56 protein-coding genes (1 of these 56 cut by a window edge) are annotated in these 56,335 nt (G+C 67.9%); 24 read left to right on the forward strand and 32 right to left on the reverse strand.

What is annotated here, in order from left to right; genetic code table 11:
• On the forward strand, positions 1–298 hold a 298-nt coding region (locus tag VGI12_04345), incomplete at its 5' end, for a dihydrolipoyl dehydrogenase (GenBank protein ID HEY2431883.1).
• Here VGI12_04345 and VGI12_04350 read toward each other — a convergent pair.
• From VGI12_04350 to lipA, 7 genes are all read right to left on the reverse strand, one after another.
• Complete coding sequence (locus tag VGI12_04350) at positions 299–1,597, reverse strand: serine hydrolase domain-containing protein (protein HEY2431884.1); 1,299 nt, start codon at positions 1,595–1,597, stop codon at positions 299–301. It abuts the gene before it with no gap.
• A 52-nt stretch (positions 1,598–1,649) separates the two neighbouring features.
• Complete coding sequence (locus tag VGI12_04355; GenBank protein ID HEY2431885.1) at positions 1,650–2,279, reverse strand: PepSY-associated TM helix domain-containing protein; 630 nt, start codon at positions 2,277–2,279, stop codon at positions 1,650–1,652.
• A gap of 1 nt (position 2,280) precedes the next feature.
• The gene (locus VGI12_04360; protein ID HEY2431886.1) at positions 2,281–3,822 is read right to left on the reverse strand and encodes a DUF2271 domain-containing protein; all 1,542 of its coding nucleotides are present in this window, start codon (positions 3,820–3,822) and stop codon (positions 2,281–2,283) included.
• Positions 3,819–4,559, reverse strand: coding sequence for a hypothetical protein (locus VGI12_04365; protein ID HEY2431887.1), 741 nt, complete (start codon positions 4,557–4,559; stop codon positions 3,819–3,821). The genes VGI12_04360 and VGI12_04365 overlap by 4 nt, the downstream gene beginning before the upstream one ends.
• A gap of 81 nt (positions 4,560–4,640) precedes the next feature.
• On the reverse strand, positions 4,641–5,822 hold the full coding sequence (locus VGI12_04370) for an MFS transporter (GenBank protein HEY2431888.1): 1,182 nt from the start codon (positions 5,820–5,822) through the stop codon (positions 4,641–4,643).
• 4 nt (positions 5,823–5,826) lie between these two features.
• Positions 5,827–6,462: a TMEM165/GDT1 family protein gene (locus VGI12_04375; protein ID HEY2431889.1), complete on the reverse strand. Its 636-nt coding sequence runs from the start codon at positions 6,460–6,462 to the stop codon at positions 5,827–5,829.
• 43 nt (positions 6,463–6,505) lie between these two features.
• A complete protein-coding gene (gene lipA, locus VGI12_04380; GenBank protein ID HEY2431890.1) occupies positions 6,506–7,450 on the reverse strand; it encodes a lipoyl synthase in 945 nt (314 codons plus the stop codon).
• A gap of 93 nt (positions 7,451–7,543) precedes the next feature.
• Between lipA and VGI12_04385 the strand changes: the two genes are divergently transcribed.
• Together VGI12_04385 and VGI12_04390 are read left to right on the forward strand one after the other, a co-directional pair.
• Positions 7,544–8,005: a DUF2934 domain-containing protein gene (locus tag VGI12_04385; protein HEY2431891.1), complete on the forward strand. Its 462-nt coding sequence runs from the start codon at positions 7,544–7,546 to the stop codon at positions 8,003–8,005.
• A 47-nt stretch (positions 8,006–8,052) separates the two neighbouring features.
• Positions 8,053–8,751 carry a metal-dependent hydrolase gene (locus VGI12_04390; protein ID HEY2431892.1) on the forward strand — a complete coding sequence of 233 codons (699 nt, stop codon included), beginning with the start codon at positions 8,053–8,055 and terminating at the stop codon, positions 8,749–8,751.
• 4 nt (positions 8,752–8,755) lie between these two features.
• On the opposite strand, the gene VGI12_04395 is transcribed toward VGI12_04390, so the two are convergent.
• Positions 8,756–9,478 carry a shikimate kinase gene (locus tag VGI12_04395; GenBank protein HEY2431893.1) on the reverse strand — a complete coding sequence of 241 codons (723 nt, stop codon included), beginning with the start codon at positions 9,476–9,478 and terminating at the stop codon, positions 8,756–8,758.
• Between the two features lie 89 nt (positions 9,479–9,567).
• Between VGI12_04395 and boxC the strand changes: the two genes are divergently transcribed.
• The 6 genes from boxC (at position 9,568) to VGI12_04425 (ending at position 17,239) form a co-directional block, all read left to right on the forward strand.
• Positions 9,568–11,229, forward strand: coding sequence for a 2,3-epoxybenzoyl-CoA dihydrolase (boxC, locus tag VGI12_04400; GenBank protein ID HEY2431894.1), 1,662 nt, complete (start codon positions 9,568–9,570; stop codon positions 11,227–11,229).
• A 65-nt stretch (positions 11,230–11,294) separates the two neighbouring features.
• Positions 11,295–12,713, forward strand: coding sequence for a benzoyl-CoA 2,3-epoxidase subunit BoxB (gene boxB, locus VGI12_04405; protein ID HEY2431895.1), 1,419 nt, complete (start codon positions 11,295–11,297; stop codon positions 12,711–12,713).
• Between the two features lie 34 nt (positions 12,714–12,747).
• Positions 12,748–14,196, forward strand: a complete 1,449-nt coding sequence (locus tag VGI12_04410; GenBank protein ID HEY2431896.1) for an aldehyde dehydrogenase family protein — start codon at positions 12,748–12,750, stop codon at positions 14,194–14,196.
• A 195-nt stretch (positions 14,197–14,391) separates the two neighbouring features.
• On the forward strand, positions 14,392–15,234 hold the full coding sequence (locus VGI12_04415) for an amidohydrolase family protein (protein ID HEY2431897.1): 843 nt from the start codon (positions 14,392–14,394) through the stop codon (positions 15,232–15,234).
• On the forward strand, positions 15,231–16,409 hold the full coding sequence (locus tag VGI12_04420) for an aminotransferase class V-fold PLP-dependent enzyme (protein ID HEY2431898.1): 1,179 nt from the start codon (positions 15,231–15,233) through the stop codon (positions 16,407–16,409). Before VGI12_04415 ends, VGI12_04420 begins: the two co-directional genes overlap by 4 nt.
• Positions 16,391–17,239, forward strand: coding sequence for a 3-hydroxyacyl-CoA dehydrogenase NAD-binding domain-containing protein (locus tag VGI12_04425; GenBank protein HEY2431899.1), 849 nt, complete (start codon positions 16,391–16,393; stop codon positions 17,237–17,239). Before VGI12_04420 ends, VGI12_04425 begins: the two co-directional genes overlap by 19 nt.
• 85 nt (positions 17,240–17,324) lie before the next feature.
• On the opposite strand, the gene VGI12_04430 is transcribed toward VGI12_04425, so the two are convergent.
• From VGI12_04430 to VGI12_04470, 9 genes are all read right to left on the reverse strand, one after another.
• Positions 17,325–17,789 (reverse strand): hypothetical protein, encoded by a 465-nt coding sequence (locus VGI12_04430; protein ID HEY2431900.1) that lies wholly within the window; start codon positions 17,787–17,789, stop codon positions 17,325–17,327.
• Between the two features lie 35 nt (positions 17,790–17,824).
• Positions 17,825–20,467: an ABC transporter permease gene (locus VGI12_04435; GenBank protein HEY2431901.1), complete on the reverse strand. Its 2,643-nt coding sequence runs from the start codon at positions 20,465–20,467 to the stop codon at positions 17,825–17,827.
• Position 20,468: 1 nt separating this feature from the next.
• Positions 20,469–20,798: a PadR family transcriptional regulator gene (locus VGI12_04440; protein ID HEY2431902.1), complete on the reverse strand. Its 330-nt coding sequence runs from the start codon at positions 20,796–20,798 to the stop codon at positions 20,469–20,471.
• A 93-nt stretch (positions 20,799–20,891) separates the two neighbouring features.
• Positions 20,892–21,314: a hypothetical protein gene (locus tag VGI12_04445; protein HEY2431903.1), complete on the reverse strand. Its 423-nt coding sequence runs from the start codon at positions 21,312–21,314 to the stop codon at positions 20,892–20,894.
• Positions 21,315–21,321: 7 nt separating this feature from the next.
• Positions 21,322–22,242, reverse strand: a complete 921-nt coding sequence (locus VGI12_04450; GenBank protein HEY2431904.1) for a DUF5777 family beta-barrel protein — start codon at positions 22,240–22,242, stop codon at positions 21,322–21,324.
• Between the two features lie 104 nt (positions 22,243–22,346).
• Positions 22,347–23,714, reverse strand: coding sequence for a sigma-54 dependent transcriptional regulator (locus VGI12_04455; protein ID HEY2431905.1), 1,368 nt, complete (start codon positions 23,712–23,714; stop codon positions 22,347–22,349).
• The gene (locus tag VGI12_04460) at positions 23,711–25,462 is read right to left on the reverse strand and encodes an ATP-binding protein (protein ID HEY2431906.1); all 1,752 of its coding nucleotides are present in this window, start codon (positions 25,460–25,462) and stop codon (positions 23,711–23,713) included. Before VGI12_04460 ends, VGI12_04455 begins: the two co-directional genes overlap by 4 nt.
• Positions 25,459–26,181 (reverse strand): carboxypeptidase regulatory-like domain-containing protein, encoded by a 723-nt coding sequence (locus tag VGI12_04465; GenBank protein ID HEY2431907.1) that lies wholly within the window; start codon positions 26,179–26,181, stop codon positions 25,459–25,461. Before VGI12_04465 ends, VGI12_04460 begins: the two co-directional genes overlap by 4 nt.
• Positions 26,182–27,381 (reverse strand): hypothetical protein, encoded by a 1,200-nt coding sequence (locus tag VGI12_04470; protein HEY2431908.1) that lies wholly within the window; start codon positions 27,379–27,381, stop codon positions 26,182–26,184. It abuts the gene before it with no gap.
• Between the two features lie 20 nt (positions 27,382–27,401).
• Here VGI12_04470 and VGI12_04475 point away from each other — a divergent pair, with 20 nt between their 5' ends.
• Positions 27,402–27,662: a ferredoxin family protein gene (locus tag VGI12_04475; protein ID HEY2431909.1), complete on the forward strand. Its 261-nt coding sequence runs from the start codon at positions 27,402–27,404 to the stop codon at positions 27,660–27,662.
• Between the two features lie 34 nt (positions 27,663–27,696).
• On the opposite strand, the gene VGI12_04480 is transcribed toward VGI12_04475, so the two are convergent.
• The 3 genes from VGI12_04480 to VGI12_04490 form a co-directional block, all read right to left on the reverse strand.
• Positions 27,697–28,218, reverse strand: a complete 522-nt coding sequence (locus VGI12_04480) for an acyl-CoA thioesterase (GenBank protein HEY2431910.1) — start codon at positions 28,216–28,218, stop codon at positions 27,697–27,699.
• The gene (locus VGI12_04485; protein HEY2431911.1) at positions 28,203–28,421 is read right to left on the reverse strand and encodes a zf-HC2 domain-containing protein; all 219 of its coding nucleotides are present in this window, start codon (positions 28,419–28,421) and stop codon (positions 28,203–28,205) included. The genes VGI12_04480 and VGI12_04485 overlap by 16 nt, the downstream gene beginning before the upstream one ends.
• 67 nt (positions 28,422–28,488) lie before the next feature.
• Entirely contained in the window at positions 28,489–31,602 is a 3,114-nt protein-coding gene (locus VGI12_04490) for a hypothetical protein (protein ID HEY2431912.1), read from the reverse strand.
• A gap of 260 nt (positions 31,603–31,862) precedes the next feature.
• On the opposite strand from VGI12_04490, the gene VGI12_04495 reads away from it, so the two are divergent.
• From VGI12_04495 to VGI12_04505, 3 genes are read left to right on the forward strand one after another with little or no spacing between them, the layout of a single operon-like run.
• On the forward strand, positions 31,863–32,444 hold the full coding sequence (locus tag VGI12_04495; protein ID HEY2431913.1) for a sigma-70 family RNA polymerase sigma factor: 582 nt from the start codon (positions 31,863–31,865) through the stop codon (positions 32,442–32,444).
• On the forward strand, positions 32,437–33,234 hold the full coding sequence (locus VGI12_04500) for a zf-HC2 domain-containing protein (GenBank protein ID HEY2431914.1): 798 nt from the start codon (positions 32,437–32,439) through the stop codon (positions 33,232–33,234). The genes VGI12_04495 and VGI12_04500 overlap by 8 nt, the downstream gene beginning before the upstream one ends.
• 10 nt (positions 33,235–33,244) lie before the next feature.
• Complete coding sequence (locus VGI12_04505) at positions 33,245–33,817, forward strand: TlpA disulfide reductase family protein (GenBank protein ID HEY2431915.1); 573 nt, start codon at positions 33,245–33,247, stop codon at positions 33,815–33,817.
• An 80-nt stretch (positions 33,818–33,897) separates the two neighbouring features.
• Here VGI12_04505 and VGI12_04510 read toward each other — a convergent pair whose 3' ends face one another.
• The 4 genes from VGI12_04510 to VGI12_04525 form a co-directional block, all read right to left on the reverse strand.
• On the reverse strand, positions 33,898–34,122 hold the full coding sequence (locus VGI12_04510; protein HEY2431916.1) for a hypothetical protein: 225 nt from the start codon (positions 34,120–34,122) through the stop codon (positions 33,898–33,900).
• 81 nt (positions 34,123–34,203) lie between these two features.
• Complete coding sequence (locus VGI12_04515; GenBank protein ID HEY2431917.1) at positions 34,204–34,914, reverse strand: endonuclease/exonuclease/phosphatase family protein; 711 nt, start codon at positions 34,912–34,914, stop codon at positions 34,204–34,206.
• Between the two features lie 28 nt (positions 34,915–34,942).
• A complete protein-coding gene (locus tag VGI12_04520; GenBank protein ID HEY2431918.1) occupies positions 34,943–36,199 on the reverse strand; it encodes a phospholipase D-like domain-containing protein in 1,257 nt (418 codons plus the stop codon).
• Positions 36,199–37,857, reverse strand: coding sequence for a carboxypeptidase-like regulatory domain-containing protein (locus tag VGI12_04525; GenBank protein ID HEY2431919.1), 1,659 nt, complete (start codon positions 37,855–37,857; stop codon positions 36,199–36,201). The genes VGI12_04520 and VGI12_04525 overlap by 1 nt, the downstream gene beginning before the upstream one ends.
• Positions 37,858–38,041: 184 nt before the next feature.
• Here VGI12_04525 and VGI12_04530 point away from each other — a divergent pair, with 184 nt between their 5' ends.
• Together VGI12_04530 and VGI12_04535 are read left to right on the forward strand one after the other, a co-directional pair.
• On the forward strand, positions 38,042–38,425 hold the full coding sequence (locus VGI12_04530; protein ID HEY2431920.1) for a hypothetical protein: 384 nt from the start codon (positions 38,042–38,044) through the stop codon (positions 38,423–38,425).
• Positions 38,426–38,428: 3 nt separating this feature from the next.
• Positions 38,429–38,731 carry a hypothetical protein gene (locus VGI12_04535; protein HEY2431921.1) on the forward strand — a complete coding sequence of 101 codons (303 nt, stop codon included), beginning with the start codon at positions 38,429–38,431 and terminating at the stop codon, positions 38,729–38,731.
• Positions 38,732–38,801: 70 nt separating this feature from the next.
• Here VGI12_04535 and VGI12_04540 read toward each other — a convergent pair whose 3' ends face one another.
• Together VGI12_04540 and VGI12_04545 are read right to left on the reverse strand one after the other, a co-directional pair.
• The gene (locus VGI12_04540) at positions 38,802–39,494 is read right to left on the reverse strand and encodes a hypothetical protein (protein HEY2431922.1); all 693 of its coding nucleotides are present in this window, start codon (positions 39,492–39,494) and stop codon (positions 38,802–38,804) included.
• A complete protein-coding gene (locus VGI12_04545; GenBank protein ID HEY2431923.1) occupies positions 39,469–40,323 on the reverse strand; it encodes an SCO family protein in 855 nt (284 codons plus the stop codon). The genes VGI12_04540 and VGI12_04545 overlap by 26 nt, the downstream gene beginning before the upstream one ends.
• 124 nt (positions 40,324–40,447) lie before the next feature.
• Here VGI12_04545 and VGI12_04550 point away from each other — a divergent pair, with 124 nt between their 5' ends.
• Positions 40,448–40,831 carry an RNA-binding protein gene (locus VGI12_04550; GenBank protein ID HEY2431924.1) on the forward strand — a complete coding sequence of 128 codons (384 nt, stop codon included), beginning with the start codon at positions 40,448–40,450 and terminating at the stop codon, positions 40,829–40,831.
• A gap of 96 nt (positions 40,832–40,927) precedes the next feature.
• On the opposite strand, the gene VGI12_04555 is transcribed toward VGI12_04550, so the two are convergent.
• From VGI12_04555 to VGI12_04565, 3 genes are all read right to left on the reverse strand, one after another.
• Entirely contained in the window at positions 40,928–43,342 is a 2,415-nt protein-coding gene (locus tag VGI12_04555) for an ABC transporter permease (GenBank protein HEY2431925.1), read from the reverse strand.
• A 59-nt stretch (positions 43,343–43,401) separates the two neighbouring features.
• A complete protein-coding gene (locus VGI12_04560) occupies positions 43,402–44,145 on the reverse strand; it encodes an ABC transporter ATP-binding protein (GenBank protein ID HEY2431926.1) in 744 nt (247 codons plus the stop codon).
• Between the two features lie 108 nt (positions 44,146–44,253).
• Positions 44,254–46,647: an ABC transporter permease gene (locus VGI12_04565; protein ID HEY2431927.1), complete on the reverse strand. Its 2,394-nt coding sequence runs from the start codon at positions 46,645–46,647 to the stop codon at positions 44,254–44,256.
• A gap of 206 nt (positions 46,648–46,853) precedes the next feature.
• On the opposite strand from VGI12_04565, the gene VGI12_04570 reads away from it, so the two are divergent.
• From VGI12_04570 to VGI12_04605, 8 genes are all read left to right on the forward strand, one after another.
• Complete coding sequence (locus tag VGI12_04570; GenBank protein HEY2431928.1) at positions 46,854–47,396, forward strand: hypothetical protein; 543 nt, start codon at positions 46,854–46,856, stop codon at positions 47,394–47,396.
• A gap of 194 nt (positions 47,397–47,590) precedes the next feature.
• Entirely contained in the window at positions 47,591–47,800 is a 210-nt protein-coding gene (locus tag VGI12_04575; GenBank protein ID HEY2431929.1) for a hypothetical protein, read from the forward strand.
• A 10-nt stretch (positions 47,801–47,810) separates the two neighbouring features.
• Positions 47,811–48,209: a hypothetical protein gene (locus VGI12_04580; protein HEY2431930.1), complete on the forward strand. Its 399-nt coding sequence runs from the start codon at positions 47,811–47,813 to the stop codon at positions 48,207–48,209.
• Entirely contained in the window at positions 48,206–48,943 is a 738-nt protein-coding gene (locus VGI12_04585; protein ID HEY2431931.1) for a DUF5668 domain-containing protein, read from the forward strand. The genes VGI12_04580 and VGI12_04585 overlap by 4 nt, the downstream gene beginning before the upstream one ends.
• A gap of 70 nt (positions 48,944–49,013) precedes the next feature.
• On the forward strand, positions 49,014–50,063 hold the full coding sequence (locus tag VGI12_04590) for a histidine kinase (GenBank protein ID HEY2431932.1): 1,050 nt from the start codon (positions 49,014–49,016) through the stop codon (positions 50,061–50,063).
• Positions 50,063–50,803, forward strand: coding sequence for a LytTR family DNA-binding domain-containing protein (locus VGI12_04595; GenBank protein HEY2431933.1), 741 nt, complete (start codon positions 50,063–50,065; stop codon positions 50,801–50,803). Before VGI12_04590 ends, VGI12_04595 begins: the two co-directional genes overlap by 1 nt.
• Before the next feature lie 171 nt (positions 50,804–50,974).
• Positions 50,975–52,675 (forward strand): SAM-dependent methyltransferase, encoded by a 1,701-nt coding sequence (locus VGI12_04600; GenBank protein ID HEY2431934.1) that lies wholly within the window; start codon positions 50,975–50,977, stop codon positions 52,673–52,675.
• Between the two features lie 66 nt (positions 52,676–52,741).
• Entirely contained in the window at positions 52,742–53,149 is a 408-nt protein-coding gene (locus tag VGI12_04605) for a hypothetical protein (protein ID HEY2431935.1), read from the forward strand.
• On the opposite strand, the gene VGI12_04610 is transcribed toward VGI12_04605, so the two are convergent.
• From VGI12_04610 to VGI12_04620, 3 genes are all read right to left on the reverse strand, one after another.
• The gene (locus VGI12_04610; protein HEY2431936.1) at positions 53,136–54,269 is read right to left on the reverse strand and encodes a TfuA-like protein; all 1,134 of its coding nucleotides are present in this window, start codon (positions 54,267–54,269) and stop codon (positions 53,136–53,138) included. The genes VGI12_04605 and VGI12_04610 overlap by 14 nt on opposite strands.
• Positions 54,266–55,471: a YcaO-like family protein gene (locus tag VGI12_04615; protein ID HEY2431937.1), complete on the reverse strand. Its 1,206-nt coding sequence runs from the start codon at positions 55,469–55,471 to the stop codon at positions 54,266–54,268. Before VGI12_04615 ends, VGI12_04610 begins: the two co-directional genes overlap by 4 nt.
• Before the next feature lie 269 nt (positions 55,472–55,740).
• A protein-coding gene (locus VGI12_04620; GenBank protein ID HEY2431938.1) for an ABC transporter permease crosses the window boundary here: on the reverse strand, positions 55,741–56,335 show its 3' portion. It continues 1,991 nt past the right edge of the window; 595 of the gene's 2,586 nt are visible here — the last part of the coding sequence; the start codon falls outside the window, past its right edge — the gene reads right to left on this strand; the stop codon is at positions 55,741–55,743.

Here is a 56,335-nt window from a genome sequence, read left to right on the forward strand (position 1 = left end):
CGCCGTGGCGCGCTTCCCGTGGGGCGCGTCGGGCCGCGCCATCTCACTTGGCCGCACCGACGGCGTCACCAAGCTCGTGATCGATCCGAAGACCGAGCGGGTGCTCGGTGTCGGCATCTGCGGCCCGGGCGCCGGCGAGCTGATCGCCGAGGGGGTGCTGGCGATCGAGATGGGCGCCACCGCGAAGGACATCGCGCTCACGATCCATCCGCACCCGACGCTGTCGGAGACGGTGATGGAGTCGGCGGAGGTGTTCTTCGGCCACGCCACGCACGTCTACCGTCCGAAGAAACACTGATCAGTTACCGCGCGGCCCCTGGTAGTCGGCGCCGTAGATCGCCTTGCGGATGTCCCGATGCAGCGTGCCGTCGAACGGCATCGTCTGCGTGAAGAACACGGCCGCTAAGTGGTTGGCCGGATCGACCCAGAAAAGCGTCGACGCGGCGCCGTCCCAGAAGAACTCGCCGACCGCCCCGCGATTCTCCTGGGGCGTCTTCGGCTGTGACACGCGGACCGCGAAGTCCATCCCGAAACCCACCGATCCCTTGCTCGGGAGAAACAGGCGCTGCGTGATGCGCGGATCGAGCTGATCGGTCGACATCAGCCGCACGGTTGACGGCTTCACGAGTCTCGCGCCGTCGAGCTCGCCGCCGTTGAGGAGCATGCGCGCGAAACGCAGGTAGTCGTCGAGCGTCGATGCGAGGCCGAAGCCCCCTCCCGTCATCTTGTTGTCCCGGAAGTTGAGCGCGCGCGTCGCCTGGTCGTCCTGGCGGGAGAGCGTGCCATTGCCCCCGCGGTAGAGCGCCATCAGCCGCGGCAGCCGATCGTCGGGCTGACGCCACGCCGTCTCCCGCATGCCGAGCGGCTCGAACACGTGCTGGCGCACGTAGTCGGTGAACGACTGTCCCGACAGCGTCTGGACCAGGAGCGCCTGAACGTCGACCGCAATGCTGTAGCTCCACTGTGTGCCGGGATCGAAGAGCAGCGGCACTGTCGCCAGCCGTTTGCCCATCTCGACGAGGTCGTTCGACAACGCCAGTGGATCCGCCTTCACGTAGGCGTCGTGAGCGGGCGTGTCGCCGGCGCCGTAGGCGAAGCCCGCGGTGTGACGCATGACGTCGCGCACGGTAATCGGGCGCGACGCTTGGCGGTAGATCGGCTGTCCGGCGGCGTCCTTCCCGGCGTAGACCTGCATCGAGGCGAACGCCGGCAGGTAGCGCGACAGCGGATCGTCGAGACCGAACTTGCCCTGCTCCCACAACTGCATCAGCGCCACGCCGGTCACCGGCTTGGTCATCGAATAGATCTGCGCGATCGCGTCGCGGCTCATCAGCCGTTTGGCCTCGCGGTCGGCAAATCCCGCCGATCCGAAATAGGCTTCCCGCCCGTCCTTCCAGACGAGGACGGCGGCGCCGGCGGTGCGGCCGTCGGCGACCATCGCCGAGAGCGCGCTGCCGATGCGCGCCGTGTCGAGAGCGAGTGGTGCGGCCGGCGATCCACTCTGGGCCGGCAGCGAAGCCGTCGAATAGAGCACGGCGAGGCACAGGAGCGACAGGAGCGGCCGGCGTGCTCGAAACGGTGGCGTCTGCGGAAGCATCGTAGAAGTCCTCTCCATGAATGTCGGAGAGTAAACCACAAATCGCGTGCGCTTACACGAACCAGGCGTAGACGCCGGCGCAGATGACGGTACCGACGGCCAGTATCCACATGCCGAGGGCGAGTCGCTTGTGAAGGAAGAAGACGAGCGTCAGGCCGGTCACCGACACGAGCATCATCAGCAGCGCCGACAGGTCGATCATCCACGCCCAGGCTTTGCCCGTGTCGCGCCCCTTGTGGAGATCGTTGACGACGGCGACGAGCCCCATGCGGGTTTCGGTGATGTCGTAGGCGCCCGTCTTGCGGTCGACGAATGCGTCGGCGGCATAGCCGGGTCCCTTGAACGTCACGTCGATCTGGTCGTCGTCGACGCGGATGTCGCTGACGTTGGCCTTGATGCCGTGAGCCGCGCGTATTTGCGCGGCGATCCGATCGCGGTCGACCGTCGCACCGGGGGCCACCGACGCTGCGTCGAGGCGGCCGGTGAACCGCGCCACCTTTGGCTGGCCGTTCAGCTTGTCCTGATGGTTGAGGGTGATCCCGGTCGCCGCGAAGAAGAACAGGATTGAGAAGCTGGCCATCGAGAGGTAGGTGTGAAGGACTCTCGACCAGTGCGCGATCAGCCGCCGGACGCGGTGCCCGCGCGAGCCCGAGGCGCGCCCAGGCGCCTGCGAATCGGCCACGCTACTTCGCTGCCTTGCGGTAGTCGAACGAGACCGGCCCGAGTTCGGATCCAGGCTGGAAATCGACGCGCTGCGGCTCGCCAGTGAATTTCATCTCCTGCCGGATCAGCTGATAGGTGCCGTGCTCGCGCACGCTCTCCAGGAACACGGTGTAGGTGCCGGCCTTGACGGGATTGCCGGCGTTGTCCTTGCCGTCCCACTTGATCGTGTATTTGCCGGGTGGGCGGGTTGCCACGCCGATGCTCCGCACGATCGAGGTGCGCTCGGACATGCTGCGCAGGCGATCGGCGCGATACCAGGCCTTCGACTCGGTCAGCCAGCGGTCCTCGTGGTACCAGAGCGCCAGCGTCCGCAGCGGGAACCGATCGGCGTCCTCGATCCAGAGGGCGATGAACGGCCGCTTCGCGGCGCCTGGCTGTGTCCGGATCTCGAAATCGACCGCGAGCTCCATGCTGGGATCCCACTCGCCTTTCGCCGGTGCCTGGACGGCGGGCGCCGCCGGGACGGGCGCGAAGCGACGGGCCGCAGCTTCGAGGGCGGACCAGCCCTGGCTGGCGACGCGGTGGCCGTCCGGCGTTACCAGCAGGTACTCGACGCCCGGCAGCGTCGCCGCCAGGGCGCGGCTCTCGTCCGGGGTCATCGCGGTGAACGCGGTCGCGAGCGCGCCGGCGTCCGTCGGGTTTTCGGCGACGACTGTCGCGCTGATCGCGTTCGCCGCCGGCAGGCCCGTCCGCGGATCGACGATGTGCGAGTAGTGGCGGCCGCCGATGTCGACGCCGCGGCGGTAGTCGCCGCTTGTCGCCACCGTGCGGTTCGAGACGAGAATCGTCGAGAGCGGCGCGCTGTTCTCGGCCGCGTCGCGCGGATTGGCGATGTCGATCGGTTCGGCGGCGCCGCCGCGCGTCAGGATGTCGCCGCCGATGTTGAGGACAATGCCGTGCAATCCGTCGATGCCGCGTGTGGCGTCGACCGCCTTGCTCATGATGTAGCTCTTGGTGAACGACGCGAAGACGAGCGGCGTGTTCGACAGGTGCGTGGCCGTGCCGGCGGCGCGATCGAGCGTCCAATGGGGCTGTCGCACGAGGCCGAGCGCCGTCGTGCGTTCGCGTTCGGTCGGCAGGCGCTGCTCCGACGCGGCCTTCGTCCAGACCGAGATGATCGCCTGGGCGGCGGGATCGATCACGCCGTGCGATCGGGAGCGCCACTGGTCGAAGAGGTCGAGGACGTCGAAGAGTTCCGGGGAGACGTGAACCGGACGGCCCTCGGTGGCCGTCCATCGGCTGACTTCGCTCGAGGGATCCCAGGAGGAGAGGATCTTCGCCTCGCGGGTGACTTCCGCGAGCACGGCCTGTTCGGCGCGGTCGGCAACGGCCCGGCTGGGGGCCTGGACGTGCAGTTCGAGCGAGGTGCCGAGGACGTTCTCGTAATTGGCAACGTAGGTATGGTCGACGGCGGCCCCGCCGGTATGGCCGACGGCGGCCCCGCCGCCCAGGGTCGTCGCCGCGGCCATCGCCGCAGCGGTCAGCGTCGAGCGAATCGTCATCGGAGCGCTCCCCGTCCTTCGCGTCCTTCACCCGACGGCATCAGCTCGTCTTCGGTGATCCGGCCGTCGTTGTTCTTGTCGAGGATCTTGAGCGCCGCCGTCGCGCCCGCGATCTCGTCCGCCGAAATCTCGCCGTTGCCGTCCTTGTCGAGAGCGGCTGCCGCTGGGTCGAAGCGGCCGAAGCCGCCGCGCCCGCGGCCGCGGCCGGCGGGAGGTGGCGCCACGGGCGCCGCAGCCTGATCGGCAGCGACCTTCTTCAGTTCGGCAGCGTCGAGCAGGCCGTCTCCGTTGGCGTCGCCGCGCTCGAAGAGGCCGGCCAGGCGTTGCGGGACCTCGGACTTCTGCAGCCGGCCGTCGTGGTTCGCGTCGTAGGACATGAGCACCGCGAACAGCTCGTCGGCCGTCGGACCGGGCGCCGGCGTCTGCGGCGGTTCATCGCCTTCGCCTTCGCGTCCGCGTCCGCGCTGCGGCGGCGGGGCACCGACTTCGTCCCGCGTCAGCTTGCCGTCGCCGTTCTTGTCGAGCGTGCGCAGCATCGCCGGCGCGTTCGCGAGCTCGGCCGCCGTGATGACGTGGTCGTGATCGACGTCGAGGACGCGGAGAATCGGGCTGGCCTCCATCATCGAGACCGGCGGCTGGGCCGGGGGCGATGGCTGCTGACCCGACTGGGCCGGCAGGCCAGCGACGAGGGCGAGCAGGCAGAAGGGCAGCAGAGCAATGGGTTGGGGCGTGTGCACAGACGCGTCCTTGTTGAATAGATGAGATAAGTCTCAGTCTTACGAGAATCGTATCTCCGACCATGTCGGTCGATCAATGCTTCAGTCGTGAAAATCGCGTGCCAGCCGTTTTCGCAGTCCGAGGAACATGATCGCGCCGGCCGCCTGGGCCGCCATCCCGAACGCAACCAGCGCAACCAGCGACGTCGCATACAGTACGCCCATGAGGGTGCTTCCCAGAAACCACATGATTCCGTAGACGCCGTTGAAAGTGCCGAACGCTGTCCCGCGTTTGTTCATCGAGACGACCTGGGCGATGCCGGCGCGCAGCGACGCGTCCTGCACGCCGAGGCCTGTGGCCCAGCAGGCGACGGCGGCCACGGCGCCGGTCTCTCCGCCGAAGAAGCCCAGCGGCAGCGCCAGGATCGAGATCGCCATGCCGACCGGGAGCACGACGATGCCGTGCTTGTCGAAGAGCCTGCCGAAGATGAACGCCGTCAGCCCGTTGATCGCCATCGCGCCCGAGTAGAGCAGCGGAATCGTCGCCGGCGCGAAGAGCCGCGTCTTCTCGAAATGCGCCCCGAGTACCGGAAAATCGATGAATCCCAGGGCCAGCAGTCCGGCGGCGGCGATGTAGGGCCAGAAGACGGACGGCAGCTGCGGCGGCGTCTTCACCGGTTTGGGGGTGGCCTGCACGGGACGGACGGCGTGGGCGGCGATGATCGACGTGAGCGCCAGCACCGCTGGAATCGCCAGCCACGCAAACGCCGGTCCGACGTGGCCGTAGCGCGTCGCGAGGATCGCCATCAGCAGCGGGCCCGCGCACGCGCCTGTCTGATCCATGACGGCGTGCACGCCGAAACCGAAGCCGTGTCCGACCTTGCCGGTCGCTTCCGACAGCAGCAGGTCGCGGGCGGGTCCACGCAACGCCTTGCCGGTGCGCTCGATGGTGATGAGCACGGCCGCTGCCTGCCAGGAGTGCACGAACGCCAGCGCCGGAATCGCCAGCACGTTCAGCGCGTAGCCCGCGATCGCGATCGTCCAGTAGGCCTGGGTGCGATCCGCCAGCCGACCGGAGAAGAAGCGGAGGCTTGCGGCGATCATCTCGCCGAAGCCCGAGATGAACGCGATCGCGGCCACGCTGGCGCCGAGATCGTCGAGCATCGGCCCGATGCTGCCGTGCGCTCCCTCGTAGGTCATGTCTGCGAACAGACTGACCAACCCGAAGCACAAAATGAAGCGGATCGCCCAGCTGCGATCGGCCGCCGAGACGGGCTCGTTCACGCTCCTAATCTACTAGGATGCCGAGCGTTTCGAGCACCGACAGCGTCCCGAGGACCAGGATCGCGACGGTCGCGACCCAGCGGATGACGCGGGGCTGGACGCGCTCGGCGATCCACATCCGCACGCCGGCGCCGAGCAAGCTCGCCAGCGCGCCCTTGGTGACCATGGCGCCGACCGCACCGAGCCAGACGGTAATGGCCGTCCGCCACACCGACTCGGCCGCCGTGGTCGCGGACCAGACGTACTTGGCCGCCATGCCGGCCGCGGTGACCTGGCCCACGTCTCCCCACTCCGAGAGCACGATCGTCGCGAAGGCCACCGCCGTGCCCCTGAGCACCCGCGAATCCTTGGCCTTCGGCTGCCGGATGTCCGGCTTGCGCCAGATGGTGAAGGCGACGCCGATGAAGCTGGCGCCGGTGACGGCGGCGACGAGCAGCCTGGGCAGCCGCGTGATCGCGGCCCCCACCGCCACCGCCACGCTCATTTTCACCATGAACGCGAGCGCCATGCCGACGATCACCGAGGCCGACCGGTACCGGGTCGCAAGAATACCGGTCGTGTACAGCAGCTTGTCCCCGACGATTTCCGCGATGAAGACGGCGCCGTAGGTAGTGAGAAAGAGACCGAAAAGGGAGGGCATCGGGGCGAAAATTACACGGCCCGTGATCTACTACCAGCAATAGTTAGTGACAAACTGGTGGCCCCTCCCGGGCTGGCAGCTCGGCGGGCGCCCCCGCCACCTCGAGCGCCTGCGTCTGTTCGTGCGCGTGATAGGACGACCGCACCAGCGGACCGGACTCGACGTGGCCGAAGCCCAGCTCGAGGCCGATCTGCTTCAGCTCGGCGAATTCCTGAGGCGTGTAATAGCGGACCATCGGCAGGTTGGCGAGCGACGGCCGCAGGTACTGGCCGATCGTGACGATGCGGACGCCGGCCTCGCGCAGATCGCGGAGCGTCTGCACCACTTCGTCCCACTCTTCGCCCAAACCGACCATCAGTCCGGACTTCGTCGGGATCGCCGGCGCGATCTCGTGCGCGCTGCGCAGGACGCCGAGCGCGCGCGAGTAGCGGCCGCCGGGACGGGCCGTCCGGTACAGCCGAGGCACAGTCTCGATGTTGTGGTTGAGAACGTCGGGCCGCGCGTCGAGCACGGCCTGGAGCGCCGCCCGATCGCCCTGGAAATCCGGGATCAGCACCTCGAGGCGGCACGACGGAATGCGGGCGCGCGTCTCGATGATCGTGCGCGCGAAATGCGACGCGCCGAAATCGGGCAGGTCGTCACGGTCGACCGAGGTGACGACGACGTAGTCGAGCGCGAGCGTCTGGATCGCGCTGGCGACCTTGACTGGCTCCTGCTCATCGGCGGCGAGCGGCGTGCCGTGCGTCACGTTGCAGTAGCCACACGAGCGCGTGCAGGTGTGTCCGAGGATCATGAACGTAGCGGTACCGTGGTGCCAGCATTCGCCGATGTTTGGGCAGTTGGCCTCCTCGCAGACGGTATGCAGTCCGAGGCCGCGCATCAGGCCCTTCAGCCGGTGATAGTTCTCGGAGCCCGGTGCGCGCACCTTCAGCCACTCGGGCTTGGGCAGGCGCGGCAGTTCCTCCGCTCGTTTCCTTCGGCCGCGAATGAAATTGAGAGGGACTGTCGCCACCCCTTCAATTGTACACTCCACCGGCCGCCGGAACGGCTTGTGCAGGGCAGCAGAGTCGGAGGTCCCCCAATGAAGCATGACAACCCGATCCCGCCCGCCGGGACCGTGGTGATACCGACATCAGATGTGTCGAGGGACGGATCCAGCGACCGGAGCGTGGCGACACGCGACCATCGCGTGATCCAGGATTGGGCCGCGCGCCACAAAGCCGAGCCCGCCACGGGAGAAGCCACCGCTTCGGGCCCGGCCACGATTCATGTCAACGACGGCGGCGCGGGTGTGCGCTTCAATTTCCCGGGCGTGGCGCGGTTCCGCCCCATCTCCTGGGAAGAGTGGTTCGAGAACTTCGAAGGCCATCGACTGGTGTTCGTGTTCGAAGAAGAAGTCGCCGATCGCGCCTACGACTTGTGGCAGGGGCGCGGCGGCAGCCATGGGCACGACCAAGACGACTGGCTGGAGGCGGAGCGGCAGATAGGTCGCCCGCGCGGACGTTATCGATTCGTGCCGGCCCCCCCTGCGGAACAGGTGTAACAGGCTCGTCGCCTTCTTCGATCCGTGCGCGGCGGTAGACTAACGGCATGCCGAATCTCGCGATCACCTGGTACGGACACGCCACGTTCGTCGTCACCACGCCTGGTGGCAAACGGATCGTCTTCGATCCGTGGCTGACCGGAAATCCCAAGGCCCCGGACGGCGCCAGGATCGACGCGGCCGACCTCATCTGCGTCACGCACGGGCACTCCGATCACACGGGCGACGTGATCGGCGTAGCGCGCGCGACCGGCGCGCCCGTCGTCGCCATCTTCGAGTTGGCCAACTGGTTCAGCGGCGCCGGGCTGAAGGAGGTCGTCGGCATGGGCATCGGCGGCACCGTCGACGTGAAAGGGCTGAAGATCTCGATGACGTCGGCCTTGCACTCGAGCAGCATCTCGCTGGACGGCACCGAGCGCTACGCGGGTCTGGCGGCCGGCTTCGTCGTGCGCCTCGAAGACGGACGGAAGATCTATTTCGCGGGGGACACGGCGCTCTTCGGTGACATGCGCCTGATCCGCGAGCTGTACTCACCCGAGATTGCGTTCCTGCCAATCGGCGACCACTTCACGATGGGGCCGGAAGCCGCGGCGCTGGCGGTCGACATGCTCGGCGTCCGCCAGGTCGTGCCGATGCACTACGGAACGTTCCCGGCGCTGACTGGCACCCCCGACGCGCTCAAGCGGCTGGTCGAGCCGAAGGGAGTCGACGTGCTCGTGTTGAAACCGGGGGAGACGGCCCAGTAGGCGTTCACGTGGCCGCGAGCTCGTCGACGACAGACTTCACTGAACGACCGGACGTTTCGATCGTCCGATCGGCCGCCGCGTAGAGCGGCTCGCGCGCGCTCAGCAGCGCGCGCAGGTCCGCCATCGCCTGCGGATGATCCGCCATCGGACGGCGATCCCCCTGGCGGACGACGCGGTTCCAGTGATCTTCCGGCGTCGCGCGGAGCCACACCGTCGCCGCTGCTCGCTTCAGCATGGCGAATGTCTCCGGCGCGGCGACGAGACCACCGCCAGTTGCCAGCACCATGTCGCGCGGCTCGGCGAGCAGGGCGGCCAGCGTGTTGTGCTCGAGGCGACGATAGTGCTGCTCCCCGTACAGCGAAAACAGTTCGGGGAGCGACATGTCCGCCGCCTTCTCGATCCGGCGATCGAGCTCGACGAAGCGGACGCGAAGACGGCGCGCCAGCTGCCGGCCGATCGTCGTCTTGCCGGCGCCGCGCAGGCCGAGCAGCGCCACGATGCGCGGCGGGGCCGCGGCGGCGGAGAGCAGGTCGGCGGCAGGCAGGTTCAGCGCCTCGGCCAGCTCCGCCAGGCGCTTGACCGAGATGTTCGCCTCGCCGGCTTCGAGCTGTACGAGAAAGCGTACCGACAGGCCCGACTGTTCTGCCAGCTCGCGCCGCGTCCAGCCGCGCCCGGCACGCGCCGCGCGCACGCGCCGGCCGAGTTCTTCCAGGATGTCGCCGCCCATGCGATGTGTAGTATATATCACTAATTTTATAATACGGCGCACTATACTGCCTTGACACTGCCGGAGCGCCGACGCTACGCTGGACCGAGATGGACGCTGCAGCCAGGGACGCCGTTCCGCAGGTTTCGTTCGATACCGCCCCGGATCGCTATCGCCACTGGAAACTGACGCTCGACGGTGCGGTCGCGACGCTGTCGATGGACGTGCAGGAGGACGGCGGCCTCTCATCCGACTACAAGTTGAAACTCAATTCCTACGACCTCGGCGTCGACATCGAGCTCGCCGACGCGATCCAGCGGATCCGCTTCGAGCATCCTGAGGTGCACGCGGTCGTCGTCACCAGCCTGAAGGAGCGCGTGTTCTGCGCCGGCGCGAACATCTTCATGCTGCGCGGCTCGTCGCATGCCTGGAAGGTCAACTTCTGCAAGTTCACCAACGAAACGCGGCTGGCGATTGAAGATGCCAGCGCCAACTCCGGGATCAAGTTCCTCGCGGCGCTGAACGGCATCTGCGCCGGCGGCGGCTACGAGCTGGCCCTGGCGTGCGACGAGATCCTGCTGGTCGAAGACGGCAACTCGGCGGTGTCGCTGCCGGAGACGCCGCTGCTTGGCGTGCTGCCCGGCACCGGGGGTCTGACGCGCGTTGTCGACAAGCGGAAGGTGCGCCGCGACCTCGCCGACGTCTTCGGCACCGTCGCGGAGGGCGTGAAAGGGAAGCGCGCAGTCGAGTGGCGCCTGGTCGATGCGGTGTATCCGACCAGTCAGTTCAAGGATCGCGTCGCGGCACGGGCGCAGGAGCTGGCGGCGACATCCGATCGGCCGGCGAGCGGCCCTGGAGTCGTGCTCACGCCGCTTGCGCCGCGGGTGACCGACACGAGCGTCACGTATTCCGCTGTCACGCTGGACGTCGATCGCGGCAGGCGGGTCGCGACCCTGACGGTGGCGGGGCCCGACGGCGGCGCTCCCGAGGATGCGGCTGGGATCCAGGCGCTCGGCGATCAGTTCTGGCCGCTGCGGGCGTTTCGCGAGCTCGACGACGCCCTGCTTCGGCTGCGCCTCAACGAGCCGCTCGTGGGAACGGTCGTGGTCAAGACGCGCGGCGATCAGGACGCCATGCTGGCGATGGACGAACTGCTGCTCGCCAACCAGGATCACTGGCTCGTGCGCGAGATCGTCCACTTCGTCAAGCGCACGCTGAAGCGGATGGACCTGACGTCGCGCAGCTTCTTCGCGATCATCGAACCGGGCAGCTGTTTCGCGGGCACGTTGTTCGAGCTGGCGCTGGCGGCCGATCGTTCGTACATGCTCGATGACCCCGACGAGCACAACGCCATCGCACTCTCGGCGATGAACGGCGGCCCGCTGCGCATGAGCAACGGCCTCACCCGTCTGCAGACGCGCTTTCTGGCGCAGCCGGAACAGGTCGACGCCGCGCTCGAGCGAGGCGAGCCGTTCGAGCCGCAGGCGGCGCTCGATGCCGGGCTGGTGTCGTTCGCCCCCGACGACATCGACTGGGACGACGAGGTGCGGCTGGCGATCGAAAGCCGGGTCGCGCTGTCGCCCGACGCACTCACCGGCATGGAAGCGAACCTGCGCTTCGCAGGCCCCGAGACCATGGAGACCAAGATCTTCGGCCGCCTGACGGCCTGGCAGAACTGGATCTTCGTCCGCCCGAACGCGGTCGGCGCGAAAGGGGCGCTCACGACCTATGGATCTCAGTCGCGCCCCGAATTTGACTTCCACCGTACGTAAGTGACGAATTGCGAATGACGAAGGACGAATGGCACTCGTAATTCGTCATTTACAGAGGGCTTCGAATGATCTCAGCGGAGCGAATACCCAATAACGTCGGACTCTCGAGCAACAAGCGGCTGCAGCGCGCGCTCGAGCACTGGCAGCCGAAGTACATCCAGTGGTGGAAGGACATGGGGCCGCAGGGCTTCCAGGACTACCACCAGGTATACGTCCGCACGGCGGTGAGCGTCGATCCGTCGGGCTGGGCGCACTTCGAATACGTCAAGCTGCCGGAGTACCGGTGGGGCATCTTCCTCGCCGATCCCGTTCACGATCGGCGCATCGGGTTCGGGGACTTCCTCGGGCAGCCGGTCTGGCACGAAGTGCCGGGCGAGTTCCGCAACCAGCTCCGGCGGCTCGTCGTCACGCAGGGAGACACGGAGCCGGCGAGCGTCGAGCAGCAGCGCTGGCTCGGACAGCGTTGCCCGAGCCTCTACGATCTGCGGAATCTCTTCCAGGTGAACGTCGAGGAAGGCCGCCACCTCTGGGCGATGGTCTACCTGCTGCACTCGTACTTCGGCCGCGACGGCCGCGACGAGGCGGAGGAGCTGCTCGAACGCCAGAGCGGCAACCGCGACAAGCCGCGCATCCTCGACGCGTTCAACGAGCCGATCGAGAACTGGCTCGACTTCTTCATGTTCACGATGTTCACCGACCGCGACGGCAAGTCCCAGCTGCTCTCGCTGTCGGAAAGCTCGCTCGATCCGTTGGCGCGGACGACGCGGTTCATGCTGACCGAGGAAGCGCACCACATGTTCGTCGGCGAGACCGGCATCGCCCGCATCCTCGAGCGCACCTGCCAGCTCACCAGGGAAGCCGGCTACTCGGGTGACGTCCGGCGGCTCGGCGGCATCGACCTCGGGATGCTGCAGAAGTTCATCAACCTCTGGTTCAGCCTCAGTCTCGACCTGCACGGCAACGAGATCTCGACCAACGCTGCCGCCTACTTCGGCAACGGTCTCAAGGGCCGCGCCTACGAAGACAAATGGGACGACCACGCCGTCACCGAGGCGATGTACGAGCTCGAGACGCTGCGGAACGGGCGGCTCGAGAAGGAGCACATCCCGATGCGGACGGCGATGAACGAGGTGCTGCGCGACTGGTACGTCGGCGACTGTCAGGCCGGCGTGACGCGCTGGAACAAGATCCTCGAACGGCACGGGTTCTCGGATCGCCTGCGCCTGCCCGACCGCAAGTTCAACCGCGGCATCGGCATGTTCTCGGCGCTGCACTTCGATCCCGAGGGGCATCAGCTGAGCGACGCCGACTGGGAGCGCCGCCGCTACGAGTGGCTGCCGTCGGTCCACGATCGCGAGTTCCTGCTCAGCATCATGGCCGAGCCGATCTACGAGCCCGGCCGCTTCGCCAACTACATCGCGCCGCCGCAGCGCGGGATCAAGGGAGCGCCGCGCAATTTCGAGTACGTGCGCACCGAGGCTTGACATTGACGGCCGCTTCTCGGGAAAGTACGCACGCGTGACGGATCACAGGCAGCTGTTCATCGGCAACGAGTGGCGCGACGCCGCGGGCGGCGGCGTCTACGATGTGGTCAACCCGGCGACCGAAGAGGTGATCGCCAGCGTCGCCGCAGCCGGCCGGAGTGACGTCGACGCGGCGGTCGCCGCCGCGCGCACCGCGTTGGACGGCGCGTGGGGCGCGATGGCGGCCCGCGAGCGCGGCCGGCTGATCAGCCGCCTTGCCGACCGTCTCATGGAGCGCGCCGACGAGGTGGCGCGGCTCGAGACGCTGCACAACGGCAAGCCGATTTTCGAGTCGCGGCAGATCGAGATTCCGGCAGCGGCCGAATGTCTCGAGTACTACGCCGGCTGGGCCGACAAGGTGATGGGGGAGACGATCCCGGTCAAGGGAAACTATCTCACCTACACGCTGCGCGAGCCGCTCGGCGTCGTGGCGGCGATCGTCCCGTGGAACTTTCCTCTCCTGCTCGCGGCGTGGAAGCTCGGGCCGGCGCTGGCGTGCGGCAACACCGTGATTCTCAAGCCGGCCGCGGAAACGCCGCTGACGGCGCTGGCCCTCGCCGGCATCGCCGCCGAAGTCGGCCTGCCGCCCGGCGTGCTCAACGTCCTGACGGCGCCAGGCGCCGAGCTCGGCGAAGCGCTGGTCGAGCACCCCGGCATCGACAAGGTGGCCTTCACCGGAGGCACCGCGACGGGGAAGAAGATCATGCGGGCGGCCGCCGACACGCTCAAGCGGATCACGCTCGAGCTCGGCGGCAAGTCGCCCAACATCGTGCTCGCCGACGCCGATCTCGATGCCGCGCTGCGCGGGGCGACGACGGGGATCTTCTACGGCAAGGGAGAGGTCTGCGCCGCCGGCTCGCGGCTGCTCGTCGATCGCGCCATCAAGGACCCGTTCATGGAGAAGCTGGCGGCGCGGGCCAGGAAGATGGTCGCCGGCGATCCGCTGGATCCGAAAACGCGTTACGGCGCGCTCGCCTCGAAGCGACAGCTGGAGACCGTCCAGCGCTACGTCGACGTGGCGAAGCAGGAAGGGGCGGCGCTCGTCGCCGGCGGCGCGCGCACCGATATCGGCACCGGCAAGGGCTACTTCTTCCAGCCGACCGTCTTCGACAGGGTGACGCCCGAGATGACGATCGCCCGTGAGGAAATCTTCGGGCCGGTGCTGGCCGCGATCGAGTTCGCGGACCTCGACGAGGCGATCGCCCTCGCCAACGACACGCCCTACGGCCTGGCCGCGGCGGTGTGGACACGCGACGTCAAGAAGGCCCACTACGTCGCGCGCAAGCTCCGGGCCGGCACGGTCTGGATCAACACCTACAACGTCTTCGACACGGCGGCCCCGTTCGGCGGCTACAAAGCGAGTGGTTTCGGCCGCGAGATGAGCGCCCACGCGCTCGAGCACTATACGCAGGTGAAGTCGGTGTGGGTGGATTTGAATATGTGATGTGCAGGGTGCAAAGGGTGCTAAAGGCGCCAATGGTGCTAACGGTGCTGGTGCTAAAGGTGCCAACGGTGCCGGTGCACCCTTGGCGCCCTTAGCACCCCCGGCACCAGCACCGTTAGCACCAGCACCCTTAGCACCTTTAGCACCAGCACCTTTAGCACCCTCGGCACCCTTTGCACCCTTAGCACCGACACGATGCAAATAACCGATTCCCACATCCACATCCAACCGTTCCACCTCATGCCTCCGGCGATCGCGGAGACGTTCTGGAAGGGGAAGCACAACCGCGAGGAGTTGGAAGCCTACACCACCGATCCGGGCCGGCTGCTGGCGCGCATGGACGCCGACGGCGTCGATCGCGTCGGGCTGATCAACTACGTCAGTCCCGACCTGATGGGGTTCGGTCCCGAGTCGAACGACTGGATGGCGCGCTACGCCTCGGCGGATCCTTCACGGCTGCTGGCGTTCGGATCGGTGAACCCGCGTTTCTCGAAGGACCCTGCCGGCGACACTGCGCGTGTCATCGAGCGCGGCGCCCGCGCGCTGAAAGTGCATCCGCCGCACATGCTGTTTCGCGCCAACGCCTACCAGGATTCTCTCCCCGGGCTGGCCGACGTCTACCGCGTCGCGCAGGACGCCCGCGTGCCCGTCACGATCCACACGGGGACGTCGATCTTCCCGGGCGCGCGCAGCCGTCTCGGCGATCCGATGGACGTCGACGACGTGGCGATCGACTTTCCCAGGCTGACGATTCTGCTCGCGCATGGCGGGCGTCCCTTGTGGATGGACGCGGCGTTCTTTCTCGTCCGCCGTCACCCGAATGTCTACCTGGAGCTGTCGGGAGTCCCGCCGGCGAAGCTGCTCGACTACTTTCCGCGGCTGCAGGAAATCGCCGCCAAGACGATCTGGGGCACCGACTGGCCGAGTCCCGGGGTTGCGTCCATGCGGACGAACGCCGATGCTTTTCTCGCCCTGCCGCTCCCTGATGCCGCGAAGGCGGCGATCCTCGACGGGAATGCGCGACGGGTGTGGGCATGACCGAGCGGCGCGGCCTCGAGACCGCCGGCGACATCAGCTACTGGCGATCGGAATTCCCGATCGTCGCCACCTGCACGTACCTGGTGAGCCACTCGCTGGGAGCGATGCCGAGAGGGGCCGCCGACCGCCTGCAGCAGTTCGCCGACCAATGGTCGACCCGGGGCGTGCGTGCGTGGCACGAGGGCTGGTGGGAGATCGGGCGCGTGACCGGCAACCTGCTGGCGCCGATCCTGGGGGCCGCGCCCGACACTATTTCGATGCACCAGAACGTGACCGTAGCGCACAGCCTCGTCGGCTCGTGCTTCTCGTTCGACGGCCGGCGCCGCAAGATCGTGATGAGCGATCTGGAATTCCCCTCGAATCACTATCTCTTCGAGGGCTTCCGCCGCTACGGCGCCGAGATCGCCTACGTGCCGGCGCCCGATCCGATCCGCCTCGATCTGCAGCGCTTCCTCGACGCCATCGACGATCGCACGCTGCTGGTGCCGCTGTCGCTCGTGCTCTTCAAGAGCGCCTGCATCACGGATGCGCGCGCCGTCATCGACAAGGCGCACCGGGTCGGCGCCCACGTCGTCCTCGACGTTTACCAGGGTGCCGGCGCCGTGCCGATCGCGCTCGAGGCGTGGGGCGCCGACTTCGCGGTGGGCGGCTCGGTGAAGTGGTTGTGCGGCGGTCCGGGCGCGGGCTACCTGTATGTAAGGCCCGATCTCGCTGCCACGCTGCGGCCGGCCTTCGTCGGCTGGGCGGCGCACGAGGCGCCATTTGAGTTCGCCACCGGCGCGATCCGCCATGCGCCCGCCCCAGAGCGATTCCAGAGCGGCACGCCCAACGTGCCGTCGCTCGTGTCGGCGCGAGCCGGCTACGAGATCGTCGCGTCGATCGGGGTCGAGGCCATCCGCGCGCGCTCGCTCCGGCTGACCCGCCGCCTGATCGACGCGGCGCGAGCCGGCGGGTTCCGGCTCAACACGCCCGACGCCGACCACGAGCGCGGAGGCTCCGTGGTCGTCGACGTCCCGGACGGCGCTGCGGTGGCCGACGCGCTGATCGGCCGTGGCATCATCGTCGATCATCGTCCGGGCGCCGGCATCCGAATGGCGCCGCACTTCTACAACACAGAAGCGGAGATCGACCACGCCGTTGCCGCGCTGATCGAGCTATGCCCATCACGCGTATAACCGTGGTCGGCGCCGGCACGATGGGCCACGGCATCGCCCACGCCGCGATCGCCGCGGGCTACGAGGTGCGGCTCTACGACGTGTCGCCGGCCGCCGTCGGGCAGGGGCAGGACGCGATCGCGCAGATCGCCGCCAGGGGCGTCGAGCTGGGCAAGACAGCGGCGGCCGATGCCGAGGGGATGCTGCGCCGGCTCTCGGTGACCACCGAGCTGGCCGAGGCGCTCGCCGGTACCGACATGGTGATCGAGGCGGCGCCGGAGCGGATCGATCTGAAGCTTCAGCTGTTCCGACAGATCGAGACGCTCGCGCCGTCGGAGGCCGTGATCGCGACGAACACGTCAGCCCTCAGCATCACCGAGATGGCCGGGTCGATTGCGCGTCCGTCGCGAGTCGCCGGCATGCACTTCTTCAATCCGGTTTACAAGATGAAGCTCGTCGAGATCGTCCGCGCGCTCGAGACCGCGCCGGCCACGCTCGAGGCGATCGAGGCGGTGGCGCGGCGGATGGGCAAGGACACGGTGCTGGTTCGGGAAGCGCCCGGCTTCATCACCACCCGCGTCAACGCCAGCATCGGGAACGAAGCGTTCTTCATGCTGATGGAGGGGGTGGCGTCGGCGCGCGATATCGACAAGGCGCTGAAGCTCGGGCTCAATCACCCGATGGGGCCGTTCGAGCTGGTCGATCTGGTCGGGCTCGACACACGCCTCAGCATTCTCGAGTATCTGCACAGGAGCCTGGGGGAGAAGTACCGTCCGTGCCCGCTGCTGTCGCAGTACGTGAAGGCCGGGCGGCTCGGCCGCAAGGTGGGGAAGGGCGTCTACGAATACTGATTGCCGGGCCTGAAGGCCCGGCCGGTAACACGAGCCGCTACAACACGGGCCCGAAGACGAGACGCTGTGCCTGGCAGGCCTGTCGCTACGACTTCTTGTAGGTCGCCTTGTTCGTTATCGGGCCGCCGCCCCCCTGGAAATCGGGGAACGTCGTCTCGACGATCATCGTGCCGTCCGGTCCGGCCGAGACCACGCTCTTCACCTCGAAGGCCTGACCACCCATGTCGGATGCCGCGGTCAGCGTGAGTTTGTTGTCGTTCCAGGCCATCTTGGTGGTGCGGTCGATTGCGTTGCCCTGGAAATCGAGCGGACTGGAGCCGGGGGTGCCATCGAGTTTGTAGGTCGTCTTGAATTCGCCCATCTGCCCGGTGGTGGTCACCGAAAGCAGCGTCGCGTCCTTCGCGACGACGATCTGACTCGCCGTGAACTGGTCGGCGGCCTCGCCTACGAGCTTCCACGTGCCGGTGAAATCCGGCTTGTCCTGGGCGGCCGCGGTTGTGGCGAGGACCAGAACCAGGAACGCCACGACGAACGAAAGCATGCGCTTCATGACGTCTCCCTTCAGACGAGAAACCTCATGATACGTCAGTCGGCGCGCAGGACGCTCATCGGGTCGACGCGCGCGGCGCGGCGCGCCGGCAGCAGACAGGCAGCCAGGGTGATCGCAGCCAGGCCCGCGGCCAGCAGGATCACCAGGCGCCCCTCCGGCGGGCGCACGCTGATCGGCGACTGACGCAGCAGGGGGGCCGCTACATAGACGAGCAAGGTCCCGGCGGCAAGTCCGATCGCGGTGAGCCACGTGCCGTGCCGTACCACCGTGGCGGTGATTCGGCGGGCATCGGCGCCGAGCGCCATACGCACGGCGAACTCGCGGAGCCGCGACGTCGTGACGCAGGAGACGACGCCGTAGGTGCCGGTGAGCGCCAGCGCCACCGCGACGACCGCGAACCCGACGATCAACCCCACGAACAGCCGGAACAGCGACAGCGAGTCCTCCACGATCCGATCCATCGTCTTGATCTCGAAGACGGCAAACTGGGGGTCGACGTCGTGCACGATCGATCGCACCGCGCCGACCACCGCGTCGGGCGGCCCGGTGGTGCTGACGGCGAGGGTCATGCCGAGCTCGAGCAGCTCCGACCAGTTCTGCGCGGCGGGGAAGTAAATCTCCGGCTGCGGCGGCCGACCGGGGTGGACGCCGCGGACGTCGGCGATCACCCCGATGATCGTGCCGCGATTCATCCGGCGTCCGACGGGGTCGGCGCTGCCGAACTGCGCCCGCGCCAGCGCCTCGTTGATGATGATGACTGCCGGCGTCGCCCGTGTCTCGGCGCCGCTGAAGCCGCGGCCGCGCACGACGCGGATGCCGAGCGCGCGGAAATAGCCCGGCGTCACATAGCGCAGCTCGATTGGGAACACCTCCGCCAGCGGCGCGCCGCCAACCTCGAAGAGGTCGATGGAGTTGCTGAACCAGCCCCAATTCTGCAGCGGCAGCATCTGGGTCGCGCCGGCGGCACGCACGCCGGGCAGCGCCGCGGCGCGCGCTTCGATCTCGTAGAAGCGCCGCACGAAGCCGTCCTCCGGATGCTCGCCCTCGGACACCGGCAGGCGGCGCCCGAGATGGACGGTCACGACGTGGTCGGTGACCATGCCGAGATCGGTGGCGCGCAGCTGCAGCAGCTCGCGGACCAGCAGCGACGCGGCGACCGCCAGGACGAAGGCGAGAGCGATCTCGGCCACGGCCAGCACGTCGCGCAGGCGGCGCTGCCCGTGCGTCATCGTGCTGCGGTCGCTGGCGCTCTGGAGGGCGCCGCGGCCGTCCTGGCGCCGCGCGATTACGGCCGGCGCCAGCCCGATCAGTACACCGACGAATGCCGACAGCGCGAACAAGAACCCGAACACGCGCCAGTCGAGCGACACCTCCTGCGCGCGCGGGATCTGCGCCGCCGCCAGGGCGAGGACGCGCCGCGTCGTCCACCCTCCCAGTGCGAGGCCAGCCGCGCCGCCGGCCAGCGAGAGCAGCAGACTCTCTGCGAGGAACTGCCGGACGAGGCGCATCGGCGACGCGCCAAGCCCGGCGCGCACCGCCACTTCCCGGTGTCGCAGTGTCATCCGCACCAGGAGCAGGTTGGCGACGTTGGCGCAAGCCAGCGCCAGCACGACGCCGACCGCCGCCAGCAGGAAGAAGAGCGGGCGCGACAGCGCCACGCCGACGACGTCATCGGCGAGCGGCAGCGCCAGAAGACCGCGAGGGCCTCCGCCGCCCTGCGGTGGCGGCAGCCGCGAGGCAATCGCCCTCAGCTCCGCCTGCGCGGTGGCGAGCGTCACGCCGTCACGCAGCCGCGCGACGACGTGCAGGAAACGGCCGCGCGCGGCGATCGCCGGATCGATCGGCAGCCACACGTCGGTGCGCGCCTGGAGCGACGTGCCAGGCAGCAGCGACGCAGACGAGTAGGGGAACTGGAAACCGTCCGGCATGACGCCGATCACCGCCAGCCGGCGCTCGTCGATGACGAACGTCCTGCCGACAACCCCAGGATCGGCGCTGAACTCGCGGCGCCAGAACGCCTCCGAGATCACGGCGACCGCCTCGTCACCGCGCTCGAACGTGCGGCCGGCGAGCGGCGGCACGCCGAGGATGCGGAAGAAATCCGGTTCGGCACGCACGCTCATCACCCGCTGGGTTCGGCCGTCGCGCTGCAGGTAGCGGCCGCCGGCTTCATAGCCGGCCAACGCTTCGAGCGAGGTCGCGGCCCGGCGCACTTCGCCGAGGTTCAACACGCTGTCGCGCTGCGGCGTCAACCGGCTCGCGCCGTAGATCGACACGAGGCGATGCGGCTCCAGGAAGGGCAGCGGCCGCAGCACCAGCCCGTTGACCACGCTGAAGATCGCGGCGTTGGCGCCGATGCCGAGCGCCAGCGAGGCGATCGCCGTCAACGTGAAGGCCTTCTGCCGCGCGAACCCGCGGGCGGCGTAACGGACGTCCAGCACGATATCGTCCAGCCAGCGCCAGCCCCAGGCGTCGGCGGCGTCCTCGGCGTGGATGGCGCGATTGCCGAACTGCCGCCGCGCCGCCGTGTGCGCGTCGGCGGCGGGCAGGCCGTCGGCTTCGAGCCGCTGCTGGCGCAGTTCGAGGTGCAGACGCATCTCGTCGTCGAGATCGCGCGCCAGACGGCGCCGCGCCGACAGTGCGATCAGTCGGCGCGCGATCTGGGAGAGCCGGGACACGTCAGTTCGCCTCGATGACGCGGGAGATGGCGCCGGTGACGCGCTTGAATTGCGCCGTCTCGGCCTCGAGCTGGCGGCGGCCGTCGCGGGTGAGCCGGTAGTAGCGGGCGCGGCGATTGTCGGCCGTCGTCCCCCATTCGCCGATGATCCAGCCCTTCACCAGCATGCGCTGCAGCGCCGGGTAGAGCGAGCCCTCTTCGACGGTCAGCACCTCGCCGGACGATCGCTCGATGGCGTCGGCGATTTCGAATCCGTGCAGCTCGCCGGCGCGGACGAGTGTCTTCAGGATGAGCAGGTGGAGCGTGCCAGGGGGAATCGCATCGCGCGGCATGGCTGTGACATAGAAAGTCTATGTCAGAAGCCCGCCGCGCCGTCAACCTGCTGCTTTGTCTCTCGCCCTTCGCCTTCCGTCGAATTCCTGCGCCTACTGGACGACGATCGAGCCCTGGAACCTGACGTTCGTGTCGTCCTGATGGTCGTGGTAGCCGCAGGTACCGGCGTTGCCGAAGTTGTGGGTGGTCGCGGTTGCTCCGGGCGCGATGATGCCCAAGCCGGCCTCGATGCCCGGACAAGTGCCGTGCTGCGGGTGCGGGTTCGAGGAGATTTCTCGCGATCGCGAGTCGTTGTTGACGAAGGTCACCGTCTGCCCGACCGACACCGTCACCGACAGCGGGTTGGCGCCATTGGCGGTCAGCGTCACCGTGGCACCGCTCGGGCCGCCGGAGCCGGAGTCTTTCACGACCACCGCCACACTGCCGCCGCCGGGAGAGGTCGACGAGCCGCCGCAGGCCGCGAGCATGCCGAGTGCCGCAACCGAGAACACGAGTCGAACGCGATGCTGTGTCATGGGTATCTCAGAAGAACTTGCGTGAAAGGTTGAAGCCGATGAACCAGGATGAATTGTCGATGCCGCCGCGTGCGATCTGACCGAGCGTGGTGCCGAAGCCGTTGGAGAAGTTCAGCTGGAACGTGTGACCGCCGGCCCGCGCCTCGAGCCCGAACGACATCTGATCGACGCCGGGGCGATACCCGGCAAAGCGCGGCGTGATCTCGCCGACGAGGTACGTCGTCGGCCGGATTCGCAGGCGCGTGCCGAGGCCGATCATGCCCGTGTCGGTATCGGTGCTCGGGTCGTTCGGGTTGGTCTTGCTGTTGAAGACGACGATCGGCTCGGCATACAGCGCCGCCACGCGGCCCACCTTGCGCGAGACGAGCACGCCGAGCGCGCCCATCTTCTGCGCCTTCATGTTGTCGAGCCCCTCGTAGGTGGCGATGACGTCGATGCCGAGCGGCCGGCCATCCGGCTTCTGCTGCGAGAGATTCTGCTGACCGAAGATCTGGATCGTCTTGTCGCTGGTCCGGTGGATCCCCACCTGGGTTCCCGGCAGCAGTCCGTAGCGCAGTTCGAGGCCGATGAGCGCCGCCGAGTCGAAGCCGAAGAAGTTGTCGAGCAGGTCGCCGAAATTCCCCTCGCCGAGCGATCGGGTGAAGCGATGGGTCAGGCGGAACGCCAGCTTGTGCTCCGGCATCCGCAGCGTCGTCGGCAGGGCCGCGAGCGCGAAGTCGGGCTGCAGCGGATCGAGCCGGACATCCGGGTCGGAGGCGGCAGGCTGCGTGGCGACCGCTTGCGGGTCGGCCGGCGGCGCGGCGGGCTGTGCGGCGGCCGGCGGCGCCGGCGGCGGCGACGCCGGATCCTGCGCGGCGGCGGGATGCGCGACCGCCAGGGTCAGCGCGAGGGCGCCGGAGGCTCGGACGGCAATCGATCGAAATGTCATCGCTGCTGGAAAGGCAAACGCAATGCCGGCATCGGGTCCGCGGAAAGCATGGATAACAGGGGACTTCACTAACCGGCGGCGAAAATATTTTCGAAAAACGTAAATTACTCGATCCGGTGTTTGGCGAGGTAGTAGCTAAGGGCGCGCTGACTGATCCCCATCGATTCGGCCGCGTCTTTTTTGACCCCGTTGGAGGCGTCGAGCGCCCGCCGCACGGTCTCGCGCTCAGCCCAATCGAGGTTGGCGCGCAGGAGCTGCGAGGGCAGGCCCGCGGGAGGCGGCGCGGCCACGCCGAGCAGCCGCACCACCTCGGGTCCGATCCGCGAACCCGGTGACAGCACCACCGCCCGCTCGATGGTGTTCTCCAGTTCGCGCACGTTGCCAGGCCAGTCGGCCGCCTGCAGCGCGTCGAGCACGCCGGGCTCGAGCCCGTCGATGCGCTTGCCAGCCCGCTGCGCGTGCTTGCGCACGAAATGCTCGACGAGCAGCGCGATGTCCTCGCGCCGCTCGCGCAGCGGCGGCATGTGGATCGGGATGACGTTCAGGCGGTAGTAGAGATCCTCCTGGAACTGTCCCGCAGACACCATCTGCCGCAGGTCGCGGTTGGTCGCCGCGATGACGCGGACGTCGACCTTGTGGCTGCGCTCCGATCCGAGCGGCTCGAACTCCCGCTCCTGCAGCACGCGCAGCAGCTTCGACTGAAGCGGCAGGGCCATCGTCCCGATCTCATCGAGGAAGATGCTGCCGCCGTCGGCCAGCGCGAACTTGCCCTTCTTGTTGTTGAGCGCGCCGGTGAAGGCGCCGCGGACGTGGCCGAACAGCTCCGATTCGAGGAGATTCTCGGGGAGGGCGGCGCAGTTCACCTTCACCAGCGGGTTCTCGCGCTGCGGGCTGTGGAAGTGGATCGCGCGGGCGACCATTTCCTTGCCGGTGCCGGTCTCGCCGGTGATGAGCACGGTGCTCTTCGTCTTGGCCACCATTTCGGCCGTGCGGATTACGTCCTGGACCCGCCGGCTTCGCCCGACGATGCCGTATTGGTTGAACTCCTCGTCGCGCTCCTTGAGCAGGTAGCCATGCTGGGTGCGCAGCCGCTGGTGATCGAGCGCGCGGTTGACGACGACCAGCAGCTCGTCGATCTCGAACGGTTTCTGCAGGTAATCGAGCGCGCCGAGCTTCATCGCCTCGATCGCGCTCTCGACGGTGGCGTGCGCGGTCATCAGCAGGATCTGCGGCCGCTCCTCGGCCGGGGTCGTGGCGACCAGCTCGCGGATCAAGTCCAGCCCGGTCAGCTCGGGCATCAGGTTGTCGAGCAGCAGGACGTCGAAGGTGCCGCGGGCGAGCAGCCGCTGCGCCTCGTGGGGGCTGCCGACCGCGACGACTTCGTGCCCCTCCTCGCGCAGCGCCTGCGCCAGCGCATTGCGGATCTTGGCCTCGTCGTCGACAAGCAGAATGGTGCCGGTGGCTCTGGTCATGCGCGTCGCGAATCGAGGGGGAGCTCGATGCGGACGTCCGTGCCCCGATCGCGGGTGCTCGCCACGCTAATCCGTCCCCCCAGTCCTTCGATGATGTTGCGCGAGATCGCAAGACCGATGCCGGTTCCGGTGCGCCGGGTGGTGAAGAAGGGATCGAAGATGCGGGGGAGGTCTTCCGGGGCGATTCCGGCCCCCCGGTCCGAGACGACGATCTCGAACCGCTGCCGGTCGAGGCGTGAGGTCAGGACCCGGATAGGGGCTCCGTCGTGGCGGGGGTGCGCCTCGACCGCCTGGGTGGCGTTGCCGATGATGTTGAGCAGCGCCTGGCGCAGGCGGCCGGCGTCGGTCGTCACCGGACCGATCGCCGGATCCAGGTGCACCGACACCTGCACATGCGGGGAGGTGGCGGCGGCGGCACGGACAGCCTCTTCGATCAGCGCGCCGGCGTCGGCGGCGTCGAGCTCGAACCGGATCGGGCGGGCGAAGTCGAGGACCTCGGAGACGATGCGGTTCAGGCGGGTGATCTCTTCGTCGATGTCCTTGGCGGCGTCCTGGACCTGCGCCGCGGTGGCCTCGTCGCGGCGCAGCGCGCGCAGCGAGGTCTTGATGATCATCAGCGGGTTGCGGATCTCGTGGGCGATGACGGTCGAGAGCCGGCCCAGCGACGACAGCCGCTCGCGCTGATTCGCTTCGCGCTGGAAGCGCTCGATCGAGTCGGTCATCGCGTTGAAGGTCGTGGCGAGCAGCCGCGCGTCTTCGTCCTGCCAGCGGCCGTCCGGCGGCGGAATGCGGCGGCTCAGGTCGCCGCTCGCCGCCATCTCGCGCATCGTCGAGGTGATGGCGCCGACCGGGCGCGTCACGGTGCGCGCGATCGCGTAACTGAGGAGGGTGGCTGCGAGGACGGCGACGAACGCCGTCAGCGCCAGTTCGGTGTGCAGCTGGCGTAGGAACAACAGCCGTTCGGTCTGCGAGCGCAACACGATGGCCATCGGCTGGCCGCTCGATCCCGCGGGACCAAGCGCAACCGCGGACCCCAGGTAGTCGTCACCGTTCAGCACCACCTGCGCCGTCGTCCCCTGCTTGGCCAGCAGCGGCGCCAGCGCCGGCCAGGTCGACTCGGGCAGCGTAGCGATCCGCACCTCGCCGTTCAGGCCGAAGGCGATCTCGCTGTTGGTCAGCTGCTTGAAATTGGCGGCCTCCTTGATGCCGAGGCGGGCGCCCAGGATCAGCGTGCCCATGACGTCGGGCTGGACGGGATCGATCCAGATCGGCACCGCCTTGACCAGCAGGATGCCGCGCGGCTCCGGCCAGAACGCTTCCGTTTCAGTGGTCGTGGTGCGGCCCCTGAGGAGAACCGACTTCAGCGCCGCGTCCGGCGCTTCGCTCTCGCCGACCCGCGCCAGCACCTGCCCTTGGTTGTCGGCCATTGCGAACAGATCGGCGTTCACGAACTGCTGCGCGTACTCCTGCACGATCGGACGCACCGTGGCCGGGTCGTGAGTGTCGACGGCCGCCTTGATGCGCGGCGTGTCGGCGATGAAGCGCGCGTCGCGAACGAGGCTCTCAAACAGGATGCGGCGGTACTCGTTGACCAGCCCGGCCGCTTCGTCGAGGCCGCGGGCCAGCTCGCTCTGCGCCTGCGCCGTCACCGCCCGGTTGACGATATAGATCGCGACGCTGGTCAGAAGGACGGCGAGCGTCGCCGTCGCGAAAAAGATCCGGTTGGTGAGTGAGGAGAAGACGTTCATCGGATTGTGAAGTCGGCGTCGACCCGGGCCGCGTCGCCCACCGTGATCGCGCGCCTCGGCGCGTCGCCGCGCATCGCCTCGTTCCACACCATCAGCGTATAGGTGCCGGCCGGCACGCCGTCGATCTGATAGCGGCCGTCGTCGCCGGTCACCGCGAAGTAGCGATGCGCGAACACCAGGATGAACGCGCTCATGTGCGAATGGATCTCGCAGAAGACGCGGACGATGCCCGGTTGATCGAAGAGGACCGACTCGGAATGGCCGACGGCGTAGCGTCCGAGGTTGAACTCCCTGGCCTTCGATAGCGAGAAGACATTGTGATAGGTCTTGTCGTCGTTGGGGAAGTCGACGGAGGTGCCGGTGGTGACGGCGAGGATGTGCGGGACGAAGCGTTCGTTGCGCTGGTCCATGCGCGCGTGCCGGCGATCGCCCGACTCGAACGCGGCGCGCGGCGCGCTCTCGAGATAGACGACGCTGCGACGGCGATCGAGCGCGTCGCGGGTGTTCCCCATGCCGAGGGCGGCCGGATCGGGGCGGACGTCGGCGGACGGCGCCACCCGGACGTCGACGCGGCCGACGATCGCTCCCGCGAGCGGCGAGGCGCGCGGCGCGAGGCGCGACAAGACGGACGCCGGCAGCCCGAAGCTGGCCGCCGGCCGCGGCAGGACACCGGAGACTGCGAAGAAGGCGATGGCGGCCGAACCCGCAAGCGCGCGCATCTAGAACCAGTAGGCGAGCTGTCCCGAGACGTAGGTGCGCTCCTGGACGCGGCCGCCGTCGCGCCAGTTGCGCTGGACGATGGCGCGGAGCGTCAGGTTGCGCTGCAGGTTGACGCCGCCGCCCGCCTCGACGCGCGTCACCGGCGCGTCCCACGGCGTGGGTTGGCCGCCGAACAGCCGCTCCCCGGTGATCCGCGAGAACGTCAGGCGATCGCCGCGCGCGCCGAGGAACACGCGCGGCCCGACCCGGTAGCGCATCTCGAGGTAGGCGGCGGTGGCGCCGAGCGGCGCGTCGATGAACGGCTTGTTGATCTGCGGCAGCGACCAGCGGCTGTGGATGGCCTCGCCGCGGACGATCCAGTAGCCGCGCGAGTACTCGCCGTCGACACCGAGAGCCTCCTGCGTATAGTCGTGTGGCCCGAGCGCGGGTTCGTACGCGTCGACGATCGCCTGGTCGAGAAAGGCGCCGCGAGAGCCCGAGGCGCCGAGCACGAGACCGACCACCGGTTTCCATGCGGCGCGCCCCGACCACTGGCGGCCGTGATTGTCGTCACGGACGCGCGGGTTCGAGAGCGTGCCCGCGGTCACGGCAACCGCCGCCTCGACCCGGCCGCCTGCATAGTTGGCCTCGATGCCGGTGTCCCAGCGATACGTGCTCACAATCGGCACGCCCGGGGCCGGTGTCTGGTCGCCAACCGGGTAGCTGGCCCGCCAGCCGCGGGCCCGCATGAGCAGCAGGTCGTCGGCCGAGGCGGGCACGGCGTCGGAACGGACCGACGTGAGGTACTGATAGGCGAGCGGCACGCCGATGAGCGCGTCGTCGCTGCCATATGCCCGCCGCCCGAACGTGCCGAACACCGGCGGGATCCGGCCGGCCTGAATGTCGAGCGGATGGTTGAGCCAGGGGCGCACCCGCGCGTACATCGCATAGGCGGCCAGGTAGTCGAGGTCCTCCGAGCGGATTTCGGTGAGGAAGGCGAACCGCGAGGACGGGCGCCACATCCCTGAGAGCGCCAGCCGGAACATGCGCAGGGCATTGTGCTCGTAGTCGGTGTAATTGAAATAGGCCTCGTGGTCCGGACTGCCGACGGTGGCCGTCACCTCCCCGGCGATGGTCACCGTGCCGCGGGCGGTTTCAATCGGACCGGCGGGCAGCGCCTGCATCAGGAGACAGAGGGCAAGCCATCGCACGCCAAACATGAGTGTTATATAGTTAAAACGTGGCCTACATCATCTGCGAGCCGTGCATCGGCACGAAGGATACCGCGTGCGTCGACGTGTGCCCGGTGGATTGTATCCACCCGCGCAAGGACGAACCCACGTTCGCGACCGCCGAGCAGCTGTACATCCACCCCGACGAGTGCATCGATTGCGGCGCGTGCGTGCCGGCCTGCCCGGTCGAAGCGATCTTCGCGCTCGACGAGACACCCGACAAGTGGAAGGCGTTCATCCCCAAGAACACCGAGTTCTTCCAGTCGTAGCCCCGCGGGCGGCCGCGACACGCGGCGCGCGGGTTCACCCGTCCGTCTTCGCTGCGGTCGGCGGCTCCGGGCGGCTCAGCTCGTGGCGGGCCCGCAGCCGCTCGGCGCGGCGTTGCTCCGCTTGCCGAGCCTTCTGGCGTTCCGTGTCGGTCTCGAGCAGGAGCGGCGGAATTGGCACCCGGCGTCCCTCCGTGTCGATCGAGACGAACGTCAGGTAGGCCCGGCTCGTCATCCGCCGCACCCCGGTGGTGATGGCCTCGGAGAACACCTCCACCTCCACTTCGAGCGACGTGCTCCACGCCGCGGTCACCCGCGACTCGAGGATGATCAGATCCCCCACTTTGATCGGATGGAGGAACTGAAGCCCGTCGACCGCGGCCGTCACCAGCAGGGTGCGCGTGTGGCGGTGGCAGGCGATGGCGCCGGCGATGTCGATGAGATGCATCACCGTGCCGCCGAGAATGAAGCCAAGCGGGTTGGCGTCGTTCGGCAGCACCACCTGCACCATCTGCGTCGCGGACTCGCCGGCCCGCTTCGGCGTCAATTGTTCTGACATTTCGCGTCGAGAAACGACCGCACCGTGAGCCGCAGATCGGGCGGCAGGTCGTCGTCGCAGAGCGATCGCAGCAGCGCGACCGTCGACTCGTAGGTGTGGAGCTGCGCCACGCAGCGCGGACAGCGGGCGAGATGGGCTTCGAGCTCGGAGCGAAGGTCGGGCCGCAGCTGCCGTTCGAGGTAGTCAGCGAGTAGTTTGACCACCGAACTGCAGCCGCAACCCATGTTCCTTCGTGTCCTTCGTTTCCTTCGCGTCCTTCGGGTGTTCAGATCAGAAGTCGTACCCGATCCAGACCGAGAACTTCGGATGGCGCAACCAGGCGCTGCCGCTGCTGAAGCCGTCGAGCGACGCCTGGTAGGAATAGACGTAGTCCTCCCACGGCTTGTTGAGGAGCGTGCGCCAGGCCCAGTCGAAGTGGATCGGAAAGCCGAGCGCGAAGGTTTCGAGGCCGATGCCGTAGGAGGCCTCGCTGTCGACCAGGCGCAGGCCGTCGATGGTGTAGGGAGTGCCGTAAACGGGTGTGACGGCGCCGGTGAAGAAGTCCGACGTGTAGCCGGTCACCGGGACGACCGTCTGGGGATCGTGGCGGGTGACGTTGAACGGCACGTTGGAGACCTGCTGGCCGCCGAAGTTGACGAACCCGACCGCGCGCAGGCCGCCGACCACGCCGAACGGCGTCAGCGCGGCTTCGATCACCGGGAAGCGCAGCTCGGCGTTGCCGAAGAACGCGCGACTGCCGAGGAACTGCAGATAGTCATAGCCTCGCAGCTCGGAATTGCCGCCGAAATAGAGGTATGACGGATAGTCGCCCCAGCTGCGCAGGCCGCGGAAGCGGAACGCGAGCACGCCGTTGCTGGCGAGGCGGATGTACTTGCGCGCGTCGATATCGAGCGTCTGGCGTCCGATGAAGCTGTTGCCCAGCTTCGGCGAGAACTCGACGCCGGCGCGAACCGTGTTACCCGACAGCGGGCCGTATTCGCGGAACACCGTGGTCTCGCGCACGTAGGCGGCGCCGAGCGGCATCAGGTTGCCGTTGGCGAACAGGCTCTGCCCGTAGACCTGCTGCTGGTAGGAGTCGGCCGCCGACTGCAGGTCGGGGTTGTCGTAGGACTGGCTGAAGTTCATCAGCCCGGCGGTCAGCTCGAGGCGGGCGTAGCGGTTCAGCGGGTAGATGCCGAAGGCGGTGCCGCCCTTCTCGCTCTGCGTCGAGATGGAGTCGCTGTGGCTGAGGAAGCCGTACTGCGCGGCGTAGTAGGTGCCGGGATCGTTCGCGTAGTAGAACTGGGTCAGCGAGAAGCCCTGCAGCGCGTACTGCAGGCGGCGCGACAGGTTCAGATAGCCCACCGACATCGAGCGGTATTGCGAGATCGACTCGGCGAAGATGTTGAACTGCTGATCGCCCAGCACGTCGGTGAACGTCACCTGCGTGCCGCCGAAGAAGTCGCCGCTGCTGGTCACGCCGACGTTGACCGGCGGCCGCCCCTCGAGGAACAGCTTCTCGAACCGGCCCTTCGACCGCGAGTTCGCCTTGACGAAGGTGTGGCTGAGCGGCGGCTGGAAGTCGATGATCGGCCCGGGCGATCCGAAGTCCGCGCTGGCGACCGTGTGCAGCGGCTCTTTGTTGGACGGGATGGCATGGATGCCGTATTCGCCCTTGTTGTAGGTGACGAAGGCGATGCGCTGCTGCTTGTCCTCGCCGGTCAGCGGCACCTCGGAGACGTTGCCGCCGAGCGCGTCGGTGTACTGCCGCAGCTCGTTCGTCTTGAGATTGAGCGTCCAGACGTTGTAGATGTTGCCGTTCTTGGCGACGTCGGGGCTGATCGGCTGGTTCGGGTCGAGCGCCGTCGACGGGAACACGATCGTGTCCGGATCGAGGAACCGCGCGGCGCCGTCGTCGTGCGTGCCGAAGGTGAGCTGCGTCTTCTTGCCCGAGGCGAGATCGAGACGAAACAGTTTGTTGTCGCCGCTGACCCGCGCGATGTAGACGATCGACTTGCCGTTGGGCGCCCAGGCCGGCCCGTAGTCGCCGAACGGATCGTCGGTGAGGTTCTTGATCTCGCCGGTCTCGAGGTCGATCGTGAAGATGTCGCCGACGGCGTCGCGCAGGCCGGCGAAGGCGGCGAGCTTGCCGTCGGGGCTGATCGCCGGGGATTCGGCCAGATCGACCGACTTCAGATCGAAGCGCTTTTCGATCTTCTTGGTGAGCACGTTCTGGAGGATCAGCTCCTTCTGCTTCTCGTGCCGCGTGAAGTAGGCGATGCGGTCGCCGACCGGCGACCACGACATCCAGGACACCGCGTTGCCGCGGAAGCCGCCCGGGCTCGAGATGTACTCGAAGCCGAAGCCGGTATTGAAGCCGCTGGTCAGATTGCGAATGACCTTGCCGTCCTTGGTGGAGAGCAGGATGATGTCGAGCTCCTGGTCCTTGCGGTTGCCGGCCGCCACCGCGACCAGGTCGCCGGAGGGGGACGGCTCGATCGAGATCACCGAGACGAAGTCGCTCTTGCCGCGTTTGGGCGCGAGATCCTTCCCGTAGTCCTGCGGCCGTTCCTTGTCGCGGAACGGCTTGAAGCGATCCTTCATGTACTTGTCGAACGCTTCGTCGAACTCGTCGGGCTTCAGCTTGAACGCTTCCTCATAGGCGCTGTCGCCGCCGCCGATCACGCTCTTGCGCAGCGCGAACAGGAACTGCCGCAGCCCTTCTTTCCCCCATTTCGCTTCGATGAACTCGAAGGCCGCGTGTCCGAGGTTGTAGGGGAGGCGCCCGTCGGCGAACTGCACCCCCTCGAAGTCGCTCATCGGCGGAATGATGTCGTTGATCGCGGCATCGCGCACCGACATCAGGTCGAACGGATCCCAGTAGCCGGTCATGTAGTCGGAGAGACCCTCGTCGACCCATAACGGCAGCCCGCGCCGCAGCAGCGTGCGGGGGATGATGTCGAACTCGAAGATGTGCGTCAGCTCGTGGGTAATGAGGTGGTAGAGCTCATCCGACGGCTGATCGATGGGCAGCACCATGCGATCGCGGTAGGGCTCGGCGAAGGCGAGCACCCCTTCGGGCATCTCCGTCGGATCGACGTTCTGCTGCTGGAACTCGCTCTCCGTCTTGTAGAGGATGAGCGGCACCTTGAAAGCCAGATCGTGCTTGAGGTCGGCGCTGACCTGCTGGTAGGCGCTCTCGGCGTAGCTGGCGACCCGCTCGATGTGCTTCTCGATTTCCGGGTAGTAATAAATCTCGAAGTGATCGGTCGTGTAGATCTGCCAGTCGAAGTGGTTGTAGTGGATCCGGTTCTTGTTGAAATACGGCACGAACGGCGTCTGCGCGCTCGTGGCGACGACGCTGGCCGCAAAGACGAACGTAAAGAGGGCCAGGCCTCTCCTCATGATGCCACCTCGATACTGCCGATGTTACTGTGACTAGGACGTTTGCCGCAACGCACCGGATCCCCGGCAGAACCGGCTCCCGTTGCGCGCAGCAAGCCATGTGCCTGCCGGCGGCCTCGCAATAGCCCGCAAGTCCGGCGTTCGGGCAGGCCGGTCTGTCCCCGGGCGGCAACGCGCGGTGTCCTCCCCGCTATACAATGCTGGAATAAACCCGCCCCGCGCCGGTGTTCTATCCAGAAGACGCGCGCTGCGGCCTTCGCATGGCATTCCGCCACCCGATCCAGACCGGCAGCGACGACCGCGCGTTCGCGGAGGCCGCGCTCTCGCACATCGACAGCCTCTATGGGACGGCCTTGCGGCTGACCCGGCGGGCCGCCGATGCGGAAGATCTCGTGCAGGACACGTATCTGAAGGCGTTTCGGTCCGCGCACCAGTTCCAGACGGGCACGAACCTGAAGGCTTGGCTCTTTACGATCCTTCACAACACCTTTCGTAATTCGAGACGGCACGACGGGCGTAATCCCGTGGATGTAGACAGCGAAGCGGTGGAGCGGGCGGCAGATGAGGACGGGGCAGCGCAATCGCCGGAGCAGATCCTCATGCGGGCCACCCTCGACGCCGATCTCCAGGCGGCGCTCGATTCGCTGCCCGACGCGTTCCGCGCCGCCGTCTGGCTGCGGGACGTGGAGGACCTGAGCTACGCCGAGATGGCGAAGGTGCTCGACGTGCCGATCGGGACGGTGATGTCGCGGATTTCGCGCGGCCGCCGGGCGTTGTTCGGAGCGATGCAGGCGCGACGCGTTCGGACGCAGGAGCTCGAGATGGCTAGGAAACATGGCTGACGACATCGGAACCTGCAGCGACCTCGAGCCACGGCTGGCGCCTTACATCGACGGCGAGGACACGGCGCCGGCGCGACGCGCCGTCGAGGACCACCTGCGCACCTGTCCGGGGTGCGAGCGGCTGGTTCGCGACGAAGTCGCCGCGCGCGAGATGCTGCACCGCCGCCGCGAGGCACTCTCGGCGCACGCGCCAGAGGGACTGCGGGCGCGCTGCGGCGGGCTGTCGGTCTCGGCTCCCCGTCCTGAGTCCGCCGACCTCCGTCCCGCTTCCACCATCGTTCGCACCTCGCCCTCCGCCCTCCGCCGCTGGGCGCCGCTGTCGCTGGCAGCGACGCTGGTGCTGGCGGTCGCCGGGGTCATCGCCTTCGGCCTCAACGACCGCGTGCAGGCGCTGGCGGCGAGTCTCGCGGTGGATCACGTGAAGTGTTTCAAGGTGAATGGAACGGCGGGCGAGGCGGACGCCCAGGCGTCAGAGCGCGCGTGGCAGCAAGGCGAGGGCTGGCCGATTGCCGTGCCGCAAACGGCGCCGTCGCAGGCGTTGAAGCTGATCGGCGTCCGCCTCTGTCTCTCGAGCGACGGCCGCGTCGCTCACCTCATGTACACCTGGGGCGGCGAACCGCTGTCGGTGTACGTGCTGCAGGCCGACGCCGGACACGATGAGACCGCCCACCGCATGGGCGCGCAGGAGATCATCTGGCGCGCCAATCACCGCACCTACGCCGTCGTCTCGGGCGACCGCGCCCGCGATCTGACGCCGATTGTCGACTACATGAAGGGGCGCGTCCGATGAGACTGGAACCATGAAGCCACGATGGATTATCGCGGGCGCGGCGACGCTCGCCCTCGCCCTGCTCGTCCTGCCGCTGCTGCGCGCGCCGCGTACCGGGGAATCGCTGAAAACTGCCGCCGGCGGCCCGACGCCGGGCAAGGCCGGCTCGTCCTGCGACGCCACCGGCCGGGCGACCTTCGACTTCGTGCTGAAGGATCAGAACAACCTGCCGGTGAAGCTCGCCGAGTACAAGGGCAAGGTGGTCCTCGTGAACTTCTGGGCCACCTGGTGCGGCCCCTGCAAGATGGAGATTCCCGACATGGTGAAGCTCTACTCGCAGTACAAGGACAAGGGCCTCGTGGTCGTCGGCGTCTCGATTGACGACAGCCCTGAGCAACTGCAGGCGTTCATGCACGAGTACCGCATGAACTATCCGGTGGTGCAGATGCGGCCGGAAGTGGAGGACGCGTGGGGACCGTTCTACGGCTACCCGACGTCGTTCATCGTCGGGCGCGACGGCACGATCTGCACGAAACACATCGGTCCGGCGACGCACGACCAGTTCGAGGCGGAGATCAAGCCGCTCCTCTCTCTACCTCTGTAGGGTCGGCTCAATTTCCAAACGCCACAGTAGTCGACTGGGAGTTGGACGTTGGGGTTGGGAGCTGACGGCGCCGCCGCCGTCTAACTCTCTTCTTCGAACTCTTCTTCGAGCGGCGGAAGCGCGCGCGTCGGGGGACGCAGCGCTTCGCGGTAGTCGTAGAGCGGCAGACCGGTGACGTGGATCGTGAGCGGGCAGCCGGGCGCCTTCTGTTCGACGACGACCGTGACCGGACTGCCTTCGACGCCGTCACGGAAAGACAGCCGGCAGCCGCAGGCGAGACGAGCGTGTTCGAACCCCTTCAGCATTCCGCGCGATTGTACTACAGCGCAAGCGGCCAGTGGCGAGGAGCGACGAGCCCGGAGCCTGGCCGGCCGCCCCGAGGCGGCTCATCCGATCCGCAGGTTCGCGACGAGCGGCAGGTGGTCGGACGCGATCAGCGCCTTGCGGGTACGCGGCATCTCGACGCTCGTCACTTCGACGGCGCCGTCGAAATAGATGTGATCGAGGTGGACGACCGGGAAAATCCCCGGATAGGTGCGCCGCCGCTTCAGATACTGCGAGATGTCGACGCTCTCGAAGAGCGACGATAGCGTCTTGGTGGCCAGCCCCTTCATCCACTCGTTGAAGTCGCCGAGCAGGATCTTGGGTCCGGCGACGCGCCGGTCGTGCACGAAGGAGGCGAGACGCTTGGCCTGGTAGCGCCGCTCGAGCACGGCCGTGCCGAGGTGGACGTTGTAGACGTGCAGGACGTGGCCGCCGATGTCGAGATCGGCACGCTGACAGTGACGCGGCTCGCAGGTCCGCCAGGACAGATCGCAGTGGCTGTGATGGACGATGGGATACCGGCTGAGGACGACGTTGCCATACTGATGCTGGCGCAGCGTCCGCACGCAGTTCATCACCCAGCCCATCGCGAGCCCGGCGCCGATCTCCTCGGCCTGTCCGGCCGCCGCCGGCCCCGCGCCAATGACCTCCTGCAGCGCAACGACGTCGGCGTCGATGTCGCGCAGGACGTCGACGATGCGCGCCGGCACGACGCGCCGGTCCATGCCGCGGCCGCGGTGGATGTTGTAGGTGGCGATCCTGACCTCGGTCATGGACGGCTGCGGCCGGCAGCGTGCCGATTCATTGTTGCCGTTCCAGGATCCACACGAACGGGCCCACGATCTTCTCCCACAGCGGCCGGCGCTGCCACTGCTCGAGCGTCACCGGCTGGCTGACGAGAAGATCGCGCTCGTAATCGGCGAGCAGGCGCGCCGCCACCGCCGCGTCGCGCAACGCGATGTTGTCTTCGTCGTTGTGCTCGAACGACCGGTTGTCGATGTTGGTCGTGCCGAGCACCGCCCAGAGATCGTCGACCAGCAGGATCTTCGCGTGCATCATCGCCCCGTTGAACTCGAAGATGCGGATCCCCGCAGACAGCAGCTGCCCCCACATGCGGCGGCTCGCCAGCCGCACCCATTGCTGGTCGGTTTTCGCACCCGGCACGATCACCGTGATCGCGACACCGCGCTGCGCCATGTTGACGAGCCCGCGCCGCAGGGCGCGATCCGGCAGGAAGTACGGCGTGCCGATCCGGACGGTGTGGTCGGCCCCTTCTAACAGCAGCTGGAAGGTCACCCGCGACGCGGTCGCGCGATCGGACGGCGAGCTCTTGATGACGAACGCCGTCGTCTCGCCGCAGGGCTTGAGGTCGGGAAAGTAGTCGGGGCCGGTGAGGATCTCGCCACAGCATTCGAGCCAGTTCTCCGCAGCAACCCCCTGCAAGGCTGCGACCACCGGCCCCTCGACCCGCGCCATCGTGTCGCGCCACGGCCGGCGGCGTCCCCGCTGCGGGTGCATCCACCAGTCGGCGATGCCGGCGCCGCCCGCGAACGCGGTGGTCCCGTCGACCACCAGCAGCTCGCGGTGAGTGCGGTTGTTGATGCGGTGTATCGAATACCACCGCATCGCCTGGTAGGACACGATGCGGCAGCCCGCGGCGCGCAGCCGCGCCACCGGTCGGCCCCACAGCGAGAAACTGCCGATCGCGTCGACGACGATCGTCACGTTGACGCCGTTGCGCGCGCGCTCGCTGAGCGCGTCGATGAACTGGTCGGCGACGCGCCCGTGCCGGAAGATGTAGCACTCCAGGTTGATCGCCCGTTTGGCGCCGCGGATCGCCTCGAGCATCGCGGGGTAGAACGCCGGGCCGTCGGTATAGATGGTGATCCGGTTGCCGTGATGCAGCGCCGCCTGGCAGGTCGACTGGATGGTGTAGAGGAAGTCCTTGTGATGGACGGACGTGCGCTGCGACAGGTGATAGTTGATGGCGGGGGTGAAAAAGACGACTAGGGCGAGCCAGACCAGGAACACGCCCCCGGTCACCGCGAGCCAGGTCATCAGCGGGCCGAGGGCGCCGCGACGATCGAGGCCAACTGCAGCGTCAGCGTGGCGCGGGCACTGTCGGAGTCCACCCGGAACGCCGTGCCGACCGCCTGCAGCGCCGACAGCCGCTGCGGCCGGCCGAGATCGCTCTCGTCGACAGCCGGCGAGGCGACCGCGAAGTATTCGCCTGGCGGCAGACCGGCGACATGCCAGCGGCCGTTCTGATCGGTGAAGGTAAGCCGCAGGCGCCGGCTGGTGCGCAGCCGGTATCCGGGCTCGCTCGAGCAGATCAGCACGCCGGTATTGGCCACCGGCCGCTTGCGCGCCGTTTCCACCAGGCCGCCCACTTCGGACGCGCGATCGGTGATGACGATGCGCACGTCGCGGATCTGATCGCGGTCGTTCACCGCCAGCCGCAGGTCGGTGATGTCGGTGCCGCGCGAGAACACGCTCTTCAGCACCCACGGCTCCGCGAGGCCGTCGACGACGATCTGGTGGTCGCCCTTCATGACGCCGCGCAGCGCGAACGAGCCGTTCGTCTGCACTGCCCCCGTCAGCGAGTCGCCGAACGCGCTGCCGTCGACCAGCGGCGCGCGGACCCTGAGCGCCGCGAGATCGGGCTTCGCGCCGCTCGAGGATTCGACCGTGACCGCTCCGTCGAGCGTCCCGCCCGGCCGCAGCGTCAGTCGGATGCCGTCGATGTCATCGCCGGCGACCTCGATGGAGTAGAGCGCGAAGAGGGCCGGCGAGCGCGCGTCCGTCTGCGCGCGCGCGCGGATCAGATAGTGGCCCGGCGCGACGCCGCTGAACGCGAAACGCCCATCGGGCCAGAGCTCCGGCGCGTCGGGAGCCACGAACGGAACGCCTTCCCCCTCGATCGAGGTCAGGACCATCGCGCCGTTCGCGAACGGGCGCGCATCATATGAGGTCAGCCGCCCGGCGACCCGCGCCGGCGGAACGAGCTGCAGCTTGAATTCGATTCGCTGCGGAGTGGCGGCGGCGACGATCACCGTGCGCGCCCGATCCGCTTCGCTCGTACCCGGGTAGTAGGTCGAGGAGTAGTGCTGCACGCCGGTCGGCGTACTGAGGTTGGCGAACGCCGGGTCGCCGGCGCTCACATAGTACGCGCCGGGCGTGAGACCGAACAGGCGGAACTCGCCGCGGTCGTCAGTCTGCGCGCTTGCCACCGAGAAGAGCATCTCGCGACCGTCCTGATAGCGGGTGACGAGGGCATCGACGATCGCCCCCGCAAACGCGGCGCCATCCTCGTCGAATATGCGCCCGGCGATCACGCCGCCGGCGACGAGGGGCAGGTCGATGGCGGTGACCTGCTGCCCGGTGCTGACATTGACCGGCGTACCGATCGCGGCGCGCGCCTGGCCGTAGGTCAGCGGCGCATATCCCGTGCGCGTCGCGGTGACGGTGTACCCTCCCGGTGGAAGATCGGCGAGCGTGTACTTCCCATCGCTTCCCGTGATGGCGACGCGAGGTTCCGGCAGGGCGGGCGACACGGCCACCACTCGCGCCCGCGCCAGCGGCGCGTCGTCCGCCGCACTCGTCACGGTTCCGCTGATCCGCGCCGTGCGGCCCACCATCGCCTGTTGCGGCGGCGCGGGAGAGGGGGAGGCGGCGGCGAGGTGCGCGACCGCGACCGCGGCGAGCACGAGCGTCATCGCACTATCATAACCGGGGTGCCAAAGGTGCCAAGGTGCCAAGGGGTGCGAAGGGTGCTGGTGCTAAGGGTGCTGGGTGCGAAGGGTGCTGGGTGCGAAGGGTGCTGGTGCGAAGGGTGCTGGTGCGAAGGGTGCTGGTGCGAAGGGTGCTGGCGCTAAAGGTGCTGGGTGCGAAGGGCGCTGGGTGCTAAAGGTGCTGCTGCGAAGGGTGTTGTGCGCGCTGCTTGTGTTGGTGGTCGTGGGCGGGTGCGGGCGCGAGGAAGCGCCTCCGATTCGGTTGCGGGGGGCGTGGCTCGTCGTCGAGAACCAGTCGCGGCTCGAGTGGCGCGACGTGTCGGTCGTGGTCAACGGCTATTACAAGGGTGTGGCCCCACGAGTGGCGCCCGGTGGACGGCTCGAGGCGCCGCTCAGCGGGTTCGTGACCGGGTTCGGGCAGCGGTTCAATCCGGCCCGCGAGAAAGTGTCTCGGGTCGAGATCCGCGCGACTGAGGCATCGGGGACGCCGGTCGCGCTCGACTGGGACGGGAATACGGGGAGGCCGCTCGTCGACGACGGCCAGGGGAGGTGAATCGTGGCAAAACTCACATCCGAGTTCGAAATCGTCTGTCCGTGCTGTTCCGCGTCGCTCGTGGTGGACGCCAACCTGCAGCGGGTCATCCGCCACAGCGATCCTCCGTCCGGACCGCGTCCCGAACTCGACGACGCGCAGCGGATTCTCGCCGAGCAGGCCGCGCGCCGCGAAGCGCTCTTCCAGCAGTCGTTCACGGCCGAGAAGAACCGGGACGACGCGCTCTCGAAGCGCTTCGAGGAAGCACTCCGCCAGGCGCGCGACGAACCCGTCACCAAGCCGACACGCGATTTCGACCTGGACTAGCGGGATGTGGAAATGTGGGAATGTGGAGATGTACATTTCCACATTTCCACACTTTCACATTTCCACATCTTCACCAGTTTCCCCTGGGAATTGGCGTCCAGCGATCACGACGCCGGTAGTAGAGCGGCTTCCGATCCGCGTTCTCATGGCGGAACTTTGCGTAGCGGCGCCGCAGCGCCTGGTATCGCGCGTCGGATGACGCGATGGCGCGGTGCGGCGCATCGAGCAGCACGCGCTCGGCCTTCCACACGAATTTGTCCGAGAGCCGCCAGTCGTAGTCGGGCAGCAGCTCGCGCAGATCGACGACGGTATAGCCGGTGATCCGGCCGCTGTAGTCGACGTACGGATCGACGTAGCTCAACGCAAGGGCGCGCGGCGTGGCAAAGACCGGGCGACGTCCGTGCAGCCCCGGATCCCGCGAGCGGCCGATCGATCCCCAGCGGCCGCGGCCGCGATACACGAAGAGGACGTGATCGAGTTCGTCGATCGACTCGAAGCTCATGACGAGCGGTGGATAGCCGTGCTGCTCGAGGATCACCGCGGCCGAGAGCGCCGCCTCGAGACAGTGGGCACTGCCGTGGCCGACCACACCGCGGAAGCTGCGGAGCGTGGCGCCGCCGGGCGGCGGCTCGTTGTTGTACGGGAGCCGGTTGAGAAACGCCTGCACGGCCTCGGGCGTCCGGCAGCGTCGGATGATCCGCCGCTCGACGGCCGTGAACGCGGCCAGCGGCGGCGCCTCAACGAACCTGCGCGCGGATGTCATGCAGGAGACCCTCGACGGTCCACTCGTTGCCGTTGTAGATCGTCACCAGCCGCCCTTTCGGATCGACGATCGCGGTTCGCAGGTTGTGCGTGATCGACGCCGGTGCGTCGTGCTCCTCGATCGCCGAGACGCCGAAGCGGGACGTGAGATGTTCGATGGTCGCCGGTGTTCCGGTCAGATAGCTCCAGATGCGCGGATCCGCGCCGCGCTCCGCCGCGTGCGCCGTGATGGCCGACGGTGTGTCGTGGACCGGGTCGAAGGTCACCGACACGAGGTGGACGCGATCGCGCAGAGCGGCGTCGGCGAGCACGGCACGCTGCAGCTCGCCGAAGTGGCGATCCATCAGCGGACAGAAGTCCGGTACCGGACATCGCGTGTACACGAACGCGACGGCGAGAACGCGTCCGCGCCAGTCCGACAGGCGCCGCGCCACTCCCGTCTGGTCGACGAGCAGGTCGTCCGGCACCGTGTCCCCCGGCGCCATCACGTCCATGATGCGGATAGGATGCGCCTCGCTCAGGAGGTCCGCATGTCCCGTCTTGTGGACGTCCTGCACATAGAGGCCGCCGCCGTTCACGACCAGCGTCGCCGTGAACAGATCTCCGGCGACGACGTCGGCCTTGGTGTCTTCCTTGAGAAAGTACCCCATGGTCATGGCCGGCATGAACCCAGGGATGTCGTCGTGACGAACTGTCAGCTCGATCCGTCCGGGGAACGACGGAGACGGCCGGATGGCCAGGATCTGTCCCTTCAGCGGATAGAGTCGCGCCTGGTCTCTGGCACAGCCGACGAGCAGCAGCGGAACGAGCAGCAGAGCTGGCAGGCGCATGCCCTCACTGTACCGCGCTCGGCACGTATCCTGCTACGGACCGACTGAGGCGACTCGCCGCAGCGCGGCGGCGTGTACTGCCATGATCAGAAGACCGCGCGCACAGCAGGAGCAGGGTGACAGCATGGGCAGGAGACTCTACGTCGGCAACCTCCCCTATTCCGCGACCGAGGATCAGCTTACGGAGCTCTTCGGACGCGCCGGCAAGGTCGACAACGTCCGCGTCATGCGCGACATGGCTACCGGGCGCGCGCGCGGGTTCGCGTTCGTCGAGATGGCCACTGACGAGGACGCGGAGAAGTCGATCAGCCAGTTTCACGAGTACCAGATGGACGGGCGGGCTCTCGTCGTCAATGAAGCCCGGCCCAAGCCTGAAGGCGGCGGTGGGTTCGGTGGCGGCGGCGGACGCGGCCCCGGCGGCGGTCGCGGCGGCGGTGGTGCCTATCGGGGCGGTGGCGGCGACTACGGCGGCGGTGGCGGTGGCGGCAAGCGGGAGCCGCGCTGGTAGCGCGGACCGGCGGCAACTCAGGTCAAACGACGAATAGCCGCTTACGACCGACGAAAGGCCGGACCGGCCGGCCTTTCCACCGTGTATTTCTATCTTCTATTCCACGCGCAGGGCCTCGATCGGATTGACTGACGCGGCCCGGCGCGCCGGGACGTAGCTCGCGAGCAGCGCCGACGTGCCGAGCACCAGCGCTACGCCCGACAACGTTGCGGGATCCCAGGCCCTGACGCCGAAGAGCAGCGTCTGCGCCAGCCTGGCGGCCCCTGCCGCGCCGATCGTGCCGGCCACCAGGCCGACGGCGATGACGCGTCCGGCATCCCGAACGATCATCCCCGCCACGGAGTGGCGCTGTGCGCCGAGCGCCATGCGGACGCCGATCTCGCGCGTACGTCGGCCGACCGAGTAGGCCACCACGCCGTAGAGCCCGACCACGCCCAGCAGCCAGGCACACGCCGCGAAACTCCCGACCAGCCATGCGCCCGAGCGCCGCATGTAGGCGGGAACGGACCCGTCCACGAGGTGCGACAGCTGGCCGCCACCCGACGTGGCGAGATCGGGATCGAGCGCGTGAACCGCGGCCGTGAGCTCCGTCACCATCGCGTCTTCCGGCTGGGCGGATCGCACGAACAGCCAGAACGCGCTGTCGACATCCTGCGCGTAGGCCGTATACATCGTCGGCGGCGTGACCGCGTCGAGCGGATTCTCCTTGATGTCGTCGATCACGCCGACGATCTCGAGCGGCGGCGTCGTCGTGGTCGGCGCGTAGAACAGCTTCTGGCCGATCGGATCCGCACCGCCCGGGAAATACGTTCGCACGAATGCCTGATTGACGATGGTGACACGCGGCGCGTCGGCGGTATCGTGCGCGGAGAAGCCGCGGCCGCGTGCCAGCTGCGCCCGTATGGTCGGGAAGTAACCGGGGTCGACTTCGCGCGCGTTCACTTCGTTGTGCTCGCCGTGATACGGGCGCCCGTCGATGCGGATCCAGTTGGTGTTCCCCCCCTGCAGGGGCCGCACGCTGGTCGTACCGACGGCTTCGACGCCGGGCAGCGCCTGTACGCGCTCGATCACGCGCTGGTGCGCCGCGATCAGTTGCGCGTCGCTGTTGTAGCGGCGCGGCATGTAAACCTCGAGCATCGCGACATGCGACGTGTCCATGCCGAGGTCGACGCGAAGCAGGCCGAGGAGGCTGCGCGTCAGCAGCACGCCGCCGGTGAGCAGCACCGTCGCGAGCGCCAGCTCCACGATCACCATCGTGCGACCGGCGCGGCTCCAGGTCCGGCCGGCCGAGCCGCGACTGGCTTCGCCGAGCGCCGCCGCCGATGCGCGGCCGGGCGACAGACGGAGGAGGGGAGTCGCCGCGAAGAGGGCGATCGCCCCGGCGGCGATCGCGCTCGCCGCGATCCAGGTGTGGCCGGTCAATCCCGCCGTGCGCAGGAACGGCATCCGCCCCAGCATGTCCGGCGGGACGAGCGAGAGCAGCAACCGGATACCCGCGTCGGCCGCCGCGAGACCAGCGGCCGCACTAGCGGCGACGAGGACGGTACCCTCGACGACGAGCTGGCGGACGATCCGCGCGCGCGACGCGCCGAGCGCCGATCGGACCGCGATTTCCCGGCGGCGGCCGTCGGCGCGCACGATGAGCAGTCCCGCGACGTTCACGGCGGCAATGATCAGCAGGAGCGCCGCGCCCCCGGCGAGCGCCCCGAGGATCGGCCGCACCGGACCGATAATCACCTCGGTCAGTTCGACGACCGCGCTGCCCTGGCCGCGATTCGAATCCGGATACTGTTGCTCGAGCGCTGCGGCGACCGCCTTGACGTTCGCCGCCGCGGCCGGCAGCGTCACGCCGTCCGCAAGACGCGCTACGCCGTAGAGGTTATGGCAACTGCGGCGCGCGTCGCAGCCGGCCGCCGCAGGCTGCAGCGGCAGCCAGAAGTCGGCCGGTCCGGCGGGCGAGAAGCTGAATTCGCGCGGCAGCACGCCGATCACGACGAACGGATTGCCGTTGAGAGTGACGCTCGTGCCGAGCACGCTGTCGCGTCCGCCGAAACGCGATTGCCACACGCCATACGAGAGCAGCACTGTGCCGGCCGCGCCGGGGCGATCCTCGCCGTCGCGGAAGTCGCGGCCGACCGCTGGCGCGACGCCGAGCGTGCGGAAAAGGTCGGCGCTGACCCGAGCCGCCGGGACACGTTCGGCGCCCGCGGCGGTGGTCAGCGTCGCGCCGCTGCCCTGGTAGGCGGCGAGCGACGAAAAGACCGTGTTCAGCCGCTTCCAGTCCTGGTAGTCCATGTAGGACAGGTTCGACCGCGGGAACAGCGGCACGGTCTCGTAGACACCGGTCAGACGCACGGAATCGCGGAAGGGCAGCGGCTGCAGGAACGCGGCGTCGACGAACGCGAAAATGGCGAGGCTCGCCGCGAAGCCGAGCGCGAGCGTGCCGATGGCGGTGAGCGTGAATCCTGAGCTCTTGCGCAGCTGACGCAGCGCGAAACGGAAGTCGTCCATGCAGTGCTCCAGCGGTTAGATGGGAACACCGCCTGAAAGGTTGTCGCCCCTTCCGGCCTCTATTCCTCGACGATCCAGCCGTCGCGCAGGTGAATCACGCGCGACCCGTAGGTGGCGTTCGCCTCCGAGTGCGTCACCTGCACGATCGTGGTCCCGCCCTCGTTGAGCTTCTTGAAGAGTTCCATGATCTCCTTGCCCTGGCTCGAGTGCAGGTTCCCGGTCGGCTCGTCGGCGAGGATGACCTTCGGATTCGAGATGACGGCGCGGGCGACGGCCACCAGCTGCTGCTGGCCGCCGGAGAGCTGGTTGGGGTAGAGGTCCTTCTTCCCGACGATCGCGAACTTGTCGAGGATGTCGCACACCATGCTCTCGCGCTCCGCCTTCTTGATGTCGCGGTAGGAGAGCGGGATGTCGAGGTTCTCGTAGACCGTCAGGTGGTCGAGCAGATGGTAGCTCTGGAAGACGAAGCCGATGTACTGCTTGTGCAGCTTGGCGCGTTCCTTGGCGCCAAGCCGGTGGACCGGCTGGTCCAGAAAGTAGTACTCACCCGTCCACGCGCTGTCGTGCATGCCGATGATGTGGAGCAGCGTCGACTTGCCGGCGCCGGAGGGCCCCATGATCGAGACGAACTCCCCCTCTTTGATGTCGGCGCTGATGCGCCGGAGCACGTAGCTGCGGCTGGTGCCGTGGGCGTACGACTTCTCGATGTTGCGCATCCCGACGAGCGCGTTCGGCGCGAATCCTTCAGTGTCGACCGGCGGCGGCGCCGCCGCAGGCTGCGAGCTTCGGCTGAAAAAGGCCATATGGTTATCGTTAGACGGACCTAGAGTCCCCTCAGATTACCAAATTCCACATTTCCACATTTTCACACTCCCACATTTCCAAATTCCCCCTATTCCCCTATTCCCCCATCAGTCGGCGCGGAGCGCCGTTTGGGGCTCAATGCCCATGGCCCGCCGCGCCGGCACATAGGCGGCCGCCAGTGTCACGGCGGCCAGCACCGCGGCGGTCGCCGCCAGCGTGCGCGCATCGGTCGCGCCGACGCCGAACAGCATCCCGCGCATGGCGCGTCCGGCGACCACCGCGCCCGCCAGACCCAGCGTCAGCCCGGCGCCGGCCAGTTTCATGCTCTCGCCGACGACGAGAGCGAAGATCTGCCGCTCCTGCGCGCCGAGCGCCAGCCGCACGCCGATCTCCTGGGTCCGCTGCGACACGGCATACGACATCACGCCGTAAATCCCGACCGCGGCCAGCAGCAGCGCGAGGACTCCGAAGACCGCCGCGAGCGTCGCCACGAACCGGCTGCTGCCCACCGAGTCGGCGATCGTCTCGTCCATCGTCGCCAGGCTGGCCACGGCGATGCCGGGATCGACCTCCTTCACCGCCCGCCGCAGGGGCTCGGCGAGGGCGCGCGGATCGCCGGCGGTCTTCAGCACCACATTGATGCCGGCCTCGGGATTGAGCCAGTAGGGAATGTAGGTTTCGACCTGCCCTGGCTCGCGCGGGCCGCGCACCTTGACGTCGTCGACCACGCCCACGATCGTCGCCCAGACGTCGCCGAAGCGAATCCGCGTGCCGACCGGATCGCGGCCAGGCCAGTGGCGCTTCGCCATCGTCTCACTGATGACGACGACGGGCGCTGCCTCGCGGTCGACGAAGAGTCGGCCGTGCTGCAACGGGATCTGCATCGCGGCGAAGTAGGTGGCGCTGACGACGCGATACCACGTGGTCAACGCCTCGCCCCGCGTCGGTTCCGGCCGGCCCTCGATGAGAAAATCCTCGTCGCTGTCGCCGCTCAGCGGCAGGACCGAGGAGAGGGCCGCGATCTGGACGCCCGGCAGCGCCGCCGTCCTGGCGATGACCGCATCGTAGAAGGCACGCCGCGCCGCATCGGTCTTGTACAGCGTCTGCGGCGGCAGGATGAACCCGGTCAGGATGCGATCCGGCGTGAAGCCGAGGTCGGCGCGTTGCAGCGCGACGAACGTCCGCACGAGCAGCCCTCCGCCAGCCAGCAGCACGAGTGCAAGCGTCAGTTCCGCGACGACGAGGCCGCGTCGGATCCGCTGGCCGCCGTCTCCCAGCTGGCCGCGCCCGCCAAGCCGGAGGGTCGGGGCGACGCGCTCCCGCGCGGCGTGTGCTGCCGGCACCAGGCCGAATAGAACCGCGGTGAGCAGCGCCAGCGCCAGCGCGAACAGCAGCACCCGCCCGTCGATCGAGACTTCGTCGATGCGGGGCGTGCCTTCGGGCGCGACGCGCCTGAGAATCGAGAGTCCCCAGTCGCCCACCAGGACGCCGAGCGCGCAGCCGCATCCGGAGAGCGCCAGGCTTTCGGTCAGCAGCTGCCGGACGATGCGCGCCCGGTCGGCGCCGAGGGCGCGGCGCACGGCGATCTCGCGCGTGCGTCCAGAGGCGCGCGACAGCTGCAGGTTGGCGATGTTGACGCAGGCGATGAGCAGGACGAAGCCGACCGCAGCCTGCAGCAGCCATAGCGGCGTGCGCATGGCCAGCGTCTGTTGCGCGAGCAGAGGCACGGCGTTGATGGCCCTCTTCGCGTCGGTGTCGGGATGCGCTCGCTCGAGTGCGCCCGCCAGCGCTGCCAGTCCTGCTTGCGCCTGGTCGATCGGGAGACCAGTCCGTATCCGCCCGACCGTGTGATAGACCGCGGCATTGCGCGCCGGGTTGACGCGGTTCATCTGCATCGGCCGCCACATCGCCGCGCCGGTCGCCAGCACCGGCCGGAAGCCGTCCGGCATGACCCCGATGATTTCGTGGCTCTCGCCGTTGATCGGCACGGACCGGCCGACGACGGCGGGATCGCTGCCGAAGCGCCGCCGCCACAGCCCGTGACTCAGGACCACGACGCGCGGTGCGCCGCGTACGTCGTCGGTGTCGCGGAAGACGCGGCCTAGGGCTGGACGGACGCCGAGCACATCGAAGTATTCGTAGGTCGTCTGCTCACCCTGCAGCGACTCGGGCATCTCGCCGCCGCCGAGGCTCGCCGTCCAGCCTTGTACGCTGGCGAGGTTCTCGAACACGTCGGTGTCGGCCTTCCAGTCGACCTGCTGCGACGGACCCGACCATTCGGTCGCGGGACCGCCACGGGCGCGCAGGTCCTGCCAGACCATCACGAGGCGATCGGGCTCGCGGTACGGGAGCGGACGCAGGAGAATGCCGTTGACGACCGAGAAGATCGCCGTGTTGGCGCCGATGCCGAGCGCGAGCGTCGCCACCGCGACGGCGCTCAGCCCACGCGTCTTCAGCATCATCCGTCCGGCATAGCGGACGTCCTGCCAGAATCCACCCATCATGAGTCCCTCATCATTATTGATGCGCAACGAGCGAACCGCGTACCATGCCGATTGGATCCGCTAACTGCTTGTAAACAAGATGTTTGACGCATACGATAGAGCGAAAGGGACGGCGCGCGCTGTCCGCTCGCGAACGCCTGCCGTCCCACGGCAGGGCAGTGTCAGCCGAATGTGACTGTGCGTCGTCTTACTTCGAGATGCTCGTGATCTGGCTTGCGTGCGTGATGCTGCTCGGATCGCGGCAGGCTGGAACTCCGCTTCCGCCAGGCCAGTCGTCTGTGGTGACCCCGACCGCCCCGACCGCCCAGACAGCCTCGCCGACCGCGGCCGACAGCCTGCCAGTCTCGCTCGATCGGATCCAGCGGGCGCTCGCCGGGCCGCCGCCAATCGCGCTCAAGGAAGAGCATCCCGTCTTCCGGCTGGAAATCTTCGGGCGCAAGCCGACAATCGAAGACGTGCTTGGCGAGAAGTTCTGGGTGGGAGCGACGCCGTACGGCGGCATGACGCACCAGGATTTCATGAGCATGGTGACGCCGCAGGTGCTGCAGCCCTATGGGGCGTTCACCGGTAAGTACCTGGCCGCCCAAGCGGCGCTCACGCTGGTGGAGCAGTGGGCCCTCAAGGCGGCGATCAGGCACTTCAACGACGCCAAGGGTGAAGCGGAACGGGAGGCGGCGCGGAAAGAAGTGCTGGATGCGCTGGCGGCGCTCGAAAGGGCCCGCCGAGCCGCCGCCGAGGAGAAGTAAGTCGGCCGGGTGAGCCCGCGCAGCCGCGCACGCCCTCGGGTTAGCTGCCGCCTTTGTCTTTTTCGTTCGCCTCCGCCGTCGTCACGGCAACCTTCCAGGCCGGCTCCGTTCACCGCCAGACAGCCGGCATTCGCCGGAAACCGCCGCTGAGGGCCCTCGCGCGTCCGTAATCTAGACATGAAAGGAACGCGCACATGGCCGCACTGATCAGCAGGACCGCCCTCCAGGTGAACGCGATGCTGGCGCTGGCCGCCCTGGCGGCGGCCGCGGCGCTGATGGCACTCGTACTGACGCAGCCCGAGACGGTCGCGGCCGCGGTCGGCCAGCACGAGTACGGGACACTGGCGGCGGCGGTCGTGCACGAGTTCGCCGGCTGGGTGCAGGCGCTATTGCGATTCGTCTGAGGGACCGATGATGGAGAGCGGATTCGAACATCCCAGCGGCGGACTCCGACCTGGCGCCATCCTTGGCGGCGGCATCCTGCTGGTCGTCGGTACGACGCTGCTCCTCGACCGCACGGGCGTGATCGCGGCATCGCTGGGGCAGTTGATCGCGCCGCTCGTGCTGATCACGATGGGCGCGATGATCATGGTCGAGAAGAGCGGGATCGTCGGCGGCTACCGCGCGCGGCCTGCCGACGGCCTGGGGCAGCCCCGGCGCCCCGGCGGCTCGATCCCGGGCCTCTGGCAGATGGGGCTCGGGGTGTGGATGCTCCTCTCGCAGACCCATGTCTGGGGTCTCGACTTCCAGAATTCGTGGCCGCTGATCGTGATCCTCGGCGGCGTCATCATGCTGGGGAAGGGGATTCGATGACGCTCGACGCTTCCGGCGCTCCGTCCGCGTCACCGCGTCCGCGCGTCACCGTGCAGGCGCTGTTCGGCCTGCTGGTGATCGCGGTGGGCGTGCTCTTCACGCTCGACAACCTCGAAATCATCGACGCGCGCGACTACCTCCAGTACTGGCCGGCGGGGCTCCTGGCGATCGGCCTGCTGAAGCTGTATCAGGCGTCGCGCAGCGGCCACGGCTGGGTCGGCGGGCTCATCTTCGTGTCGATCAGCGCATGGATGCTGATCGAGCGCATCGTCTATTTCCGCATCGACGCCCGCGAGATCATGCCGCTGTTCCTGGTGTTTCTGGGCGGGTACATGGTGTGGCGCGGCTTTGGCGGGCGTACGCGGACGCGCGGTCCCGACAACGACACCGATTTCAGCGCGCTGGCGATCATGGGCGGCGCGATCCGCCGCAGTAACGCCCAGCAGTTCCGAGGCGCCGATCTCACCGCGGTGATGGGCGGGTGCGAGATCGATCTGCGCCAGGCGTCGATCGAGCCTGGCAGCGAGGCGGTGATCGACGTGTTCGCGTTCTGGGGCGGCATCGACATCAAGGTGCCGGACGACTGGACGGTGGTGTCGCGGGTGGTGCCGATCATGGGCGGCATCGAGGACAAGACGCACGCCCCACAGACGGCCGACAAGCGGCTGGTCATCCGCGGCCTGCTGGTGATGGGCGGCTGCAGCGTCAAGAATCCGCGTCGGCTGGACGCCTGACCGCCGGTGATGCCGTCATTGGTCATGCGTCGTTCGTCATTCGGACGGTTGAGGCCAGCGGCCCGGTAGCATGCACCCGATCCTCGGGCGGCCGTGGCGCCTGGCGGTCTATCTCGCCATTTGGATCCCGCTCGGCGGCCTGCTCGCGGCGCTGCTCGCGCTGCAGGGCGTGTTCGACTGGCGCGACGCGCTCACCGTCGCGGTGCCGCTGTCGGCCGCCTACGGATTCCTGTGCCTGTCGGCCTGGTACGTAACCGGGGGATCGCCGGTCGATCGGGTCGGCCCGCTGCGAGTCGCGGTGACCGCGGTGACGGCCTCGTTCGTGTCGAGCGCGGTGTGGCTGCTGCTGGCGCGCGGCTGGATGGGGATGATCGCGTCGTTGCTGGTCCGCGCCGACCTCTCCGGCCGCTTCCGCGCCGGCGCGCCGACCTTCTTCGGCTTCGGCTTCCTGCTTTATCTGCTGGCGATGGCGGTGAGCTATCTGGCCGCCGCCTTCGAGGTGTCGCGCGAGGCCGAGCGGCGTGGCTTCGAGCTGCAGGTACTGGCGCGCGAGGCGGAGCTCCGCGCGCTGCGGGCGCAGATCGATCCGCACTTCCTGTTCAACAGCCTGCAGTCGATCAGCGCCCTGACCACCGCCGATCCGGCGGCGGCGCGGCGGATGTGTCTGCTGCTCGCCGATTTCCTGCGCGAGACACTGGCGCTCGGGGCGCGCCTCCGGATTCCGCTGTCGAGCGAGCTGGCGCTGGCGCAGCGCTTTCTGGCAATCGAGCAGGTCCGCTTCGGGGCGCGGCTGCAGGTGGAGACGGCCGCCGACCCGCGCGCCGACGCGCAGACGGTGCCGCCGCTGGTGCTGCAGCCGCTCGTCGAGAACGCGGTCACGCACGGCATCGCGCACCTCCTCGAGGGCGGCGAGGTGCGCATCTCGACCGAGCTGCGTCCATCGACGCTGGTGATCACGGTGGAGAACCCGTGCGACCCGGGTCGGCCGGCCGGCCGCGGGACGGGACTGGGGTTGCGCAACGTGCGCGAACGGCTGCACAGTGTGTATGGCAGCGACGCGTCGCTGCAGGAGGGCGAGCGCGACGGCCGCTTCGTCGTCCGGCTGGAGTTGCCTCTCTGATGGACACGCTTCGCATCGTCATCGTCGACGACGAGCCGCTGGCGCGCGCGCTGGTGCGCGAGTACGCCGCCGCCGATGCGCGGCTCGAGGTGGCGGCCGAGTGCGCCAACGGCTTCGAGGCGGTGAAGGCGGTCGCCGAGCTGCAGCCCGACCTGGTGCTGCTCGACGTGCAGATGCCGAAGCTCGACGGCTTCGAAGTGCTCGAGCTGCTCGGGCGTGATCAGCCGGTCGTGTTCATCACCGCCTACGATCAGTACGCGCTGCGCGCCTTCGAGGTGCACGCGATCGACTACCTGCTGAAGCCGTTCAGCGCCGAGCGCTTCCAGGAGGCGATCGGGCGGGCGCGCGAACGGCTGCGCGCGCGCACGCCGGCCGACGTGGAGGCCATCGTGCGCGAGGCGCGGCCGCGCGCCGGCTACGCCGAGCGGGTCCTGATCCGCGACGGCGCCGACGTGCACGTCCTGCCGGTCGATCAGATCGACTACGTCGAGGCACAGGACGACTACGTGGCGTATTCGTCGTCAGGAAAGCAGCACCTGAAGGATCAGACGCTCGCGGCGGTCGAGGCGTCGCTCGATCCCGCGCGGTTCGTGCGCGTGCACCGGTCGTTCGTGCTGAATGTCGATCGGATCGCCCGGGTGGAGCTGTACGCCAAGGACAGCCGGATGGCGATTCTGCGCGACGGCAAGCGCCTGCCGGTGAGCCGGGCCGGCTACGCGCGCCTGCAGCAGTTGCTGTAGCGGCCGGCTCACGCTTCCAGGGGCGACCTGCGCGCGTGGGTTGACATCATCGGAACCGATACGCCTCTGCGCACCGGCTTTCGTCATGTCCTTCGCGACCAACGCCAGGGTGCGATCAATGTGCTGTGCGACCGAATTCGAGACGGACAGGCCCAGGATATGATGTCGCCGATGTCTGCGGACTCCGGCCGCGTCCCGCTGCCGCTCTCCGAGATGCTCGACCGCATCGGACTGCAGGGCGAGCCACTGCCGGCCGCCCAGTCCATCGGTCGGGCTCGTTTCGGACGTGAGCTGGTGCAAAGCTTCCGCACCCTGGCGAACAGCCTCGAGTGCCAGCTGGCAGACCTGCACTGGAAGCATGAGGGCAGCTTCCCGTTCATCGAAGGCGACGTGCCGTATCTCGTCAACAACAGCGGCACGTTGTCGGCGGATGCGGCCGCCGTCCTCTGCGCGAACTGCGCCGAAGCGCCATCAACGGATCCGATACGCGTCCTGGAGCTTGGGGGGGGCACTGGCCTGTTTGCCCGGTACTTTCTGGACGAATGCAAGCGCCGCTGCCAGAACGAATCGCGCGACTACTACGACCGGCTCACGTATTGGATCACCGATCAGTCTCCAGCAGCGGTGGCGCAGTGGCGCGAGCGCGACGTCTTCGGGCCGCACGCCTCCCACGTGGAGATTCGAGTCGCTGACTCGAGCACCGCGCACGCGCTCTTCGCCGAACCCGTGCGCGCCGTGATCGCCAACTATCTCCTGGGCGTGCTCCCATCGACGGTCGTCCGGCACTGTGAAGGCCGCTGGGAGCAGCTGTATGTGCGTACTTGGATCACCAGCGATGTCGATCTGCTGCGCAAGTACACCGCACGAACCTTCGACGAGATCCGTGCGTTGGCTGACTCGACAGAACCAGAGCGGGTCGGTCAACTTCTGTCGCTTCTTCCTCTGGTCGAGACCGAGGAATGCTTCCTCCCCGCCAGCCCAGATGATGTGAGCGGGTTGGACGCGCGGTCGGCCGAGAGTCGGTCCGGTACCTGGCTGCACAACATGGCTGCCCTGCAGTGCATTCAGTCGCTGCTTCCCCGCCTCGAACGAGACGGGTTCATCCTGGTTCACGACTACGATGCAGGACCGTTCGGAGCAGGGCGTGCATCACCCGCGGTCCAGCGATACGGATCGACGATAGCCGTTGGCGTCAATTTCGCTGCGCTCGACCGGCACGTTCACTCTGCCGGGTTCGAGTCGTTGAAGCCCGCCGGAGACGATCGGCTCCAGACCCATCCCCGGCTGATGCTCCGCGGCGCCCTGCCTGGCACGCGTGAGGTATTTGAAGCCAGGTTCGCCGCGACGACTCGTGACGACATCGCGGCCCTGATCATCGAGGGGCGCCGGCAGGCTGAGGCCGGATGGCCGGCAGAGGCACTCTTGAGTTACAAGGCCGCACTCGAGCGAAGTCCCTACGACTGGCGGGTGGTGGGTGAAGCGAGCAAGGTCGCCATCCAGTTGGGCGATCACGCGACGGCACTCGAACTCGCGCGAACGGCCGTGGCGCTCAATCCGTGGTACGCGGCTTCTCTGTGGAACGGGCTCGGCGACGCCCTCGCCGGTCTCAGGCGCGACCGCGAGGCGCACGAGTGTTACCTCCAGGGGTGTCGCATTCACCCTCGAGACGTCGAGACGAATCTGCGGTTGGCCGGGTCGTGGCTTGCCCACGGCGATCCCTCACGCAGTCTGGAAGCAGTCGCGCGCGGACTGGCCCATGATTCGGACGGAATGTTCCGGCACCTGCTCCTGGATAAGCAGCAGCAAGCGATAGACTATTTGTCGATCCGGTGGACAGCCGAACGTCAGACCGCGGCGCGGAAGCGGCGATAGGTTCTCGACGCGACACGCAGATCGTTCGGGCGGGTCATTGCACACTCCAATCGCTCAGGAGGGACCATGCAACTGAAGTTCTCGAATAACATCATCACCGGCAACCTTGGCGGGAAGCCCATTCAGTGCGTGGTACGCATGAGCCAGGGAACCGGGTTGCCGATCTCCGGCGAATACACCGTCCGTCCCCCGACGAGCGATCCAATTTTCGGTCGGACGGCGCTCGTGATTCTGTCCAAGTCTGCCGTGAGCCGTGCGGTGGATCCGCTCAAAGAAGCGAAGCTCTTTACTCCGGGCCGGGTGAGCTGGGACTATATAAAAACGCCGTCTGGCGCCCCTCAAGCAGGTGTGCAGATGCTGATCCTGAGCGACAAACCGATCGCAGGCAGGAACTGCCTGATCGTGACCCTGGGGTTTGCCGATCTCATGTCGGGGCTCGACGCATCGGGAGGCGCGACGCTCACCGTGCCTTAGACCAGCGCGCGCGCTCCAGGAGGACGGCGTACTCGCCGGTCCACCGCAGACAATCGAGCAGCGACGCTTCGAGCGCACTTGGCGAGGCGGCGCGCGCTTGAGCGACGCGCACGTGGGCCGCGAGGAGGTGTTCGAGATTCTGACGGCTGCAATGGTTGCGCGCGAGCCATCGGCCGAGGTCCATCGAATCGGCGAGCGCGCGCGACTCGCAAAACGTCCGTGCCTCGTCGAGGAGCGCCGCCGATTCGATCGTCCCGCCATCGCGCCGGGCCCGTTCCGCCGCAAGCCACCAGCCCAGCGCCGCCGCGTCGGTCCGCGCGGCGGCTTCCGGATCTCTGCGCAGTTCGGCAAGCACCATCCCGTCGCTGCCGTCCGCCGGCGCCAACGGCAGCTCGGCGGCCGCGTTCTGCGCCTCGTCCCAGAAGACCGTGTGCTCGAAGCTCCAGGAAACACGTTTGGGGCCGGGATCCTCACGCATCAAATCGGCGATGGCCTGAAGCATGGCAAGCGCGTCCACCCGCTTTTGATCGACAGCACCACCGGGAAGCCAACGATGAAAGGCTCCGAGCTCCTCTGCGGGCACGCCCATGGACGCGGCCAGTTCCAGAATGCGATCGTAGGAACGCTCCGGATAGAACAACTGCTTGGCGATCCGTTCGAGGGTGGCCTGGGCGCCAGCGTTGAGTACACCGTCGGTGTGCGCCCTGGCCAATGTCGCACGGATGTTCACCATCGCTTCGGAGCCAGCACGATACTCGTGCTCGGCCCCCGGGTGCGCCACGGCGACCTCGTCGTCGTCTTCGAGGACGCCATCGCGGAACGCTTCAAAGATCGCGCCCACGCCGATCATGCCGAATGGCGCCAGTTCGGCGGCGCGAAGCGCTCCCATGCTGGCGCTGCCGAAGACGTGGATGCCCTCGCTCATCGCCCACAGAATCTCTTTGTGCCAGACCGCGGGGACGCGCTCGAAATAGCCATCGATGAGGCCGATCGCAAACGGGCGCCGGAGAGACGCGCGGTAGACGTCGCCTTGCGATGCCGGCGGAAGGCAGACGGCCTCCAGGCGCTGCCCGGTTTCATCCGGAGAGAGCGTCGGGCCCGTAAACAGGATGACGGTCATGTCGCCGTGTCGGAGGACCTACGGCGTCCGGCGACGTCGGACTCGAGCTCCATGCCGGGGACGACCGCCCGAACGACGGTCAAGCCAATCTCGGGAAGCGTCAGGTCGATCAGAACCATGCGATCGTGACCGGCTCGTCGAAGTTGCCTGAGCTCCTGGGCCACGTCTTCTTCAAAGGTCTCCGCCTCGAAGGTCGGTGTCCGGGAAAAGTCCCGAACGCCTTCGACCAGAGCCCGCCGCCGCATGGTGTCCCGATAGGCCGCCTCCGTCGCGACGATGTACTCGTGACGAGATGCATCGTCGCGTGCGCCGGAAATGACGGTGAGGCGGGATTGCGCGGCCTCTGTCAGCGCACGGAGGAGCGCGATGTGACGCACGGGATGGCAGCCGGTCCCCATGCTCGGCGAAACAGGCCGGAGCGGATCGTCGGCGCGATCGACAATCAGGCACCGGAACGCCGCCACGCCCAGGTCGCTCGTCGTGTCCCAGACGGCGACGGCGACGCCCGCCCGCACGTAGCGCGCCAGCACGTCCTGGCAATCGGGATCGTCCACCGTCTTCAAGTCGAGACAACGGGCCTCCTGTTCGGTTGCCCTCAAGCGGGAAAACCGGGCGTCGGCATCGCGTTCGATCACCTCGCACATGGCGTGAGATGCAGCCTCCAGGAGGTTGTTGCCCGCTGCCAGACCGTTGCTCGAGCACGTGAAGCAGGACAGATCGAATCGCATGCTGGCCGTGTACATCGTGTGAACCAACTGGAACGGCACCCACATCTTCTCACCGTGTATCCAGTCTTCGCCTTCGACCCAGAGGAGTGGAAGATCGGCACGGAATGCGCTGCCTGAAGGTCGCGCAATCCGATCGACATCGATCACGGGCTGATCGGCGCGAAGGTCATGAAACGTGGCGAGCCTCAGCGGCAGGATGATGTTCTCTGCGTGGTAGCTTTCCGCCGTTTCCATAACGGCGGACGCTTTCGCGGCATCGAGATCCAGCCCTTTGCCCTGCGACACGGCAAGCGAGCGCGAATTCGGCCGGCAGGCCAGGGCGACGGGAATGCCGATCGTATCCAGGCCCGTGATGTTCGCCACGCGAGTGATCCCCATCTTCGGCAGGAAGGGGCCAACACGGGCGAGCGTCTCCCGCGGCGGGATCTGACGATGAGTGCCACGCGTGTATCCCTTGGGAGCGTGCTCACCCATCGGCACGGTCGTGCCTATCGGTAGATTTTTGGCTCACCCGCCCGGAGGAGCTTCGGCGGCTCCTGGAACACGATGGTGTTGTGCTCCGCAAATACCGCATCCTGTCCGTCGCCAGAACCACATCGCCATCCACGCCAGTTGATCCTGTGGCCGACTGCCGGCAGGATAACCCATGCTAACGCGGCGTGTCGTATTCCTTCGATCCCTCGCGCTGATCGGCCGCTGTCGCCATCCCTGGCAGTGATCCGCTCGCCGATGGCCTGGCGGCGCTATTCGGTCCGGATTGCGCGAAGCGGATCTATCCGCAGCGCGCGCACGACGGGGAGCAGCGTGCCGGCGGCCGCCATCGCGACCGTCAGTGCGACAACGCTGGCGAAGGTCGCGGTGTCGAACGGCGGTACGCCGGCGAGGAGCGACTGCACCGAGCGGCCGGCGGCGTAGGCGAGCGCCACGCCTGGCACCAGCCCGGCTCCCAGCAGCAAGGCCGACTGCGACGTGATCAGCGCGAAAATGTCGCGCCTCTGCGCGCCGAGCGCCATGCGGATGCCGATTTCAGCGGTCCGCTGCGACACCGCGAACGACAGCACGCCGTGAATGCCGATCGCCGCCAGCAGGAATGCGACTGCCGCGAACCCGCTCAACACCTGAATCTGGATCCGGCGCGACGCCGTCGTGCGATCGACCACGTCGGTCATCGGCCGCAGGCCGTAGATCGGCAGATCGGGATCGGCCGCGCGAATGATGCCGGAGATCGCCGGCGCGAGCTGGGCGACGGGCGTCGAGGCGCGCACGACGAGTGCCTTCGGCGTGTAGCCCCAGAACCAGCCGTCGTCCACCTGGCGGTTCGGCAGGTAGACCTGCGGT

The sequence above is a fragment of the Vicinamibacterales bacterium genome (assembly GCA_036496585.1).
Classification (GTDB): domain Bacteria; phylum Acidobacteriota; class Vicinamibacteria; order Vicinamibacterales; family 2-12-FULL-66-21; genus JAICSD01.

Excerpts from the sequence above, each read along its gene's own strand:
- VGI12_04350 (HEY2431884.1), bottom strand. The coding sequence starts at position 1,597 with ATGCTTCCGCAGACGCCACCGTTTCGAGCACGCCGGCCGCTCCTGTCG.
- VGI12_04360 (HEY2431886.1), bottom strand. The coding sequence starts at position 3,822 with ATGACGATTCGCTCGACGCTGACCGCTGCGGCGATGGCCGCGGCGACG.
- VGI12_04375 (HEY2431889.1), bottom strand. The coding sequence starts at position 6,462 with ATGCCCTCCCTTTTCGGTCTCTTTCTCACTACCTACGGCGCCGTCTTC.
- VGI12_04385 (HEY2431891.1), top strand. The coding sequence starts at position 7,544 with ATGAAGCATGACAACCCGATCCCGCCCGCCGGGACCGTGGTGATACCG.
- VGI12_04390 (HEY2431892.1), top strand. The coding sequence starts at position 8,053 with ATGCCGAATCTCGCGATCACCTGGTACGGACACGCCACGTTCGTCGTC.
- VGI12_04395 (HEY2431893.1), bottom strand. The coding sequence starts at position 9,478 with ATGGGCGGCGACATCCTGGAAGAACTCGGCCGGCGCGTGCGCGCGGCG.
- boxC (HEY2431894.1), top strand. The coding sequence starts at position 9,568 with ATGGACGCTGCAGCCAGGGACGCCGTTCCGCAGGTTTCGTTCGATACC.
- boxB (HEY2431895.1), top strand. The coding sequence starts at position 11,295 with ATGATCTCAGCGGAGCGAATACCCAATAACGTCGGACTCTCGAGCAAC.
- VGI12_04415 (HEY2431897.1), top strand. The coding sequence starts at position 14,392 with ATGCAAATAACCGATTCCCACATCCACATCCAACCGTTCCACCTCATG.
- VGI12_04420 (HEY2431898.1), top strand. The coding sequence starts at position 15,231 with ATGACCGAGCGGCGCGGCCTCGAGACCGCCGGCGACATCAGCTACTGG.
- VGI12_04425 (HEY2431899.1), top strand. The coding sequence starts at position 16,391 with ATGCCCATCACGCGTATAACCGTGGTCGGCGCCGGCACGATGGGCCAC.
- VGI12_04430 (HEY2431900.1), bottom strand. The coding sequence starts at position 17,789 with ATGAAGCGCATGCTTTCGTTCGTCGTGGCGTTCCTGGTTCTGGTCCTC.
- VGI12_04440 (HEY2431902.1), bottom strand. The coding sequence starts at position 20,798 with ATGCCGCGCGATGCGATTCCCCCTGGCACGCTCCACCTGCTCATCCTG.
- VGI12_04445 (HEY2431903.1), bottom strand. The coding sequence starts at position 21,314 with ATGACACAGCATCGCGTTCGACTCGTGTTCTCGGTTGCGGCACTCGGC.
- VGI12_04450 (HEY2431904.1), bottom strand. The coding sequence starts at position 22,242 with ATGACATTTCGATCGATTGCCGTCCGAGCCTCCGGCGCCCTCGCGCTG.
- VGI12_04455 (HEY2431905.1), bottom strand. The coding sequence starts at position 23,714 with ATGACCAGAGCCACCGGCACCATTCTGCTTGTCGACGACGAGGCCAAG.
- VGI12_04460 (HEY2431906.1), bottom strand. The coding sequence starts at position 25,462 with ATGAACGTCTTCTCCTCACTCACCAACCGGATCTTTTTCGCGACGGCG.
- VGI12_04465 (HEY2431907.1), bottom strand. The coding sequence starts at position 26,181 with ATGCGCGCGCTTGCGGGTTCGGCCGCCATCGCCTTCTTCGCAGTCTCC.
- VGI12_04470 (HEY2431908.1), bottom strand. The coding sequence starts at position 27,381 with ATGTTTGGCGTGCGATGGCTTGCCCTCTGTCTCCTGATGCAGGCGCTG.
- VGI12_04480 (HEY2431910.1), bottom strand. The coding sequence starts at position 28,218 with ATGTCAGAACAATTGACGCCGAAGCGGGCCGGCGAGTCCGCGACGCAG.
- VGI12_04490 (HEY2431912.1), bottom strand. The coding sequence starts at position 31,602 with ATGAGGAGAGGCCTGGCCCTCTTTACGTTCGTCTTTGCGGCCAGCGTC.
- VGI12_04495 (HEY2431913.1), top strand. The coding sequence starts at position 31,863 with ATGGCATTCCGCCACCCGATCCAGACCGGCAGCGACGACCGCGCGTTC.
- VGI12_04500 (HEY2431914.1), top strand. The coding sequence starts at position 32,437 with ATGGCTGACGACATCGGAACCTGCAGCGACCTCGAGCCACGGCTGGCG.
- VGI12_04505 (HEY2431915.1), top strand. The coding sequence starts at position 33,245 with ATGAAGCCACGATGGATTATCGCGGGCGCGGCGACGCTCGCCCTCGCC.
- VGI12_04510 (HEY2431916.1), bottom strand. The coding sequence starts at position 34,122 with ATGCTGAAGGGGTTCGAACACGCTCGTCTCGCCTGCGGCTGCCGGCTG.
- VGI12_04515 (HEY2431917.1), bottom strand. The coding sequence starts at position 34,914 with ATGACCGAGGTCAGGATCGCCACCTACAACATCCACCGCGGCCGCGGC.
- VGI12_04520 (HEY2431918.1), bottom strand. The coding sequence starts at position 36,199 with ATGACCTGGCTCGCGGTGACCGGGGGCGTGTTCCTGGTCTGGCTCGCC.
- VGI12_04525 (HEY2431919.1), bottom strand. The coding sequence starts at position 37,857 with ATGACGCTCGTGCTCGCCGCGGTCGCGGTCGCGCACCTCGCCGCCGCC.
- VGI12_04540 (HEY2431922.1), bottom strand. The coding sequence starts at position 39,494 with ATGACATCCGCGCGCAGGTTCGTTGAGGCGCCGCCGCTGGCCGCGTTC.
- VGI12_04545 (HEY2431923.1), bottom strand. The coding sequence starts at position 40,323 with ATGCGCCTGCCAGCTCTGCTGCTCGTTCCGCTGCTGCTCGTCGGCTGT.
- VGI12_04550 (HEY2431924.1), top strand. The coding sequence starts at position 40,448 with ATGGGCAGGAGACTCTACGTCGGCAACCTCCCCTATTCCGCGACCGAG.
- VGI12_04555 (HEY2431925.1), bottom strand. The coding sequence starts at position 43,342 with ATGGACGACTTCCGTTTCGCGCTGCGTCAGCTGCGCAAGAGCTCAGGA.
- VGI12_04560 (HEY2431926.1), bottom strand. The coding sequence starts at position 44,145 with ATGGCCTTTTTCAGCCGAAGCTCGCAGCCTGCGGCGGCGCCGCCGCCG.
- VGI12_04565 (HEY2431927.1), bottom strand. The coding sequence starts at position 46,647 with ATGGGTGGATTCTGGCAGGACGTCCGCTATGCCGGACGGATGATGCTG.
- VGI12_04575 (HEY2431929.1), top strand. The coding sequence starts at position 47,591 with ATGGCCGCACTGATCAGCAGGACCGCCCTCCAGGTGAACGCGATGCTG.
- VGI12_04580 (HEY2431930.1), top strand. The coding sequence starts at position 47,811 with ATGGAGAGCGGATTCGAACATCCCAGCGGCGGACTCCGACCTGGCGCC.
- VGI12_04585 (HEY2431931.1), top strand. The coding sequence starts at position 48,206 with ATGACGCTCGACGCTTCCGGCGCTCCGTCCGCGTCACCGCGTCCGCGC.
- VGI12_04590 (HEY2431932.1), top strand. The coding sequence starts at position 49,014 with ATGCACCCGATCCTCGGGCGGCCGTGGCGCCTGGCGGTCTATCTCGCC.
- VGI12_04595 (HEY2431933.1), top strand. The coding sequence starts at position 50,063 with ATGGACACGCTTCGCATCGTCATCGTCGACGACGAGCCGCTGGCGCGC.
- VGI12_04600 (HEY2431934.1), top strand. The coding sequence starts at position 50,975 with ATGTCTGCGGACTCCGGCCGCGTCCCGCTGCCGCTCTCCGAGATGCTC.
- VGI12_04605 (HEY2431935.1), top strand. The coding sequence starts at position 52,742 with ATGCAACTGAAGTTCTCGAATAACATCATCACCGGCAACCTTGGCGGG.
- VGI12_04610 (HEY2431936.1), bottom strand. The coding sequence starts at position 54,269 with ATGACCGTCATCCTGTTTACGGGCCCGACGCTCTCTCCGGATGAAACC.
- VGI12_04615 (HEY2431937.1), bottom strand. The coding sequence starts at position 55,471 with ATGGGTGAGCACGCTCCCAAGGGATACACGCGTGGCACTCATCGTCAG.